General features: G+C 73.2%; 54 protein-coding genes, 1 tRNA gene and 1 riboswitch (2 of these 56 running past the window's edge). Of the genes, 26 read left to right on the plus strand and 29 right to left on the minus strand.

Annotated elements, in window-relative coordinates; genetic code table 11:
- The 3 genes in view from ACFVQ3_RS09815 to ACFVQ3_RS09825 are tightly spaced (each overlapping or abutting the next) and all read right to left on the minus strand, a layout consistent with a single transcriptional unit that may run on beyond the window.
- Window positions 1-1,727 carry the 5' portion of a carbohydrate-binding domain-containing protein gene (locus ACFVQ3_RS09815; protein ID WP_387638100.1) on the minus strand. The gene continues 418 nt to the left of window position 1, outside the view, so 1,727 of the gene's 2,145 nt are visible here — the first part of the coding sequence; it begins with the start codon at window positions 1,725-1,727; its stop codon lies off the left edge, out of view.
- Window positions 1,727-2,584, minus strand: coding sequence for a polyphosphate polymerase domain-containing protein (locus ACFVQ3_RS09820; RefSeq protein ID WP_387638103.1), 858 nt, complete (start codon window positions 2,582-2,584; stop codon window positions 1,727-1,729). The genes ACFVQ3_RS09815 and ACFVQ3_RS09820 overlap by 1 nt, the downstream gene beginning before the upstream one ends.
- On the minus strand, window positions 2,581-3,228 hold the full coding sequence (locus ACFVQ3_RS09825; protein WP_387638105.1) for a DUF4956 domain-containing protein: 648 nt from the start codon (window positions 3,226-3,228) through the stop codon (window positions 2,581-2,583). Before ACFVQ3_RS09825 ends, ACFVQ3_RS09820 begins: the two co-directional genes overlap by 4 nt.
- Window positions 3,229-3,541: 313 nt before the next feature.
- On the opposite strand from ACFVQ3_RS09825, the gene ACFVQ3_RS09830 reads away from it, so the two are divergent.
- The 5 genes from ACFVQ3_RS09830 to ACFVQ3_RS09850 all read left to right on the plus strand — a co-directional run bounded on the left by ACFVQ3_RS09830 (window position 3,542) and on the right by ACFVQ3_RS09850 (window position 8,037).
- Window positions 3,542-3,628 (plus strand) — tRNA-Ser (locus ACFVQ3_RS09830).
- Between the two features lie 252 nt (window positions 3,629-3,880).
- A complete protein-coding gene (locus ACFVQ3_RS09835; RefSeq protein ID WP_387638108.1) occupies window positions 3,881-5,179 on the plus strand; it encodes an AAA family ATPase in 1,299 nt (432 codons plus the stop codon).
- Between the two features lie 122 nt (window positions 5,180-5,301).
- Window positions 5,302-6,255 carry a signal peptidase I gene (gene lepB, locus ACFVQ3_RS09840; protein ID WP_387638110.1) on the plus strand — a complete coding sequence of 318 codons (954 nt, stop codon included), beginning with the start codon at window positions 5,302-5,304 and terminating at the stop codon, window positions 6,253-6,255.
- A gap of 342 nt (window positions 6,256-6,597) precedes the next feature.
- On the plus strand, window positions 6,598-7,566 hold the full coding sequence (locus ACFVQ3_RS09845; protein WP_387638113.1) for a polysaccharide deacetylase: 969 nt from the start codon (window positions 6,598-6,600) through the stop codon (window positions 7,564-7,566).
- A 3-nt stretch (window positions 7,567-7,569) separates the two neighbouring features.
- Entirely contained in the window at window positions 7,570-8,037 is a 468-nt protein-coding gene (locus ACFVQ3_RS09850) for an NUDIX domain-containing protein (protein WP_387638116.1), read from the plus strand.
- A gap of 104 nt (window positions 8,038-8,141) precedes the next feature.
- On the opposite strand, the gene aztD is transcribed toward ACFVQ3_RS09850, so the two are convergent.
- From aztD to ACFVQ3_RS09870, 4 genes are all read right to left on the minus strand, one after another.
- Window positions 8,142-9,416 (minus strand): zinc metallochaperone AztD, encoded by a 1,275-nt coding sequence (gene aztD, locus ACFVQ3_RS09855; RefSeq protein WP_387638119.1) that lies wholly within the window; start codon window positions 9,414-9,416, stop codon window positions 8,142-8,144.
- A 229-nt stretch (window positions 9,417-9,645) separates the two neighbouring features.
- Window positions 9,646-10,371 carry a hypothetical protein gene (locus tag ACFVQ3_RS09860; protein WP_387638122.1) on the minus strand — a complete coding sequence of 242 codons (726 nt, stop codon included), beginning with the start codon at window positions 10,369-10,371 and terminating at the stop codon, window positions 9,646-9,648.
- 20 nt (window positions 10,372-10,391) lie between these two features.
- Window positions 10,392-11,180 carry an ABC transporter permease gene (locus tag ACFVQ3_RS09865; protein WP_387638125.1) on the minus strand — a complete coding sequence of 263 codons (789 nt, stop codon included), beginning with the start codon at window positions 11,178-11,180 and terminating at the stop codon, window positions 10,392-10,394.
- Complete coding sequence (locus ACFVQ3_RS09870) at window positions 11,177-11,890, minus strand: ABC transporter ATP-binding protein (RefSeq protein WP_387638128.1); 714 nt, start codon at window positions 11,888-11,890, stop codon at window positions 11,177-11,179. The genes ACFVQ3_RS09865 and ACFVQ3_RS09870 overlap by 4 nt, the downstream gene beginning before the upstream one ends.
- Before the next feature lie 130 nt (window positions 11,891-12,020).
- Here ACFVQ3_RS09870 and ACFVQ3_RS09875 point away from each other — a divergent pair, with 130 nt between their 5' ends.
- Window positions 12,021-12,878 carry a sensor histidine kinase gene (locus ACFVQ3_RS09875; RefSeq protein WP_387638130.1) on the plus strand — a complete coding sequence of 286 codons (858 nt, stop codon included), beginning with the start codon at window positions 12,021-12,023 and terminating at the stop codon, window positions 12,876-12,878.
- The gene (locus ACFVQ3_RS09880) at window positions 12,875-13,591 is read left to right on the plus strand and encodes a response regulator (protein ID WP_387638132.1); all 717 of its coding nucleotides are present in this window, start codon (window positions 12,875-12,877) and stop codon (window positions 13,589-13,591) included. The genes ACFVQ3_RS09875 and ACFVQ3_RS09880 overlap by 4 nt, the downstream gene beginning before the upstream one ends.
- Here the strand turns inward: ACFVQ3_RS09880 and ACFVQ3_RS09885 are convergent.
- Both ACFVQ3_RS09885 and ACFVQ3_RS09890 read right to left on the minus strand, forming a co-directional pair.
- Window positions 13,581-14,918, minus strand: a complete 1,338-nt coding sequence (locus ACFVQ3_RS09885) for a glycosyltransferase family 2 protein (protein ID WP_387638135.1) — start codon at window positions 14,916-14,918, stop codon at window positions 13,581-13,583. The two genes, ACFVQ3_RS09880 and ACFVQ3_RS09885, sit on opposite strands and share 11 nt — an antisense overlap.
- Before the next feature lie 25 nt (window positions 14,919-14,943).
- Window positions 14,944-16,263, minus strand: a complete 1,320-nt coding sequence (locus ACFVQ3_RS09890) for a nucleotide sugar dehydrogenase (protein ID WP_387638137.1) — start codon at window positions 16,261-16,263, stop codon at window positions 14,944-14,946.
- A 96-nt stretch (window positions 16,264-16,359) separates the two neighbouring features.
- Between ACFVQ3_RS09890 and ACFVQ3_RS09895 the strand changes: the two genes are divergently transcribed.
- Window positions 16,360-16,530: a hypothetical protein gene (locus tag ACFVQ3_RS09895; RefSeq protein WP_377677888.1), complete on the plus strand. Its 171-nt coding sequence runs from the start codon at window positions 16,360-16,362 to the stop codon at window positions 16,528-16,530.
- Between the two features lie 131 nt (window positions 16,531-16,661).
- Complete coding sequence (locus tag ACFVQ3_RS09900; RefSeq protein WP_387638139.1) at window positions 16,662-17,354, plus strand: GntR family transcriptional regulator; 693 nt, start codon at window positions 16,662-16,664, stop codon at window positions 17,352-17,354.
- A gap of 27 nt (window positions 17,355-17,381) precedes the next feature.
- Here the strand turns inward: ACFVQ3_RS09900 and ACFVQ3_RS09905 are convergent, their stop codons facing one another.
- The 3 genes from ACFVQ3_RS09905 to ACFVQ3_RS09915 all read right to left on the minus strand — a co-directional run bounded on the left by ACFVQ3_RS09905 (window position 17,382) and on the right by ACFVQ3_RS09915 (window position 21,467).
- On the minus strand, window positions 17,382-18,719 hold the full coding sequence (locus tag ACFVQ3_RS09905; protein ID WP_387638141.1) for a hypothetical protein: 1,338 nt from the start codon (window positions 18,717-18,719) through the stop codon (window positions 17,382-17,384).
- Between the two features lie 164 nt (window positions 18,720-18,883).
- Window positions 18,884-20,074, minus strand: coding sequence for an acetyl-CoA C-acyltransferase (locus tag ACFVQ3_RS09910; protein WP_387638143.1), 1,191 nt, complete (start codon window positions 20,072-20,074; stop codon window positions 18,884-18,886).
- A gap of 157 nt (window positions 20,075-20,231) precedes the next feature.
- A complete protein-coding gene (locus tag ACFVQ3_RS09915; protein WP_387638145.1) occupies window positions 20,232-21,467 on the minus strand; it encodes an acyl-CoA dehydrogenase family protein in 1,236 nt (411 codons plus the stop codon).
- Between the two features lie 206 nt (window positions 21,468-21,673).
- Here ACFVQ3_RS09915 and ACFVQ3_RS09920 point away from each other — a divergent pair, with 206 nt between their 5' ends.
- The 4 genes from ACFVQ3_RS09920 to ACFVQ3_RS09935 all read left to right on the plus strand — a co-directional run bounded on the left by ACFVQ3_RS09920 (window position 21,674) and on the right by ACFVQ3_RS09935 (window position 25,955).
- A complete protein-coding gene (locus ACFVQ3_RS09920) occupies window positions 21,674-23,113 on the plus strand; it encodes an MFS transporter (RefSeq protein WP_387638148.1) in 1,440 nt (479 codons plus the stop codon).
- A 59-nt stretch (window positions 23,114-23,172) separates the two neighbouring features.
- The gene (locus ACFVQ3_RS09925) at window positions 23,173-24,147 is read left to right on the plus strand and encodes a nucleoside hydrolase (protein ID WP_387638151.1); all 975 of its coding nucleotides are present in this window, start codon (window positions 23,173-23,175) and stop codon (window positions 24,145-24,147) included.
- Between the two features lie 131 nt (window positions 24,148-24,278).
- Window positions 24,279-25,070: a GntR family transcriptional regulator gene (locus ACFVQ3_RS09930; RefSeq protein ID WP_191797447.1), complete on the plus strand. Its 792-nt coding sequence runs from the start codon at window positions 24,279-24,281 to the stop codon at window positions 25,068-25,070.
- 24 nt (window positions 25,071-25,094) lie between these two features.
- Window positions 25,095-25,955 carry a ribokinase gene (locus tag ACFVQ3_RS09935; RefSeq protein WP_387638153.1) on the plus strand — a complete coding sequence of 287 codons (861 nt, stop codon included), beginning with the start codon at window positions 25,095-25,097 and terminating at the stop codon, window positions 25,953-25,955.
- Between the two features lie 48 nt (window positions 25,956-26,003).
- On the opposite strand, the gene ACFVQ3_RS09940 is transcribed toward ACFVQ3_RS09935, so the two are convergent.
- From ACFVQ3_RS09940 to ACFVQ3_RS09950, 3 genes are all read right to left on the minus strand, one after another.
- A complete protein-coding gene (locus tag ACFVQ3_RS09940) occupies window positions 26,004-26,426 on the minus strand; it encodes a VOC family protein (protein WP_387638156.1) in 423 nt (140 codons plus the stop codon).
- A 184-nt stretch (window positions 26,427-26,610) separates the two neighbouring features.
- Window positions 26,611-27,342 (minus strand): nicotinamide riboside transporter PnuC, encoded by a 732-nt coding sequence (gene pnuC / locus ACFVQ3_RS09945; protein ID WP_387638158.1) that lies wholly within the window; start codon window positions 27,340-27,342, stop codon window positions 26,611-26,613.
- A gap of 174 nt (window positions 27,343-27,516) precedes the next feature.
- A riboswitch (FMN riboswitch) is annotated at window positions 27,517-27,642 on the minus strand.
- A 118-nt stretch (window positions 27,643-27,760) separates the two neighbouring features.
- Entirely contained in the window at window positions 27,761-28,540 is a 780-nt protein-coding gene (locus ACFVQ3_RS09950) for a helix-turn-helix domain-containing protein (RefSeq protein WP_387638160.1), read from the minus strand.
- 168 nt (window positions 28,541-28,708) lie between these two features.
- On the opposite strand from ACFVQ3_RS09950, the gene ACFVQ3_RS09955 reads away from it, so the two are divergent.
- A complete protein-coding gene (locus tag ACFVQ3_RS09955) occupies window positions 28,709-29,293 on the plus strand; it encodes a hypothetical protein (protein WP_387638162.1) in 585 nt (194 codons plus the stop codon).
- A gap of 103 nt (window positions 29,294-29,396) precedes the next feature.
- Here the strand turns inward: ACFVQ3_RS09955 and ACFVQ3_RS09960 are convergent, their stop codons facing one another.
- From ACFVQ3_RS09960 to ACFVQ3_RS09975, 4 genes are all read right to left on the minus strand, one after another.
- Window positions 29,397-30,044, minus strand: a complete 648-nt coding sequence (locus tag ACFVQ3_RS09960) for a DUF1684 domain-containing protein (RefSeq protein WP_387638165.1) — start codon at window positions 30,042-30,044, stop codon at window positions 29,397-29,399.
- A 39-nt stretch (window positions 30,045-30,083) separates the two neighbouring features.
- Complete coding sequence (locus ACFVQ3_RS09965; RefSeq protein ID WP_387638168.1) at window positions 30,084-30,635, minus strand: GNAT family N-acetyltransferase; 552 nt, start codon at window positions 30,633-30,635, stop codon at window positions 30,084-30,086.
- 64 nt (window positions 30,636-30,699) lie between these two features.
- Window positions 30,700-31,005 (minus strand): hypothetical protein, encoded by a 306-nt coding sequence (locus ACFVQ3_RS09970; RefSeq protein ID WP_387638171.1) that lies wholly within the window; start codon window positions 31,003-31,005, stop codon window positions 30,700-30,702.
- A gap of 92 nt (window positions 31,006-31,097) precedes the next feature.
- Window positions 31,098-32,282, minus strand: a complete 1,185-nt coding sequence (locus tag ACFVQ3_RS09975) for a class I SAM-dependent methyltransferase (protein ID WP_387638174.1) — start codon at window positions 32,280-32,282, stop codon at window positions 31,098-31,100.
- Between the two features lie 108 nt (window positions 32,283-32,390).
- Here ACFVQ3_RS09975 and ACFVQ3_RS09980 point away from each other — a divergent pair, with 108 nt between their 5' ends.
- From ACFVQ3_RS09980 to ACFVQ3_RS10010, 7 genes are all read left to right on the plus strand, one after another.
- Complete coding sequence (locus ACFVQ3_RS09980; protein ID WP_387638177.1) at window positions 32,391-33,902, plus strand: 3' terminal RNA ribose 2'-O-methyltransferase Hen1; 1,512 nt, start codon at window positions 32,391-32,393, stop codon at window positions 33,900-33,902.
- Complete coding sequence (locus tag ACFVQ3_RS09985; protein WP_387638179.1) at window positions 33,899-36,532, plus strand: polynucleotide kinase-phosphatase; 2,634 nt, start codon at window positions 33,899-33,901, stop codon at window positions 36,530-36,532. Before ACFVQ3_RS09980 ends, ACFVQ3_RS09985 begins: the two co-directional genes overlap by 4 nt.
- 132 nt (window positions 36,533-36,664) lie before the next feature.
- Window positions 36,665-37,459, plus strand: coding sequence for a helix-turn-helix domain-containing protein (locus tag ACFVQ3_RS09990; protein WP_387638182.1), 795 nt, complete (start codon window positions 36,665-36,667; stop codon window positions 37,457-37,459).
- 131 nt (window positions 37,460-37,590) lie between these two features.
- Window positions 37,591-38,613: an ABC transporter substrate-binding protein gene (locus ACFVQ3_RS09995; RefSeq protein ID WP_387638185.1), complete on the plus strand. Its 1,023-nt coding sequence runs from the start codon at window positions 37,591-37,593 to the stop codon at window positions 38,611-38,613.
- Window positions 38,613-39,749, plus strand: a complete 1,137-nt coding sequence (locus tag ACFVQ3_RS10000) for a FecCD family ABC transporter permease (protein WP_387638187.1) — start codon at window positions 38,613-38,615, stop codon at window positions 39,747-39,749. Before ACFVQ3_RS09995 ends, ACFVQ3_RS10000 begins: the two co-directional genes overlap by 1 nt.
- On the plus strand, window positions 39,746-40,828 hold the full coding sequence (locus tag ACFVQ3_RS10005; RefSeq protein WP_387638190.1) for a FecCD family ABC transporter permease: 1,083 nt from the start codon (window positions 39,746-39,748) through the stop codon (window positions 40,826-40,828). The genes ACFVQ3_RS10000 and ACFVQ3_RS10005 overlap by 4 nt, the downstream gene beginning before the upstream one ends.
- Complete coding sequence (locus ACFVQ3_RS10010) at window positions 40,825-41,670, plus strand: ABC transporter ATP-binding protein (protein WP_387638193.1); 846 nt, start codon at window positions 40,825-40,827, stop codon at window positions 41,668-41,670. The genes ACFVQ3_RS10005 and ACFVQ3_RS10010 overlap by 4 nt, the downstream gene beginning before the upstream one ends.
- 60 nt (window positions 41,671-41,730) lie before the next feature.
- Here ACFVQ3_RS10010 and ACFVQ3_RS10015 read toward each other — a convergent pair whose 3' ends face one another.
- The 3 genes from ACFVQ3_RS10015 to ACFVQ3_RS10025 all read right to left on the minus strand — a co-directional run bounded on the left by ACFVQ3_RS10015 (window position 41,731) and on the right by ACFVQ3_RS10025 (window position 43,063).
- Complete coding sequence (locus ACFVQ3_RS10015; RefSeq protein WP_387638196.1) at window positions 41,731-42,003, minus strand: hypothetical protein; 273 nt, start codon at window positions 42,001-42,003, stop codon at window positions 41,731-41,733.
- Between the two features lie 191 nt (window positions 42,004-42,194).
- The gene (locus tag ACFVQ3_RS10020) at window positions 42,195-42,383 is read right to left on the minus strand and encodes a hypothetical protein (RefSeq protein ID WP_205307688.1); all 189 of its coding nucleotides are present in this window, start codon (window positions 42,381-42,383) and stop codon (window positions 42,195-42,197) included.
- The gene (locus ACFVQ3_RS10025; protein ID WP_387638199.1) at window positions 42,380-43,063 is read right to left on the minus strand and encodes a TetR/AcrR family transcriptional regulator; all 684 of its coding nucleotides are present in this window, start codon (window positions 43,061-43,063) and stop codon (window positions 42,380-42,382) included. Before ACFVQ3_RS10025 ends, ACFVQ3_RS10020 begins: the two co-directional genes overlap by 4 nt.
- 55 nt (window positions 43,064-43,118) lie before the next feature.
- Here ACFVQ3_RS10025 and ACFVQ3_RS10030 point away from each other — a divergent pair, with 55 nt between their 5' ends.
- Window positions 43,119-45,146, plus strand: coding sequence for an ABC transporter ATP-binding protein (locus ACFVQ3_RS10030; protein ID WP_387638202.1), 2,028 nt, complete (start codon window positions 43,119-43,121; stop codon window positions 45,144-45,146).
- 19 nt (window positions 45,147-45,165) lie between these two features.
- On the opposite strand, the gene ACFVQ3_RS10035 is transcribed toward ACFVQ3_RS10030, so the two are convergent.
- Complete coding sequence (locus ACFVQ3_RS10035) at window positions 45,166-46,053, minus strand: LLM class flavin-dependent oxidoreductase (RefSeq protein WP_387638205.1); 888 nt, start codon at window positions 46,051-46,053, stop codon at window positions 45,166-45,168.
- A gap of 174 nt (window positions 46,054-46,227) precedes the next feature.
- Between ACFVQ3_RS10035 and ACFVQ3_RS10040 the strand changes: the two genes are divergently transcribed.
- From ACFVQ3_RS10040 to ACFVQ3_RS10050, 3 genes are all read left to right on the plus strand, one after another.
- A complete protein-coding gene (locus ACFVQ3_RS10040; protein ID WP_387638208.1) occupies window positions 46,228-46,809 on the plus strand; it encodes a hypothetical protein in 582 nt (193 codons plus the stop codon).
- 64 nt (window positions 46,810-46,873) lie between these two features.
- Window positions 46,874-47,797 carry an LLM class F420-dependent oxidoreductase gene (locus ACFVQ3_RS10045; RefSeq protein WP_387638271.1) on the plus strand — a complete coding sequence of 308 codons (924 nt, stop codon included), beginning with the start codon at window positions 46,874-46,876 and terminating at the stop codon, window positions 47,795-47,797.
- Window positions 47,798-48,017: 220 nt separating this feature from the next.
- Window positions 48,018-49,331, plus strand: a complete 1,314-nt coding sequence (locus tag ACFVQ3_RS10050) for a uracil-xanthine permease family protein (protein ID WP_387638211.1) — start codon at window positions 48,018-48,020, stop codon at window positions 49,329-49,331.
- Window positions 49,332-49,412: 81 nt separating this feature from the next.
- On the opposite strand, the gene ACFVQ3_RS10055 is transcribed toward ACFVQ3_RS10050, so the two are convergent.
- The 6 genes from ACFVQ3_RS10055 to ACFVQ3_RS10080 form a co-directional block, all read right to left on the minus strand.
- The gene (locus ACFVQ3_RS10055) at window positions 49,413-50,021 is read right to left on the minus strand and encodes a GNAT family N-acetyltransferase (RefSeq protein ID WP_387638213.1); all 609 of its coding nucleotides are present in this window, start codon (window positions 50,019-50,021) and stop codon (window positions 49,413-49,415) included.
- A gap of 104 nt (window positions 50,022-50,125) precedes the next feature.
- The gene (locus ACFVQ3_RS10060; RefSeq protein WP_387638215.1) at window positions 50,126-50,830 is read right to left on the minus strand and encodes a LytR C-terminal domain-containing protein; all 705 of its coding nucleotides are present in this window, start codon (window positions 50,828-50,830) and stop codon (window positions 50,126-50,128) included.
- A gap of 9 nt (window positions 50,831-50,839) precedes the next feature.
- The gene (locus ACFVQ3_RS10065) at window positions 50,840-51,151 is read right to left on the minus strand and encodes a type II toxin-antitoxin system VapB family antitoxin (RefSeq protein WP_138822644.1); all 312 of its coding nucleotides are present in this window, start codon (window positions 51,149-51,151) and stop codon (window positions 50,840-50,842) included.
- A 117-nt stretch (window positions 51,152-51,268) separates the two neighbouring features.
- Window positions 51,269-52,936 carry an ABC transporter permease gene (locus ACFVQ3_RS10070; RefSeq protein ID WP_387638218.1) on the minus strand — a complete coding sequence of 556 codons (1,668 nt, stop codon included), beginning with the start codon at window positions 52,934-52,936 and terminating at the stop codon, window positions 51,269-51,271.
- Window positions 52,933-53,892 carry an ATP-binding cassette domain-containing protein gene (locus ACFVQ3_RS10075; RefSeq protein ID WP_387638220.1) on the minus strand — a complete coding sequence of 320 codons (960 nt, stop codon included), beginning with the start codon at window positions 53,890-53,892 and terminating at the stop codon, window positions 52,933-52,935. The genes ACFVQ3_RS10070 and ACFVQ3_RS10075 overlap by 4 nt, the downstream gene beginning before the upstream one ends.
- Before the next feature lie 127 nt (window positions 53,893-54,019).
- Window positions 54,020-54,787, minus strand: coding sequence for a TetR family transcriptional regulator (locus ACFVQ3_RS10080; protein ID WP_387638222.1), 768 nt, complete (start codon window positions 54,785-54,787; stop codon window positions 54,020-54,022).
- A gap of 259 nt (window positions 54,788-55,046) precedes the next feature.
- Here ACFVQ3_RS10080 and ACFVQ3_RS10085 point away from each other — a divergent pair, with 259 nt between their 5' ends.
- A protein-coding gene (locus ACFVQ3_RS10085; protein ID WP_191789655.1) for a PspC domain-containing protein crosses the window boundary here: on the plus strand, window positions 55,047-55,079 show its start. The gene runs 156 nt beyond the window's last position; only the first 33 of its 189 coding nucleotides appear in the window; the start codon lies at window positions 55,047-55,049; its stop codon lies beyond the right edge, outside the window.

A 55,079-nucleotide genomic window follows, 5' to 3' on the forward strand; every position in this document is an offset into this window, starting at 1 on the left:
GCGGCGAGCAGCGTGCCGCCCGAGATCGTGAACGTGCCGTTGACGTCGAGCGCGCCGTTCCCGGCGTTCGTCGGGCCCTGAACCACGGTGGTGCCGCCTGTGATCTCGAGCGTGCCGTTGCTGTCCAGTCCGTCGCCGCCCGCGTCGACCACGAGCGTCCCGCCCGAGATCGTGAGCGAGTAGTCGCCCGCTGCCTCGCCACCGGGGGCGCCGCCGCCCTGGGCACCCGCCTGCCCGCCGGGAGCTGCGCCGTCAGGCATCTCGCCGGACGGCAGCTCGCCGCCGGGCATGGCCGGGGGAGCGCCGGCCGTGCCGTCGCCGGGGACCGTGCCGTCGGGCGGGGTGGGGCGCTCGCCGTCGGCCGGGGGAGCGAGGTCACCCGGCGCCTGGCCGCCCTGCGGCGGGGTGCCGTCCTGAGCCGCGCCGTCCTGTGCGGTGCCGGCGGTGCCCGTGGTGTCGGTGCTCGTCCCGCCCGCGGCGTTCACTCCGTCGTCGGACGCCGTGATGTCGACGTCACCGCCCGCGAGCGTGATCGTGGCCCCTTCGAGGCCCTCGACCGACTCGCTGACCGTGAGCGTGCCGGCCGTGATCGTGAGGTCGCCGTCGGCGTGCACGCCGTCGTCGCCCGAGGCGAGCGTGATGTCGCCACCCGAGACCGACACGGCGCCGTTCGAGTGCAGACCGTCGTCGGCGGCGGAGACGTCCACGGTCGCGCTGCCGCCGACCACGACCCCGACGTCGCCCTTGATGCCCTTGGCCGAGGCGTCCTCGGCGACCTCCGTACCGGGGCCGCCCGCCGCGGCGATCGTCACGGTCGCGTCCGCGACGATCGCGTCGGTCTCGGCCTGGATGCCGTCGTCTCCCGACGTGACGTCGAGCGTCCCGCCGAGGACCGCGACGTATCCCAGGGTCTCGTCGTCGGCGTTCGTGGACTTGAGGCCGTCGGCCGCCGCGGTCACGGTGACCGACGCGTCGTCCGTCACGACCAGGTAGTCCTTGCCGCGGATGCCGTCGTCGCCCGCGTCGACCGTGAGGTCACCCCCGGCGATCACGAGGCCGTCCTTGCTCACGATCCCGTCGGTCGAGGCGCTGACCACGTCGAGCGACCCCGTGCCGCCGATCGTCAGGTCCGCGGTGGAGAACAGGGCGCCGTCGGGCTCGTCGGTGCTGCCGTCCGCATCCTCGTCCACGGCGGCCCCCGTCGCCTCGAGGTGGTTCGTCGAGCCGTCGGCCAGGACCACGACCGCGGTCGCGGCGTCCTCGACGACGAGCGCCGAGGTGGTCGAGGACGTGATGCTCGCACCGTCGAGCACGAGGCGCACCACGCCGTCCCCCGACGACGCGACGACGAGCCGTCCGTCGTTCAGGTCGCCCGTGACGCGGTAGGTGCCGGCCTGCGTGATCGTGACGGTCGAGCCGTCCACGGTCACGCCGTCACCGTCGGCCTGGGCCGAGTCGCCGTCGAGCGAGAGCGCGACCTCCTCGGCCTCGTCCCAGGTGAGGTCCTCGTCGTCGGCCCCCGAGGAGTGCGGGTCGGCGTTCGCGGCCATGGCCTCCTCGGGGGTCAGGCCCGCGACGGCCGCGGACGCCGTGGTGGCCGACGCGGCGTCGCTCGTGGTGGTGCCCGTGCTGTCGCCCGGGTCGGCCGTGCAGCCGACGAGCGCGGCGGCCATGAGCGTGGCGGTCAGGACCGCGGTCGTGACGGTGGTGGGTCTGCGGAGTCGCATCAGGTGCTCCTGTCGGGAGAGGTGGTCAGGGAGGGTTCGACCCAGCGGCGGACGACACGTCGCCACGGGGTGCTCGGCAGGTCGGGGCGCAGGACCGCCAGACCCGTGCCGTACTTGGAGATGCGCTGCGGCCGGTGGCCGCTGCGCCAGAGCAGGTGGTCGAGGCACGACGGCGTCGACCCGGTCTTGGTCTCGACGACCACGAGGTCAGGGACCGCGGCGGTGCACGCCGCGGGCGTGCCCTCGTCGAGCAGCCACGTCAGGCCGGCGTCGAGCGTCGCGCGGGCCGCGGGGGCGCCGGGACTCGCCCCGGGAAGGAGCAGCGTCGCGCGCCGGTACCTGGTCACGAGCCCGGCCGCGAGCGGCAGGTCGGCCGCCTCAGGGACCGCGGCGCCTTCGAGCGTCGCGGACACGAAGCGTCGGCCCTCGCCCAGCTCGCAGCGGCCCGCGAGGTCGTGCGCGACACGGTCCTTGACGGTCGACCCGCGCGCGGCCCGCGTCTTGACCTCGAGCCACGCCTCGCCCGAGTCCAGGTAGGTCCGGGTGCGGACCTTGAACCTGCGGCGGCGCCGGTGCGCCGCCAGGTGGAAGCTCGTCAGGTCCGGGGTGTCGAAGTACACCGACTCGTACGCGAACTCCCGACGGCCGTCGACGTCGAGGACCCGCACGCCCGGCTCGCGCTCGGCCAGGTCGGCCAGCACGGCCCGTGCCTGCGCACGGTGCAGGACGTACTTGCGGTCGATCCGGGTCTGGAGCGACGCCGAGGCGACGAGCTCGTCGAGCGACACGGGCGAGAACCCCGCGTGCGGCGGGACGAGGGTGTCGGGTGCGGCGCCGTCGGGCAGGAGCGTGGTCACGCCGGCACCTGGCCCGTGCGGGCGGCGGGCAAGGACGGGACCGCGAGGGCCGCGGCGACGTCGCCCGCGCTGCTCGCCGAGACGCCGCCGCCCGGGGCCACCTCGAAACGGACGTCGACCAGGGTCGTGTCGTTGACCAGGTCGAGGCGCTGGACCGACGCCGAGTGGACGTGCGCCCCCAGGAGCTGCTCGAGGTAGGCGACGAGGCCGGCCTCGTCGGGGAAGGCGCGGTCGAGCAGGACGACCTGGCTGCGGTGGCGGCGCAGCAGGCGCGGGTGGTCCGCGACCGCCATGACCACCAGGATCAGGGCGCTGCCCGCGACGCCGAGCCAGCCCGCCGTCGCGCCGAGACCACCCAGGAGACCCAGGGCGAGAGCCGCGAAGTAGTACGCGACCTCGTGCTGGCTCAGCTCGGTCGAGCGCAGCCGGATGATCGACAGGACACCGAAGAGGCCCAGACCCAGCCCCGCACCGACCGTGCTGCTCGCGAGAGTCGCGGCGACCGCCAGCACGCCCACGTTCACACCCAGGTACGCCACGACCAGGTCGCGGCGCCGGTGGCGCGGGAAGTAGAGGCCGAACGTCAGGACGAGCACGGCGACCAGGTCGACGAGGTACAGCGCGAGCTGTGGGGGCTGGGTCACGGGTGACCTCCAGGTGACGGGGAAGTGAACTCCTCCATGGAGCCGTCCGAACCTGTGAGGTCGCTATGGCACGGGGTAGGTGGGGATGTGAGTCTGCGGCGCCCGTCGCGGAGCCTGCGGCACCTGTCGCGGAGCCTGCGGTGCCTGTCGCCGAGGTAGACCCGTGTGTGCGAGGTAGACCTCCGGGAGGTCTACCTCGCGCACACGGGTCTACCTCGTGCCCGACGGCGGGTCCCAGCTCGCGGCGTTCGGCGTCCGATTCGGTCCTCACGCCCTGAGCGGGTATCCTTCTGCAGCCGGGACTTCCCGGTTGGGTAGCGTGTCCGAGTGGCCTAAGGAGCACGCCTCGAAAGCGTGTGTGGGTGAAAGTCCACCGTGAGTTCGAATCTCACCGCTACCGCAAGTACGAAGGGTCCCGACCGGTGGTCGGGGCCCTTCGTCGTTCCCAGGGGGCGTGATCGCGGGCGCCGGGCGCCGAGGGTCGGCGCGTCGAGCACCGCCAACGATCGTCGGCACTCTCTCGACACCCCCACCCACCCCCGGGGGCGTCGGGACCGGGCCGTCCGCCGCAAAAGGGACGACGTCCCGACCCGTCGTCCGGCAGGATGGGCCGGCCGGGAACGTCCCGCGACAGACACCGCGGGAGCGCCTGATGCACGACTACGACGAGTACGAGCGGATCCTCGGGGACGCCGACTCGACGACGCTCGACGCGCTGCGCACCCTGGGGCTCCTCCTGGGAGCCGGTGAGTCCGAGACCGTGAGCCAGAAGGCGTGGACGGCGCGACGCCTCGGTGTTCCTCAGGCCGGGCTCGTCGCGGTCGACCACGTCGCGTCCATGACCGGGATCGCCGTCCTCGGGCACGTACTCGGTGACCGGATGCAGCGGCACGGCGTCGCTGAGGTCGGAGGCCCTGGGGACGGCGAGCCGCCGACCTGGGCACCGCTCCAGATCGGGACCGTCGCCGAGCACATGGTGCCGGCGCGGCTCGTCGCGTACTTTCCGCCTGGGTCGATCGCACCCGTCCCGCTCTGCCTGGCGATCGACAACGAGTCGTACTCGCGCGAGCTCAAGGTCTACTCGCGCACCGAGCACCGCCCGCACGCGCAGGACGTCATGCACGAGCTGCTGGCTCTCGCCAAGGGGGATCTCAACCCCTATCGTTCGCGCGTCCTCGAGGCGAGCTTCGCCGACCACTCGGTCGTCCTGTCCGTCTCGGCGGCCGAGCCCGTCGACCGCTCGACGCTCGTCCTGCCCGAGTCTCTGTGGCGCGAGGTCGACGTCTTCGTCGACGCCGCGACGTCCAAGCGTGACCTCATGCGCAGCCTGGGGCTGGGGACGACCCGGGGGCTCCTCCTCGCCGGTCCCCCCGGCGTCGGCAAGACGCACCTCGCGCGTGTCCTCGCGTCCGAGCTCAAGGGCGAGTTCACGGTGATCTTCGCGGACGCGGCCACGATGCGCAGCGCGATCCGCGACGTGTACGACGAGGGGGAGACGTTCGGCCCGCTGGTCGTCATCCTCGAGGACGTGGACCTCATCATCGGCCACCGCGAGAAGGCCTCCAATCCCGAGGCGCTCGCGGACTTCCTCGGGGCGCTCGACGGGATCAAGCAGCTCTCCGACGTCTTCACGATCGCGACGACGAACGATCCTGCGTCGATCGACCCGGCCGCCCAGCGCACCGCACGCTTCGACACGATCCTCGCGCTGCCTCGGCCGGGCGTCGCGGAGCGGGTAGCGATCCTCGAGCGGTACCTCGACCCGCTCGGCCTTGACCTCGACCTCGGCGCGACCGCGCGTCTCCTCGACGGGTGCACGGGCTCGGACCTGCGCGAGGTTGCGCGCCGGGCCGTGCTCGAGCTGGGGACGTCGTTCGACGAGCGGGCCCTGCGGGACGTCGCCACGTCGGGACGGTGGAAGCCTCAGGCCGACGTCGGGCAGTACCTCTGACGTGACCGTCGGGCGTCGTCACGAGCCCCCGGGGGGCGCCGGGTCCCCTCACGCGGTCGCGACATGTCCGGCCCGCCCGAGATGAACCGGCCGGTCGGGCCCATCGGTGGAAGAGTGTCCCCGTGACCTCGAACGACGCCGACAGCGCAGACGACCAACCGAGACCGTCGGGCGCGTTCGCGGCCGCACCCGACGCCGACTCGGTCTTCCCGCGGCGGTCCGCACCGGACAGAGGCGAGGGAGCGGCGCCAGCCGCGCACGGCGGCCACCCTGCCGACGCCGCCGACGCCACCGACGCCGCCGACGCCGCCACCGCCCGGTCTGCCGCGCCCGTCGGCCCCGCCGCGTCCCACGCGCCCGGCGACCACGACACGGAGCATGGCGCGCACCACGACCCCACCCCCACCAGGAGCCGCTGGTCGTTCGTGCGCGAGGTCGGCATCATCGTCGTCGCGGCGCTGATCATCTCGTTCCTCATCAAGACGTTCCTGGTCCAGCCGTTCGTCATCCCGAGCGAGTCGATGGAGGACACGCTCATCAAGGACGACCGGGTCCTGGCGTCGCGCCTGGTCCCGCGCTTCCTCGACGTGCACCGTGGTGACGTCGTGGTCTTCAAGGACCCGGGCGGCTGGCTCGCGAGCCAGCCGCAGGACGAGTCGACGGGCCTGGTCAAGGCTGGGGAGACGTTCCTGACGTTCATCGGCATCCGGCCGGTGGACGCGAACGAGCACCTCATCAAGCGGGTCATCGGCCTGCCGGGTGACCACGTGACGTGCTGCGACGCGCAGGGTCGGGTCTCGGTCAACGGTGTCCCGATCGACGAGACGTACATCAAGCCGGGGTCGGCCCCGAGCGAGATCCCGTTCGACGTGACCGTCCCCGAGGGGTACCTGTTCGTCCTGGGGGACAACCGTCAGAACTCGGGCGACTCGCGCTACAACACCGACAAGCCGGGGCACGGGTTCGTGCCCATGGACAACGTGGTGGGCACCGCGGTCGCGAAGGTGTGGCCGCTCGACAGGGTCGCGTTGATGCGCAACCCGGGCAGCGTGTTCGAGGACGTCCCAGAGCCCTGAGCGACGTCCCCTGCACGACGACCACGCCGCCCGGGCGCTCCGGCCTCGCATCCCCTAGCGTGGGGGCACTGCCCGCGCGCGGAAGGACTGCCCGTGTCTTGGAGCTCGACCCGACCTGTCGGAGGACTGCGCCGCGTGGCGCTCGGTGTGGGGGTCGCGGTGGCCGCCCTGGCGGTGGTCGCAGGCTGCACGGGATCGCCCTCGGCGTCCCCGGGCCCGACGCCGGAGCGCCCTTCCGCGGGCGCCTCGCCGTCGGAGGGGCCCACGCCGACGCCCACCCCGCCCCCCAGCCCGACGCCGACGCTGACCCCCACACCGACGCGCGCCGCGTCGAACGTGCCGATGACGAGGCTCGCGCCGGGCGAGAACCCGCCGCAGTTCGTCATCTTCTCGTTCGACGGTGCCGGGTGGCACGACCGCTGGACCGAGTTCCGTGAGGCGGCTGCGCAGGTCGACGCGCGGTTCACGGGGTTCCTCACGGGCATCTACCTCCTCACGGACGAGCACCGGGACGCGTACACGGGGCCCGGGCACCCGACGGGCAAGGCGTCGGTGAGCTTCGGGGGTGACGCGGCGACCGTGACGACGCTCGTGGGCGACCTCAACGCGGCGTACATGGAGGGGCACGAGATCGGGACGCACTACAACGGGCACTTCTGCGCGGACAACCCGCCGGGTGGGGGCTCGTGGTCCACGGCGGACTGGAACAGCGAGCTCGACCAGTTCTTCGGCTTCTGGAACGGCTGGCAGGAGATCGACGGCCTGCAGGGCACGCCGCCTCTCGCGATCCCCGCGTCCGAGGTCAAGGGTGGCCGGACGCCGTGCCTCGAGGGGAACTGGGACCAGATCGCTCCCGCCTGGGCCGCGCACGGGCTGACGTACGACTCGTCGATCCCGGGCAGCGGCATCGCGTGGCCCAAGCAGGAGTACGGCGTGTGGGAGTTCCGCATGCAGACCACGGCCTCGCCGACGCTCGGCAGCGTCATGGCCATGGACTACAACTTCTGGTACAAGTTCAACAAGGCGAAGAACCAGCCCGAGCGGGCCCCGGAGATCCACGCCGCGGTCCTCGAGACGTACCGCCACATGTACACGGCGGCGTTCACCGGCAACCGTGCGCCGGTCCTCGTGGCGAACCACTTCAACCAGTGGAGCGGCAACGCGTTCAACCCGGCGGTCAAGGACTTCATGCTCGAGACGTGCGGCAAGCCCGAGACGATCTGCGCGACCTACCAGGACGTCATCGCCTGGATGAACCTGCAGGACCCGGCGGTGCTCGCCGAGCTCCAGGCCCGGCCCGCGGTGTACTGAGCCGTGGTCACGAGCGCGGGGCTCCTGCTCCACCGGGTCGTGGACGACGGCGTGGTCGAGGTGCTGATCGGGCACATGGGCGGGCCGTTGTGGGCGCGCAAGGACGAGCGTGCGTGGACGATCCCCAAGGGTGAGCTCGCCGCCGACGAGGACGCGCACGACGCCGCGGTGCGCGAGTTCACCGAGGAGCTGGGCTCGCCGCCGCCCGACGGCCCCGAGGTCGACCTGGGCGAGGTCCGGCAGCGCGCGGGCAAGACGGTCAGGGCGTGGGCGCGCCGGGCCGGCTTCGACGTGAGCACCGTGGTGAGCAACACGTTCGAGATGGAGTGGCCGCCGCGCTCGGGTCGCCGGGCGTCGTTCCCGGAGCTGGACCGGGTGGCGTGGGTGCCGCTCGCCAGGGCGCGCGAGCTGGTGGTCGCGGGCCAGGTGGGTCTGCTGGACCGCCTCGAGGAGGTTCTCGCGGGCCCCTGACCTGCCCGACGACGGAGCGCGCCCCGGGCGACCACCTCTCCGTCGTGAGGTGGTCGCCCGGGGCGCGCTGCGCCGTCGGGCACGGAGAGCCTGCGAGGGCCGTCCTACTCCGGGAGGCCCGTGACCCCCGTCAGCTCGTTGGGGACGACGTCGAGCGTGGTGCTCGCGTAGACCTCGCCCGACTCGATGTCGACCGCGTGCACCGCCTTGGTCGCGGGGTCGGTCACGTACGCGGTGTGGTCGAGCACGAAGAGCGTGGGGCGCGGGGCCTGCCACTCGTCGGGCTCGGTCCAGGCGCCCGTCACGGCGATGGTGCTGGTGATCGCACCCGTGGCGGGGTCGATCACGCGCAGCGACCCGTCGGTCCCGAGGACGAGGGCCTCACCGTGCGGGCCGCGGCCGAGCGAGCGGAACGAGTAGCTCGCCCCCGTGTCGACCAGGGTGATCTGCTTGCTCACGGTGTCGACGAGCGAGACGCGGGTGGGGCGTTCGAGCTCGGCGTCGGGGTCGGTCTTGTAGTCGCCCAGGACGACCGTGGACTCCTCGGAGCCGGCCTGGTTGCCGATGCGGCCGTACGCGTCCGCCGACGCGATCTTGGTCAGCTCGCCGCCCGCGTAGACGACCACGCCGTCCTGGCAGCCCACGACCACGGCCTCGTCGGACGCGACGGCCTCGCCGTGCACCCCCGGGCAGGCGTCGGTGCGCGCGATCTCGTGGCGTCCGCTGTCGAGGACGACGACGCTCGACCGGGCGTCCTCGGTGCCGTCGGTGACCAGCAGGTCGCCGTTCTCGAGCTCGACCGCGACACCGTGGTGCGGGGACGGCGTCGTGTAGGTGGTGGTCTTCGGGTCGCCGTCGGCGAGGTCGTGCGGGTCGAACGACTCGACGAGCCCCGAGCCGTCGTTGAACAGGACCGTGCGGCCCGCGTGGCGGACGACGTGCCCGGGGTGGTTCGCGGCGAACTCGACCTTCGTGAAGGCCGGGTCGGACGTGTAGAAGTGCGAGTGGTTGCCGTGCGGCTCTCCCCACGTGCCGAGGTCGAGGACCCGGAACGCGTCGCCCGCGGAGACGATCACGTGGCGCTCGTCGCCTGCGGGGTTGAGGCGCGTGAAACCGTCGACGGGCAGGTCGGCGACCTGTTCGAGGCTCGTGCCGTCGAGCACGACGACGCCCCCGTCGTAGGTCAGGGCGATGCGCGGGGTGTCGGTCGCGGCCTCGGTCCCGTGGCCGCCCTCCTCGTGCTCGTCGTGCTCGTGGTCGTGCTCTGCCGCGTCGGAGGCGGCGGGGGAGCCCTCGCCCGTGGCGCAGCCGGCGAGGACGGCGGCGGGCAGGGCGAGGGCGATCCCCAGGGCGAGGCTGCGGTGTCTGGTGCTGGTCATGGCGTCACGGGACCCCGACGGGTCCCACCGTCCTTCCGGTAGGTGGATCGGTCCCGACGCAGGAGCGTCGGACCTCGCACACCGTAGCAGAGAATGAGAACCACTCTCATTATCAATCGATGGCGAGCGATCCCGGGTGCGCCGGGCGGAGCCGCCGCCACCGCCCGACCGCCCCGCCACGCGCCGCGCCGCGCCGTGTAGCGCCGCCCGCCTCGCCCTGCTCCGCCCGCTACGCGTCGCGCACGAGGACCCGCCACGTTCCCAGGCCGCCGACGACGACCACCCACGCGAGCGCGACGAACGTCGCCGTCGGCCCGTCGAGCGCGCCGGGACCAGCGTCGAACCAGGTCGCCGCGGCGCGGTCGGGCAACCAGCGCGCGTGCTCGGTCGCACCCGCGAGCAGCGGGGACACGACGAGGACCAGCGCGAGGACACCGACGAGCGCGGGCACGAGGTGACGCACGACCAGAGCCACGGCGTGCGCGAACACCCCGATCACCACGAGGTAGGCCGCGGCCCCCAGGAGCTCCCCCGCTCCGGCGCCGTCCGCCGCGACGGGCGCGTCGAGCAGGCCTTGCGTGACCGTGGCCGCAGCAACGCACGCGCCGAGCGTCGCGATCGCCGTGAGCGCGACCACCCCGGCCGCCGCGACGCTCTTGCCCGCGACGAGCACTCCCCGCCGCGGCACCGCTGCGAGCGTCGTGGCGATCTGGCGGCCCGCGTGCTCCTGCGAGACCGCGAGCACCCCGACGAGCACGAGACCCGCCACGACGAACGGCACCGTCCGGAGCGTGACGTCGACCGCCGAGCCGGGAAGGTCCTGGTCGGCGGCGGCGGACGCCTGCGCGGCGGCGATCAGGGCACCGACCGCGACGGTCCCCACGACGGCGAGGGTCGTGACGGGCAGCGTGCGGAGCTTGTCGAGCTCCGCGACGACGACGGACGGGAGTCCCACGGCCCGCACGGGCACGGCCCTCACGCGTCCCGCCGCGAGAACCAGGCGCCCGCGACCACGAGGAGCACCAGGGCCCATCCGGTCATGACGAGCGCCCCGGGCCCGGCCGCCAGCCCGCCGGCGACCGTGTCGACGTCTCCGAAGAGCCTGCGCCCGGCCATGTCCGGGAGCCAGTGCGCGGCCGGCGTCAGCATCGTGAGCAGGAGCGACACCGACACGAGCGAGCTGTTGACCACGAGCACGAGGAGCGGGACGACGCCGCTGCGCGTGAAGACCGTGACGGCCAGGGCGAGGAGCGCGGTGAGCGTCCAGTAGAGGGCCGCGCCGAGGCAGCGTCGGACGGCCTCGTCGGTCGGGACCGTCGAGGTCGCGGCGGCGCCGATGATCGCCTCGGCGAGGGCGACGCTCGCCGGGACCGCGACGGCTGCGGTCGCGAGCACGAGCAGGACGACCGCGGCGGCCTTCGCGACCAGGACGCCCGCGCGGCGCGGGGCGGCGACGAGCGTCGTGCCGATCTGACGTCCGCCCCCGGCGTCGGGGCTGTTCGCCGTGAACTCGCTGCTCATCGCGACCACGCCGATCACGACCGCCCCCACGGTCCCGATCGGCATGGACGCGAACGCGGTGTCGAACGCGGAGCCGTAGCCCGAGTCCTCGGGGCGTCCGGCGACGAGCGCGTCGCGGACCCCGACCGCGTTGAGCAGGGTCAGCGCGGCCGTCCCGAGGACGGCGACCGCCGCCCCGGTCCACGCCGCGGGGAGCGCCGACAGCTTCTGCAGTTCTGCGGCGAGCACGTTCCACGCCCTCATCGGACGGTCTCCCGGCCATCGCTCGTGAGCGCGAAGAACGCGTCCTCGAGGGTGTCGTGGCGACGGGTCACGTCGTCGAGCGTCCCGTCCGCGACGACCCGCCCGCGCGAGATGATCACGAGGTCGTCGGCGATGTCGGCGACCTCGCCCATGAAGTGGCTCGACAGCAGGACCGTGCCGCCCGCGTCGGCGTGCGCGCGGAGCAGGCCGCGGATCCATCGGATGCCCTCCGGGTCGAGCCCGTTGACGGGTTCGTCGAGGACCAGGGCCTCGGGTTCGCCCAGCAGCGCGCACGCGAGCCCCAGGCGCTGCCCCATCCCGAGGGAGTAGCGTCCCACGCGCGTCCGTGCCGACGCCGTGAGTCCCACCTGGTCGAGCACGTGGTCGACGCGCCGCTGCGGGATCCCGTTGCTGCGCGCCACCCAGGAGAGGTGGTTGCGGGCCGTGCGGGAGCGGTGCGCCCCGGAGCCGTCGAGCATCGACCCGAGGGTGCGCAGAGGGTCGCGCAGGGACCGGTAGGGCTGACCTGCGACGAGGGCACGTCCCTCGTCGGCGCGATCCAGGCCGAGGAGGATGCGCAGGGTGGACGACTTGCCGGCTCCGTTCGGCCCGAGGAACGCGGTCACCCGGCCCGGGCGGGCCTCGAAGCCGACGTGGTCGAGGATGGTGCGGGGGCCGTGGCGTTTGACGAGGTGCTCGATGGTCAACATGCCCACAGTCCAGCTGCCGGGGTCGTGCAGGTCATCGGCCCGGGGGCCGGACCTGAGCCTCGGCGTCCGACCGTGGTCCCTCGGACCGTGGTCCGATGTGCGGGCCCCGCCGGGTCCCTAGACTCCGAGGGTGGAGACGACCGCCCGCCCCGTGCTGCGATCTCGCGTCTGGCCGATCGCGGGCGGCCTCGTCGGCGGCCTCGTCCTCGGGTTGGCGACGCTCGGCGTCGACCGCCCCGTGACGGCCCTCGTCGTCCTGCTGGTCGCGACCGCCGTGACGGCGGGCGTCCTGGCGTGGGCCCTCCTCCGGTCCCGGCGCGAGCGTCGCGCGTACGAGGAGGACCTGACGGCCTGGGCGGCCGAACGGGCTGCGCAGGCCGAGCGGCTGCGCATCGCGCGCGACCTGCACGACCTCGCGTCGCACGGCCTGGGCCTGATCACGGTGCGCGCCGCGTCGGCGCGCACGGTGCAGGGGCCCGACGGCGAGGCCGAGCGGGCCCGCGCGCTCGCCGACATCGAGCGCGCCGGCCGGGACGCGACCACGGAGCTGCGCAGGATGCTCACGGTCCTGCGCAGCCCGGGCGACGACGCCCCGCTGCGTCCCGCGGAGACGCTCGACGACCTCCCGTGCGTCGTCGAGGGCGCCCGGTCCGCCGGGCTGGACGTCACGCTCGACGTCGAGGACCTCACCGTGTCGGCCGGCGTCGGGCTCGGCGTGTGCGCGGTCGTCCGTGAGGCCCTCGCGAACGTCCTGCGGCACGCGGGGCCGACCCGGGCCCGGGTCCTCCTCGGCCGTGACGCCGCGGGGCTGCGGCTCGTCGTCGAGGACGAGGGACCCGCCGTCGGGTGGGTCCCGCACCCCGGGGCGGGAGTGGGGCTCGCAGGTCTGCGCGAGCGGGTCGCGACGCTCGGCGGCTCGGTCGTCGCGGGCCCCTGCGGGCCAGGGTTCCGTGTGAGCGTCGCCCTGCCGTACGGGGGGCGGTCGTGACGGCGTCGGGCTCCGCGGAGGCCGAGGCGCCGGTGCGGGTGCTCGTCGTGGACGACCAGCCGTTGATCCGCCACAGCCTGCGGCTCGTGGTCGACGGCGCACCCGATCTCGCGGTCGTGGGCGAGGCGGGCTCGGGCGAGGCCGCGGTGGAGACCGCTCGCCGGACCCGCCCCGACGTCGTCCTCATGGACGTGCGGATGCCCGGTGGTGACGGGATCGACGCGACGCGCCGGATCGTCGGGGACCCCGACCTCGTGGCGACACGCGTCCTCGTGCTCAGCATGTTCGAGCTCGACGAGTACGTCCACGGAGCCCTGCGCGCGGGAGCGAGCGGCTTCCTGCTCAAGGACGCCGAGCCCGAGAGTCTCGTCGACGCCGTACGGCGTACGCACGCCGGTGAGTCCCTGTTCGCCCCGGCCATCCTCACCCGGATCGTCACGCACTACCTCGACGGCGGGCCCTCGCGCGAGGCGGTCGCCCCGACGGCCCTCACGAGCCGGGAGGTCGAGGTGCTCGCGCTCGTGGGGAGCGGGCTGTCCAACCAGGAGATCGCGCAGAGGCTGACGATCTCGATGGGCACGGTCAAGACCCACGTCGGCAACCTGCTCGCCAAGCTCGCCGCTCGCGACCGGGCCCAGCTCGTCATCGCCGCGTTCGACCACGGGCTCGTGACCGCGGGGCGCCCGACGCCGGGCGGCACGCTCAGGCGGTGACCTCGACCGACTGCCGGGTGCCCCACGAGACGTTGCCGACCGTCGCCATGGCGTACCAGCGCATGACGCGCAGGACCGTGAGGTACCAGAGCCCGACGAGCGGGGCGCAGGCGAACACCGTGACCCGCTGCGCGGTCGTCTGGTCGCTGCGGCGCAGCGTCAGGTACGGCGCCGCGACGACGAGCTGGACGGTGCCGACGATGACGGCGCCCATGGCCAGGGCGGCGGGGTGCAGGAGCGCACCCGACACGACGAGTGCGACGAGCGCCATGGTGGCCACCGAGTACTGGACCCAGCGCACCAGGTGGTACCAGTAGGCGAACCGGTCGGTGGGGAGGCTGCGGAAACGGGTGCCCGAGCGCAGGAAGGAACCGCGCATCCAGCGCAGCTGCTGCCGGCGGTGCCCGTCGAACGTCGAGGGCATGTTCGTGAACGCGAAGGCGCTGGGCTGGTGGACGGTGCGTCCGCGCTGCTGGGCGAACAGGGTCAGCAGGCTGTCGTCGGACGTGTGGACCGGCCGGCCGCGAAAGGTCTCGGCGAGGTAGTGCTCGACGTTGTCCCACAGGACTGCCGCACGATAGGTGGCGAGCGCCCCGGAGTTGACGAGCACCGAGCCCGTCCGGGACAGCGCGGCCCGGTCGACCATCTGCATCGACAGGTACCAGACCTCCTGCATGCGGGTGAGGAGGTTCGTGCGGTAGTTCGTCACCAGGACGGTGCCCGCGACCGACTGGACCTGCGGGTCCTCGAAGGGCTGGAGGGTCTCCTCGATCGCACGTCGGTCGAGCTGGGTGTCGCTGTCGACCGTGACGTAGAAGTCGGCATGGGGGGCCGTCCTGGCGGCGGTGACCTGCGCGCTGCGCTTGCCCCCGTTGGGCTGGCGCTGCCAGGTGCCGGTCACGCCCGCCCCCTCCGCGGCACCGAGGAACCAGTCGCGGACCGCGGCGTAGTCGCCGACGGTCGACCCGTCGTCCACGACGCAGATCGCGGCAGGCAGGTGGGTCTGGCGCAGGAGCGCCTCGAGGTTGGCCCGCAGGGTCTCGTCGTCCTCGTTGAACGCGGGCACCAGGACCGCGACCTCGGCCTGGGCGAGGCGGGCGGCGCCGTCGTCCGTGGCCCGCGAGGGCTTGTCGAACGCCGCGACGGCGAGCTGCCACACGAGCAGCACGATGCCGGCGGCGTAGACCCACAGGACCGGGTTGCCCCCGGTGACGACGGCGGTGAGCCGGTAGCCGGCCCAGGCGATCCCGGCTGCGGCTCCGGCGAGCAGGACCCAGGTGGCGCGGCCGGTGACGCGAAAGGCGCTGAGCGGGGGCTGTGCGGACATCGGACTGTCTCCTCGGGCTGGCCGGTCAGAGGGTGGCGGTGGCGCCGGGCAGGGTGCCGGTGGTGTCGAGGAAGCGCTGCGCGGTCGGCGCCAGGGCAGGCAGGTCGTACGCGGTGTGGCGCTGGACGAGGACGACGAGGTCGGCGGCGGCGACCGCCGCTGCGAGGTGCTCGTCGTCGACGCGCACGGTGCAGGGCACGTCCCAGGACGTGACGTGCGGGTCGTGGAACTCCACACGGGCGCCCCGGTCGTTCAAGGCCTGCGCGAGGGGGCGCGCTGGGGTCTCCCGGTCGTCGGAGATGTCGGGCTTGTAGGCCACGCCCAGGAGAAGCACGCGCGCGCCGCGCAGCGGCAGGCCGTCGTCGCCGAGCAGGTCCTGGCACCTGCGGGCCACGTACTCGGGCATCGAGGTGTTGATCTCCTGGGCGAGCTCGGCCATGCGCAGCGGCCTGCCCAGGCGCTCGCGGAGGTGGTGGCTCAGGTACATGGGGTCGATCGGGATGCAGTGGCCGCCGACCCCGACACCTGGCCGGAAGGCGTGGAAGCCGAACGGCTTGGTCGAGGCGGCCCCGATGACGTCCCACACGTCGATGCCCAGGTCGTGGCACGCCTGCGCGAGCTCGTTGACGAGCGCGATGTTGACCTGGCGGTACGTGTTCTCGAGCAGCTTGGCGGTCTCCGCCTCGCGGGTCGAGGCGACCGGCACGACGCGGTCGACCAGCCGGGAGTAGAGGGCGATCGCGCGCTCGGTGCAGGCGGGCGTCAGGCCGCCGACGACCTTGGGGGTGTTGCGCACACCGAACCGGCCGTTTCCCGGGTCGACCCGCTCGGGCGAGAACGCGAGGTGGAAGTCCGTCCCGGGCCGCAGGCCCGAGTGCTCGGAGAGCAGCGGCGCGACGATGTCCTCGGTCGTCCCCGGGTAGGTCGTCGACTCGAGCACCACGAGCGTGCCGGGCTGCAGGTTGCGCCCGACGGTCACGACCGCGCTGCGCACCGCGGTGAGGTCCGGTCCGCCGTCGGCACCCAGGGGGGTGGGGACGCAGATCACGATCGAGCGTGCGGAGCGCAGCACGCTCTCGTCGGTCGCCGCCACGAAGCCGGTGGCGTTCATGGCGGCGACCTGCTCGTCGCTGATGTCGTCGACCGCGGAGCGGCCGAGCCGCAGGCCCGCGACGAGATCCCCGCTGATGTCGAACCCGGCGACCGAGAGGCCGGAGACGCTCGCCTCCTGCGCCAGGGGCAGGCCCACGTAGCCGAGGCCGACGACCGCGAGGTCGTGGACCGCGCGTCCCGTCGGACGCGAGGTCGTGGTCGGCCGGCGGCGGGTGATGGTCGGGGCGGTCATGGCGGCTTCTCTCTCTCGGGGTTGTGCTCTCGTTGCTGACTCCTCTAGTATGCACGTATACACGTACACCTACAAGAGGGGAGGAGGGGAGAGATCATGAGCGACGGAATGCCGATGGCCACGACAGGTGGCGTGCTGGTGCTCGCGACGACCGGCGCACAGGCCGGCCTGGGCTGGATGATCGCTGCTGCCGCAGCGCTCGTCGTCGCCGGCGCGGTCATGCTGCGCCTGCGCAGCCGTGCACGCAAGGAGTCCGGCGCACGCTGAGGCGACCCGTGGGGTGTGCTGACGCCGTTCCCCGGCATGCCCCAGGGTCATCTCACAGTCGCGCGCCCGGACGTCGGTGGGGAACCCTGCCGTCGACCGCCTAGTCTCGAGACGACCCCGAAGGAGGAATCGTGCCGCTGCAACCGCTCGACCGGCCGTTGACCGTGTCCAGTGCTCTCGTCGACGGCGTCTACGAGGTGCTCCTCGACGCCATCGTGTCCGGCGAGCTCGCGCCGGGCGAGGTCGTCAAGGAGTCCGAGGTCGGTACGGTGCTCGGGGTGTCGCGCACCCCGGTGCGCGAGGCCTTCCGGCGCCTGGCCGAGATCGACCTGCTGCGCATCGCGGTCAACCGGGGCAGCCGCGTCACCGAGCTCGACCCCGTGCACCTCACCGAGGTCGCCCAGGTGCTGGCCGAGCTGTCGGGACTGGCCGCCAGGCTCGCCCTGCCACGGCTCACCGACCAGGACACGGCCTGGATCCAGGACCTCAGCGAGCACCAGCTCCGCGCGGCCCTCAGCGACGGCGCCGAGGAATACCGGCTCTACGGCATCGAGTTCCTCGACCTGCTCGTCGACCGTGCGGGCAACCACGTGCTCGCCAGGACCGCCGCGTCCTTGCGGCCCCACGTGCACCGCCTGCTCACCCTGCACAACGACCGGCTCCCGCACCTCGAGCTGGCCGAGGACCTCGCAGGCATGGCCACGGCCGTCCGCGAGGACGACGCCGAGCTCCTGCAGGCGACCGTGCGCGCCTACTACCGGCTCACCGTCGAGCATCTCCTCGACGCCGGGCGCGCGGGAGGTCACCTGAGCCTGCTCGCCTGACCGGGAGCGCCCGACGACGCACCCCCGTCACGTGGTCGTCGTCGGTTCGGGGTCCTCACGGCGCACCGGGACCTCGCCGTGGGCCAGGTCGGTCGCCGCTGCGCTCACCGACGCGCCCCGCCCGAGCTGGACGAGCCGGACCACCGCTCCGACGAACAGCACCACGAGCCCGACGTTGCGGACGGCCGTGAGCAGGACGATCCACGGCGTCCCGACCATGAACTCCCAGTAGGCGACCGGGTAGAGCACCTGGGTCAGCACCGCGGTCCCCAGGACGGCGAGCGCGGGCGGGGACCAGACCGACCGTGCGCCCGGACCGGCGAGCGCGATCGCGACGGCGACCGGCGGCCCGATCCACGCCACGAACTGCGGCGAACCCACCTTGTTGAACACGATGAGGCTCAGCAGCAGCGCCGTCACCGCGAGGAGGAACACGTCGGTGCGGACCTCCGGCCGGCGGCGGACGGCCCACCAGGAGATCGCGGCGATCGCGAGGACTGCCAGCGGCAGCAGCACGTCGAGGAGCCGGCCGGTCGTGGTCGTGCCGGGGCCGAGGATCTCCAGGGTGCGGATGTCGGGGTTCATCCAGACCCGCCAGCGCGGGTCGATGAGCCGCAGGATGCCGAACGGGGTGGCGAAGACGGACTCGGACTGCAGGCCGCGCGAGTCCTGCGTGCCGAACACCCCGAGGACCCGTGCACCCGAGCCGCCCGCCAGGGAGAGCGCGACGACCACCACGCTGACGGCCGCGCCCGGCAGGATCACGGTGCGCCACGGGCGCCTCGCGGTCGTCAGGAGCGCCACGACCACGGCTCCCGGCGCGATCTTGACCCAGGCGCCGAACGTCGCGATCGCCGTCGCGACGGCGGGCCGGCGGACCGCGACCGCGAGCGAGACGACCAGCAGCGCCCCGGCCACGCCGTCGAGGCGCCCCAGGAAGATCGGTCCGAGGGCGACGAGGAACAGCAGCCACCACCACGCCGCGATCCGGCCGCGGCCCGGCAGGCGCGCGAGGAACCAGAGCGCGACGGCGTCGAGCACGACGATCAGGGCCAGGAACTGCGCGTAGTACGCCTCGAACGACGTGCCGACGGCGGCGGGGGCCGCGACCGGGAGCAGGGCACCCACGGGGTAGACCCAGTCGTAGTCGAGCACGGGCCAGATCCCGCGGTCCCAGCCCGCGCGGGCCCAGTACCAGTAGAGCTGGACGTCGCCCGAGATCCGGTACCCCCAGGTCAGGGCGTCGACGATCAGCCAGGCGTGCACGAGCACGAAGCCCGCGACCAGGGCCCAGGGGGAGCGCAGCGCCCAGGCGAGGAACCGGCGTCCGGTCGAGGCGGGCCGGGCGGCGGTGGTCTCGGGCACGGGCTCATCGTCGCACGACGGCGCCACGCACGTCGGTGGGGCGCGCACGGTGGACGGGGGCGCCGTCGGGCAGGAAGGAACGGCCCGCCCGGACGGAGAGGAGGTCCGGGCGGGCCGCTGCGTCGCGCGGTGAGGCAGCACCGCGCGACGCGAGGAGGAACGACTCAGGCGCGCAGGATCAGCGCGTCGCCCTGGCCGCCGCCGCCGCACAGCGCGGCGGCGCCCACGCCGCCCCCGCGGCGCTGGAGGGCGAGGGCCAGGTGCAGGGCGAGGCGGGCGCCCGAGGCGCCCACGGGGTGGCCCAGGGCGATCGCTCCGCCGTCGGTGTTGACGACCGCGGGATCGATCCCGAGGTCGGCGACCGACTGGAGCGCGACGGCCGCGAAGGCCTCGTTGATCTCGACGAGGTCGAGCTCGTCGGCCTTCATGCCCTCGCGCTCGAGCGCGTGGGTGATCGCGCGGGCGGGCTGGGAGTGCAACGAGTTGTCGGGGCCCGCGACCTGGCCCGCGGACCCGATCTCGGCGAGCCACGTGAGGCCGCGCGAGACCGCGAAGGCCTTGCTGACGACCACGACCGCCGCGGCGCCGTCGGACAGCGGGGACGACGACCCGGCCGTGATGGTGCCGTCCTCGACGAACGCGGGGCGCAGCCCTGCGAGCGCCTCGACCGTGGTGCCCGGGCGGATGCCCTCGTCCTCGGCCACGACGACGGGCTCGCCCCTGCGCTGCGGCACCGTGACGGGCGCGATCTCCTCGGCCAGCCGCCCTTCGGCGCGGGCCGCAGCGGCGAGGGTGTGCGACCGGGCCGCGTACTCGTCCTGCTCGGGGCGGCCGATGCCGCGCGACACGCACCCGCGGTCGGTGGCCTCACCCATGATCTGGCCGTCGAACGGGTCGCGCAGGCCGTCGTGCGTGAGCGAGTCCGCCATGGTCACGTCGCCGAACGCCAAGCCCTTGCGCGACCCCAGCACGAGGTGCGGCGCGTTCGTCATGGACTCCTGGCCGCCCGCGACCACGACCGACGCCTCGCCCGTGCGGACCAGGCGCGCCGCGTCGATGATCGCCGTCAGTCCTGACAGGCACAGCTTGTTGATCGTGACGGTCGGGACGTCCCAGCCGATCCCGGCGGCGATCGCGGCCTGGCGGGCCGGCCCCTGACCGCCGCCCGCCTGGATGACCTGGCCCATGATGACGGCGTCGACGTCGGTCGCCTCGACGCCCGCGGCGTCGAGCGCGCCGCGGATCGCGTGCGCGCCCAGCTCGTTCGCGGACAGTGGTGCGAGCGCGCCCTGGAAGCGCGTGAACGGCGTGCGCGCGCCGTGCAGGAGGACGGGGACGTGGGCGTCGTTGCTCATGAGCTGCTCCGTGGGAGAAGGAGGGGACCCGGCGCCGTGCTTGTCAGGTGAACGAGGAGGTCCGGTACGGCGCCGGGCGGAACGTGGGCGAGCGGCCGTGGGGCCGCGCGCGGGAGTCGCGGCGCTCCCGGTACGGGGGAGCGCCGCCGGTGAGGGGCTACACGAACGCGGAGACGCCCGTGATGTCGCGGCCGACGATGAGGGCCTGGACGCTCTCGGTCCCCTCGTACGTGTGCAGGGCCTCGACGTCCGCGAAGTGCCGCGCGACGCGGTTCGCGAGCAGGATGCCGTTGCCGCCCAGCATGTCGCGCGCGCTCGCCGCGATCTCACGGGCGCCGCGCGTGCACGTGTACTTGGCGATCGACGCCTGCGGGCCGCTCAGCGTGCCCGCCTCGTCGAGGCGCGTCATCTGCGCGACGAGGAGCTGCATCTGCGTGAGGGTCGAGAGCATGCGGGTCAGGCGCTCCTGGACCATCTGGTTCGCGGCGAGCGGGCGGCCGAACTGCACGCGCTGCTTCGCGTAGGCGACGGCGGTCTCGTAGCACGCGGTCGCATGCCCGACGGCGGACCACGCCACCCCGAGGCGCGTCGCCTGGAGCACGCGCGCGGTGTCCTTGAACGACCGCCCGCCCGGGAGCACGGCAGAGGCCGGGACGAACACGTCGGTCAGGACGATGTGGGCCTGCCAGATCGCGCGCAGCGAGACCTTGCCCTCGATCGTCGTGGCCGCGTAGCCCGGGGTGTCCTGGGGGACGAGGAACCCGTGGACCTGCTGGTCCTCGGTCGAGCGCGCCCACAGGACCGTGATGTCGCCGCACGACCCGAAGCCGATCCACTTCTTCTCGCCGTCGATGACCCAGCCCTCGACACCGTCTCGCGTCTCGCGGCGGGCCGTGGTCTCGAGCGAGACCGAGTCGGAGCCGTGCGTGGGCTCGGTCAGCGCGAACGCGCCGAGCTTCTCGCCGCGTGCGAGCGGGCCGAGCCACTCGGCCTTCTGCTCGTCCGAGCCGAGGAGCTGGATCGAGCGCAGCGCGAGGCCGCCCTGGACGCCGCAGATCGTGGCGACCGACCCGTCGCCGCGCGACATCTCCATCTCGGCGAGGCCCGCGCCCATGAGGCTGATCGAGGGGGCGCCGGGGACGTCGACGCCGTCGCGCAGGAAGTCGAGCTCGCCCATGCGCTTGGCGAGGCCGAACGGGACCTCGGCGCGCTCCCAGTACCCGTCGATCACGGGCAGGACCTCGTCCTGGACGAACGTGCGGACCCGCTGCTGGAGGTCGCGGTCGGCGGGGGTCGCGTCCGAGAACGCGTCGGCGTAGTCGATGTCGAGGGGCTGCGAGAGGTCGTAGTCCGGCTCGGTCACGTTGCGGCGGACGGGGTTCTCGATCGTCATGGGTGTGCTCCCGGGCTCGGGCCGGACGTCGGTGTCGGGCGATGCCCCCATGGTGCGTGATATTGCGTCTCAGGTCAAGAGACGGGGTATCAGCGGAGGCGTCCTTGACCTGTCTGGCAGAGAGGTATAACGTCGGCGTCACTTGTTATACAACCCCTCGTCGTCGGCTACGGTGCCGACGACCGGTCGCAGACGAAGGAGTTCTCGTGACTGAAGTACGAACGGCCGGCGCGCAACGCAGCGCCCAGGACCTGACCCCCTCCGGGGGAGTCCCGATCACCGGACGCAAGGCGGTGGCGCTCGTCGCGGTCCTGCTGCTGGGCGTCCTGGCCTTCCAGCTCAACGCGAGCATGGTGACCCCGGCCCTCCCGCACATGGCGGTCGAGCTCGGCGTCTCGGCGAGCCAGATCGCGCAGGTGTCCTCGCTCTTCTTCCTCGCAGGATCGGTCGCCGGCATGGTCCTGGCACGATGGGCCGACTTCATCGGTCGGCGGCGTGTGCTCGTCATCGTCCTGTGCGTGCTGGCCGTGGGCACACTGCTGTGCCTGTTCGCCCCGAGCCTTCCCGTCCTCCTCGTCGGACGTGTCCTGCAGGGCGCCTCGGCCGCGACGTTCCAGCTCGCCTACGTGATCCTCAGCGAGGCGATGGCCGTGAAGGTCTTCGGCGTCACGCTCGGCATCATCACCGCGGTCAACGGGGGCGTCGGAGGCATCGACGGCTGGGTCGGTGGGCTGCTGACCGACGCCTACGGCTACCGGTCGATCTTCCTCGTGGTGCTCATCGTGGGTCTCGTGGGCCTCGTCGGTGTCCTGGCGGTGGTGCCCAAGATCGACCCCCCGCGTGCCGAGAAGGGGTCGATGGACTGGGCCGGCGCCGCCGCGCTGTCCGTCGGCCTGATCGGCATGACGTACTTCGTCTCGCAGGGGTCGGCGCTCGGTTGGCTGTCGCCCGTGGCGCTCGCGTTCCTGGCCGTCACGGCGGTCGCCCTCGTCATCTTCTGGCGCCTCGAGAAGCGTCACGCGTCCCCGCTCATCGCGGTGCAGCACCTGCGCTCGCGCCAGGTGTGGCCGCTGATCGCGACGACGACGCTCGCGCTCGCCGGGATCTTCGCCGTGATCAACTTCAGCGTCGTCCTCCTGAGCCAGGGCGGGGCACCCGGTTTCGAGATGACCGCTTCCCGCTCGGCCCTGATCTACCTCATGCCGGCAGCACTCATCGGGGTCGTGACCGCGCCCGTGGCGGGCTGGCTCGCGGGCCGCTTCGGGTGGATCAAGGTGCTGCGTGTCGGGATGACCATCAGCCTCGTGGTGCTCGCGGTCGTCGCGACGCTGACCTTCAACCCGTGGGTCGTCGCCGCGATGGTCGCCGTCCTGGGCCTCAGCTACAACGGCCTGGTCCTGACGACCGTCAACGGTCTGGGCGTCCTCCTCTCGCCGAGGGAGGCCCCGTCCGCGCTCCCCGGGCTGAACGGCGCCTCCTTCGGGCTCGGCGCGAGCATCGGCATCGGTGTCGTCGCCCCCTTCATCGCGCGCGGCACGAGCGCCGGGTACACGACCGGCCTGTGGATCTCGGTCGGCATCACGGCCCTCGCGCTGGTCGCGTCGTGGTTCATCGCCCCTCGCCCCGAGGCGGACGCGCCCGCATGATCGTCCGCACCGCGTCCCACCGCGTTCCCGACCCAACGATCCCCCCGACCGGAGAACTCATGACCCCCTCTCGCCAACCCCTCTACCTGGACTGCGACACGGGCGTCGACGACACCCTCGCCCTGGCCTACCTGCTGGCCTCGCCGGAGATCGACCTCGTCGGCGTCGGCACCGTGAGCGGGAACGTCGCCGCGGCCCAGGCCGCCCGCAACACGCTCGACCTCCTGGACCTTGCCGGGCGTCCGGACGTCCCCGTCGCGCTCGGTGCCCACGACCGGCTGACGAGCACCTACGGCGGAGGGGTCCCGCACATCCACGGGCACAACGGGGTCGGTGACGTCGACCTCCCGCGGGCGCAACGCCAGGTCGAGGGGCAGGACGCCGCCGCCTTTCTCGTGGAGCTGGCCCGGGCCCACGAGGGCCGTCTACGGATCGTCGCCGTCGGCCCGCTGACCAACCTGGCGAAGGCTCTCGAGCTCGAGCCGGCGCTGCCCGGCATGGTGCGCGAGGTGACGATCATGGGCGGGGCCGCGCTGGTCCCCGGGAACGTCAGCGCGGTGGCCGAGGCGAACGTCGCGGGGGACCCGGAGGCCGCGGCCCTCGTGCTCGCGGCCCCGTGGGACGTCACGCTCGTGCCGCTGGACGTCACCATGGAGAACACGTTCGAGGAAGAGCACCGGCGGGCGCTGCTCACGTCGGGCGACCTGTTCGTGGAGACCGTCGGACGCATCCTCGACGTCTACTTCGACTTTCACGTCCCCGAGCTCGGTCGGCGCGCGTCCGCCCTGCACGACCCGCTCGCGGCCGCCGTCGCCGTCGGGGGCGTCCTCCCGTCGTCGGCCCCTCGCGTGCCGGTCGTGGTCGACGCGACCGGCGGGCCCGGCCGCGGGCAGACCCTCTGCGACCTGCGCGGACAACGGCTCGGCCAGGTCGACCACCCGGGAGCACGGGTCCGGGTCGTGCTCTCGACGAGCGAGCCGCTCGCCCCGCACCTCGTCGACCGACTGCTCCAGCACGCGCGCGTGTCCGCCTGAGCGCACGGCACCACGTGCGTGCGTGGCCCGGCGGGGCCGCGCACGCACGAGCCGGTACCCCGCACGGGCTCGGCACGTCCGCGCACCACTAACCTGGCGAGGACGCCGACTCCTGCCGCTGGAAGGACACCATGACCACGACCGACACCCCCGAGGCCTTCGCGCGACCGGTCACGGCGGCCCCTGGACAACCTCTTCGCGTCGCGGTCTACTCACGGCTCGCGGACGCCATCCGGTCCTCCGAGTTCACGCTCGGCTCGCTGCTCCCGAGCGAGACCGAGCTCGGGACGATGCTCGGCGTGAGCCGGACCGTCGTCCGGGAGGCCCTCATGCTGCTCGAGGAGGACGGCCTGATCGTGACGCGCCGAGGTGTCGGACGGACGGTCGTCAACAGGCTGCCGAGCGTCGGCCTGGAGCGTCTGCGGACGTTCGAGCAGGTCCTGTCGACGTTCGACGAGCCCGTGCGCATCGCGACCCACGAGTTCGGCCTGCAGCCCACGACCGACTTCACGTCGCGAAAGCTGGACGTGGACGCCGCCGCGAACATGTGGTTCCGGGAGTCGGTCGCGTATCGAGGGACCGACCCGGTCGCGATCATCCAGGAGCACCTCCCGGCCGGCCGCTACCTCTCCGACGTGTCCCGAGAGCTCGCAGCGCGCGTCGAGGGCTACGCCGAGCAGGAGGGGACGTTGCTGCGGCTCATGGTCGCGGACCTCGGCCCCGTCTTCGAGGCGGCCGAGTGCGACGTCGCGGTCGGGACGGTCGGAGCCACCCGAGGGCAGCTCCTCGGGCTCAAGGCCAAGGACCCCGTGCTCGTCCTGACCCAGACCGCCCAGCTCTCGGGCACCCCCGCCTACCTCGCCAAGGTCGTCGTGTCGCCCGCGGCGGGGCCGCTCGCGATCGTCCAGACGTCCTCTGCCTGACCCCCACCCTTCGAAGGAGCCCTCGTGCCGACCGCAACCGCGTTGCCCCGGATCCTCGTCCTCGGCAGCATCAACCATGACGTCACGGCCCGTACCGATCGTCTCCCCGGGCCCGGAGAGACGATCGGCGACGGCGTGCTGTCCGCCCAGCCGGGAGGCAAGGGCGCGAACCAGGCCGTCGCGGCGGCCCGGCTCGGGGCGCCCACCCGCATGGTCGGGGCGGTGGGCACGGACAGCGCCGGGCAGGGCCTCGTCGCGGCGCTCGCGGAGGCAGGGGTGGGGACCGACGACGTCGCGCGCGTCAGCGCCCCCACGGGGACTGCGCTCATCGTGGTCGACGCCGCGGGCGAGAACCAGATCGCGGTCTGCGCGGGAGCGAACGGTGACGTCCGGCTGCCGTCGTCGGGGTTCGGCGGTTCCGACGTCCTCCTCGCGCAGCTCGAGATCCCGCTCGACGTCGTCGTCGCAGCAGCGAGCGCCTTCCCCGGCTACGTCGCGCTCAACGCCGCGCCGGCCCGCTCGCTGCCCAGCGAGCTGATCGACCGTGCGGACCTCGTGATCGTCAACGAGACCGAGTACGCGGCGATGCCGGAGGTGGCGTCGGCGCGACGGGTGGTGGTCACCTACGGCGGCGACGGGGCGGCCCTGGTGGAGCACGGCGTGGAGACGCTCCGTGTACCGGCCTACCGCACCGAGGTCGTGAACAGCGTCGGGGCGGGGGACGCCTTCTGCGCCGCACTGACGCTCTCCCTCGCTGCGGGCCTGCCCGCGGACCAGTCGCTGCGCCTCGCAGCGGCCGTCGGGTCCGACGCCGTCTCGCACGAGGCGTCACAGCCGCCCTTGCAGTCGTGGGACGACTACCGCCGCCGCACGTCCGCAGGGTGAGGCGACCGGACGGTGCAGGGCCAGGACCGGCGCCCGGCGCGCCCGGCCTCAGCCCCGCGCCGCCGCGATGTTGACGAGCCAGCTCACGCCGAACCGGTCGACGCACATGCCGAACGCGTCGCCCCACGGCGCGACCTCGAGCGGCACGGTCACGGTCCCGCTCGACGACAGCCTGTCCCAGTAGCCGCGCAGCTCGCCGTCGTCGGCCTGCTCCCCGCTCAGCGACACCGAGATGCTGGAGCCGGGCGAGTACTCCATCGAGCTCGGGGTGTCGGCGGCCATGAGCACCAGGCCGTTCGGCGCCTCGAGCTGGGAGTGCATGACCTTGTCCGCGTCGGCCGGGTCGTCGGCGGCCTGGAAGTCCGCGAACGTGCTGATCGTCAGCTCGCCGCCGAACACGTCGCGGTAGAACTCGATCGCCGCACGGGCGTCGTCCCGGAAGTTCAGGTACGGGTTGAGTCGAGTCGTCATGGGTGTCGCCTTCTCCGTCGCATCGTCAACGTCGCCGCGGAGCCGCGTCGTCGCGTCCTGTCGCCTCGTCGCCGCCGGTCACGGCCTGCCATCGGACCTGAGCGGCCCGGACGTGGTGCGCCCCGCGTGAGGAGGGGCGCACCTTCCAGTGTCCGCCCGGACGACCGGGACGCAAGAGGGGACGTCAGGCCTGCCCGCCGGGTGCGGCGGTGGGGGCGTCGGCGGGCGAGGCGCCCGCGAGGAGCAGGGCCTTCGAGCGACGGTCGACGCGCCACCACACGAAGAACCCGACGAGCGTGAACGCCCCGTAGAACACGTACATGAACGCGGACGCGTAGAAGCCTGCGTCGATCAGCAGGGGGACGCCCACGATGTCGACCGCGACCCAGATCAGCCAGAACTCGACCCAGCCCTTGGCCATGCCGTACGTCGCGAGCAGCGAGCCCATGAAGATCCACGCGTCGGCCCACACGGGCTCGTAGGACTCCAGCGCGCGGAAGATCGGTGTCAGCAGCGCGGTCCCGGCGACGAGCGCGACGACCAGGAAGACGCGCTGGCGCCACGTCGCCCACCGGGGCTCGACGGCGACGCCGTGGCTGTCGGCGTCGGCGACACCGAGGCGGTCGCGCGTCCGGCGCCACTGCACCCACCCGTACACGGACACGACGACGAACATGACCTGCCGTCCGGCCTGGCCGAGCAGGTTGACGGGGTTGGGCGTCGCGAACACCGCGCCCAGGAACACCGTGAGCAGCAGGAGGTTCCCGACGATCCCCACGGGCCAGGCCCAGATCTTGCGGCGCATGCCGCCGAGCGCGGACGCCAGCCCGAACCCGTTGCCCACGATCTCGCGCCACAGCAGGTGCTGGTCGCCGATCGTGAGCTGCGCGTCGAAGAGCGCGTGGATCAGGTCCATGGGGTGTTTCCTCGTCGTCCCGGGCACGGCGGCTCCGGGGTGAGGGCGGGCGGCGGGTCGGGGTGCCCGTACCGGGCTGCCCGACGGCGTCGCTCACCACGACGAGACCGGTCCCGCTGGTCACGGGTGGGCTCGACGGATCGTCGTGCCCGACCCGGCCGGGACGGCCGCGCCGCACGTGCTTCCTCCCATCCGGACTTTCACCGTCGGTCCTGGAGTTCCACCAGGTCAACCGCGCGTGGGCGCGGGTCGCGGACTGTCACCGCCGGCTCGGAATTGCACCGACCCCGGAGCACGTTCGTGCGTACTGCTTGCTGTGTGCTGCAACCTCTGATGCTACCCGCGCATTCCCGGGCCCCGTCGGTGCGGCGCTGAGTGCATGGTTCGGCGGCGACACGCCCGGCGAGTCGCGGCCGAGTCACGCACTCAGCGCGTCACGGACCGCACGCGCGACCTCGTCGGGGTCGGCGTCGGCGTCGAGCACGGTCACGACCACGCGGCGGGCCGGTGCGTCACCGGTCCGTGCGACGCCCTCGCCCGGGCCGCGTGCGGGTGACGTGGCCGCGGTGGTGGGCTCCGTCGTCGGGCCGGAGGGGTTGCGGGCCGCGCGGCGCAGGTCCGCGAACGCCTCCTCGAGCTCGGGGCGCAGGTCCTGGTCGGGGTCGCGCAGCCAACGGCGCAGGATCGCGTTGTGCACCGCGACGACCGACGCCGCGAACGCGACCGACGCGGTCGAGTTGCGGGTGTCCGCGGGCAGCGAGTCGCGCAGGTAGGACGTGAACGCGCGCTCGTAGCGGTGCGTCGTCACGAGCTCGCGGTCGCGCAGCGCGGGCACGTCCTGCAGGAGGCGGTGCCGCGCGACCGACGTCTCGCGCTGGCCCACGTGATGGTCGAACACGAGCCGCGCCGCCCTGCACACCTCGACGTACGGGTCGACGTTCTCGAGCTCTTCGGGGCTCACGCCGCGCGCCGCGGGACGGGTCTCGCCGAGCAGGACCACGACCGCGTCGAGCAGCAGCTCGTGGTCCGCGAAGACCACGTCCTCCTTGGAGCGGAAGCGGCGGAAGAACGTGGCCCGGCTGATCTGTGCGGCGTCGGCGATGTCCTCGACGGTCGTCTGCTCGTAGCCCTTGCGGGTGAACAGCTCGATCGCCGCGTCCACCGCCTGCGCGTGCGTGTTGCTTCGTGCGGCACTCATGGACGGGACGCTACACCGCACCTGTGGCAGGGGAGGCGCGGCGGGGGGACGGTGGGCGTGCTGCGTTCGTCAGGTGGTCGCCGGGTGGTCGCCGCGCGGTGGGCCCGACGGCGTCGCTACAGTGACGAGAGAGGCGGCGGCAGACGGCACGACCGGGAGGCGACGCGCATGACGGACGGCGACGAGGCCGCGACGGGCGGACCTGACGAGGGACGCGTCGAGGGCGCGCAGCACTCGTGGAAGGGTGCCGACCACCACGCCCAACGGGACGCCCTGAGCGACCGGTTCGCTCGCGGCGGCCCCGCGGACTTCCTGTACGGGGCCGTGGTGTCGGGGTTCATGCTCGCGGTCTCCAGCACGCACGACGCCTCGAGCGACTTCGTGATCCTCGCGGTCGCGGGCGTGCTCGTCGGGTACTGGGCCGCGCACGTGTACGTGTCCGCGATCGGCGGCCGCTTCCGCGACTCCGACCACACCATCACCGAGCGGCTGAGGCTCGCGACGTCCGAGGAGGTGTGGGTGCTGATCGGCGGGGTGCCGGCGCTCGCGGTCTTCCTGGTGGGGAGGCTGTTCGGGCTGGGCGTCACGGACTCCGCGCTGATCGCGCTGTGGTTCACGGTGCTGATGCTGGGGGTGGTCGGGCACCTCGCGGCGCACCGGGCGGGGGTGCGAGGCTGGGCGCTGACCGCGGAGACGGCCGTCGCGGCGGCGTTCGGGCTGGTCATCATCGGGCTGAAGACGCTGCTCCACTGAGCTGCACCGACCTGCGGTCGCCGAGGTAGACCCGCGCGCGCGAGGTAGACCTCCTGGGGGTCTACCTCGGCCGCACGGGTCTACCTCGGCGGGTGGTTGGCCGCTACCCCTTGGGCCGTATCAGCTCGCCGCACGCCAGCTCGACCGCGAGCGTGTTCCCCGGCGGTGCGAGCGGGCACGCCCACGCCGGGTCGTACGCGCACGACGGGTTGTACGCGAAGTTGAGGTCGACGACCAGGGGCGCGTCGCCGTCGGGCCCCGGACGCGACGACGCAGGCCCCAGATCCGCGCCCTTGATCGTGTCCAGCAGGTACCGCCCGCCGCCGTACGTCATGGGCGACCGGTCCTTGACCGGGACGAACAACCCGCCGCCGTACGAGCGCAACGCCCACACGTCGAGCGACCCCAGTGCCGGGAGGTCGAGGTGCCCGACGCGCTCGAACGGGACCACGCCGTCCGTACCCGTGGGGACGTCGAGCCGGGCGGCGTCGGGGGTGCCGCGCGCAGGGTCGGGCACGAGCGGCACCTCGAAGCGCAGCGACGCGTCGTACGGGCCGACCGGCACCCCGGTGAAGGCGGGCCGGTCCTCGGGCAGGACCGGCGACGCCGGGTGCTCCGCCAGGAGGTCGTCGCGCGACGCGACCCAGTACTCGTGCGCGGCCGCAGGGTCCTCGACGGCCAGGTCGCGGACGTGGGCGTACAGGTGCTGGACGCGACGGCGCCAGTCGACGACGTGCAGCTCGGAGATCATCTGGCCAGGGTGCCAGGCGGGAGGCCCACCGGCACCCTCTCAGGCGCGAGGGCCCGACGGGGTCGAGGTGCCCGCCACGTCGTGGTGGACCGCTAGCGTCAGGTCGCGCACGTAGGTCTGCGAGTCGCGTCGCAGCAGGGAGTGCTCGACCGGATCCCCCCACGGGACCCAGCCGTCCCGCTCGTAGAGGCTCACCGCCCCGGCGTTGTCCGCCAGGACGTGAAGCACGGCGCGGGAGTAGCCCTCTCGAACCAGCAGTCCGGTGACGTCCCGGAGTAGCCGGCGGCCGAGGCCCGCCCCCTGGGCGCGGGGAGCGACCGCGAGCAGGCCGAGCACCGCGGCACCCGGTGGGTCGCTCGCCAGGCCGCTGCCCGGCGGTGTTCCCACGGCGAACCCGACGACGTCGCCTCCGCGGTCCGCCGCGACCGTCCACGCGATGGTCCGGTCGAACTTCCCGCGGGCGCGAGCAGCGACACCGTCGACCTGTCGTCCGTCGCGGGCGGCACTCGCCTCGATCCACACCCCCAAGCACTGTTCGAGGTCGTCCTGGCGCCCAGGACGTAGGTCGACGAGGTCAGGCGCTGGGGTCACGGAACCGAACATAGTGGAGCGAGCCATGAGCGCCGAGCTTGCACCGTGCCCCCGCGGCCCCGGCCTAGAAGGTCGGCAGGAGCCTGAGCCACCCGAACGTGTACCGGAACGGCGAGCTCACCCCGGCCCACAGGACGCCCCACGCACCCGCGTGGTGCCTGACCGCCTCGACGACGTCGAGGACCAACGACGCCAGCAGGCCGAGGGCGAACAGACCGAGGAACGTGAAGACCACCGCGTCCGGGAAGTCGAGGAACAGGGCCACGACCATCGCGACGATCGTCAGCGCGGCGACCAGCGTGCTCAGGACGAACGACCACAGTCCCGGTGTCATCGGCTCGTCCGGCGCCGCGCTGTTCTTCCTGGCCATCGTCGTCTCCCCCTGGCCCCCGGGTGGTGCCGCGGAGCACAGCCTAGGGGAGCGGCCCGCTGCCGAGGGGCGCCCGGGCGCGGGCGGGGCGCTCAGTGGTGCAGCCGGTAGAACCGGAAGAAGCTGAACCCCTCGATCGGCAGGACCTCGACGCGTCCGAACCCGGCGTCGAGCGCGTACCGCTCGAGCGTCGCGGGCCGCATGACCGTGCCGGTGCCGACCGACGGCGAGGACGACAGCCCGTCCGGCAGGCACACGAACTGGCTGAACCCGTACATGAGCCGTTCCACCTCGTCGCCCGGCGCGGCGAACTCCTCGGCGACGGCCTCGTCCATGACGACCACGGCGCCGTCGGGCAGGACGGCTCGCCGGACCGCGGACAGGACCTCGACCGGGCGCGGCATGTCATGCGTGCACTCGAACGCGAAGGCCGCGTCGAGCGGCACGTCGGGTGGCAGGGTCGCGGCGTCCGCGACGTGGAACGCCACGCGGTCGGCGACGCCCGCGGCCTGCGCGTTCGCGCGGGCCATGGCGACCGAGGGGCCGTCGACGTCGTACCCGTCGAGCCGGGCCTGCGGGTAGGCGCGCGCGAGCGCGACGGTCGACCACCCCGCCCCGCAGCCCACGTCGGCGACGCGCGCGGTGGGCCGCGACAGGACCGCGTGCAGGTCCGGGACCCGACCGAGGGCCCCTGCGAGCTCGTGCTCGAACCACGGGCGGTTGAGGTCCGCCTGCGCCTCGCGCGCGTCGGCCCCGAGGCGCCCCCACGACACCCCGCCGCCGTCGCGGTACGCGTCGAGGAGCTCGTCGAACGTGCGCCCCACGGCCGCGAACAGCCGGGGCAGCGGTGTCACGTACGCGAGGCTGTGCTGGTCGGTCAGGACCTCGGCGGGGCCGGGCGGCAGGGCGTAGCGGCGCCGGGCGCCGTCGTGCATGCCCGACGGCGGAGCCTCGCCCTCCGTGGGGCCAGGTGCGTCGGGCGCCGCGAGCGTGAGGATCCCCGCGACCGCCTGGCCTTCCAGCCACTCGCGCGCGTACCTCTCCTGCGTCCCCGTCCGGGCCGCGAGCTCGGCCGAGGTCGCGGGGCCGTCGGCCGCGAGCGACCGGTACCAGCCCAGCCGGTCGCCCAGGTAGACCGAGAAGACGTCGAGCGCGCCGAGCGCCGAGGCGAACAACCGCTCCGCGAACTCCTCGGCTCCCGGGCTCTCGCCCGTCGAGCCGCCGGAGGTGCCTGGGGTGCTGGGGGTGCTGACAGGGACCTGTGGTGTCGTGGACATGACTGCTCCGTCCGTCGAGGACGCGGCGCTCGCGGTCGTCGTCGACGCGCGGACGCACGGACCACCTCCAGCGTAAATCCGTTGCGTCCCCGTGGGAGCATGCACAGCATGCTGGTCACCCTCACGACGACCGCCGGCGCGCCGGCCGGGTCCGTCGAGCACGGAGCCCCTCTGACGGACGCGACCGACCTCGGGTACCTGCTGCACAAGCACCCCGCGCGGGCCCAGTCGTTCGACCTGCCCGTCGGCACCGCGCACGTCTTCTACCCCGAGGCCGACGCGGCCCGGTGCACGGTCGCGCTGCTGCTCGAGGTCGACCCCGTGGGGATCGTGCGCAACAAGCGGTTCGGCGGGCGCGACGCCTTCTCCCTGGCCCAGTACGTCAACGACCGCCCCTACGCAGCCTCCTCGATGCTCGCGGTCGCGCTCGGGGCCGTGTTCCGCACCGCGATGACCGGACGCTGCGACTCCCGGCAGGCGCTCGCGGACGGCCCGGTCCCGCTCGAGATCCACGTCCCCGCGCTGCCCTGCCGGGGCGGCGCGGCGCTCGCCGAGCGGCTGTTCGAGCCCCTGGGCTGGACCGTCGAGGCGGCGCCCGAGCCGCTCGACCCGACCGTGCCCGAGTGGGGCGACTCGCGCTACGTCGACCTGCGCCTGAGAGGTACGGTCCGTCTCGCCGACGCCCTGCACCACCTCTACGTCCTGCTGCCCGTGCTCGACGACGCCAAGCACTACTGGGTCACGGGCGACGAGGTCGACAAGCTGCTGCGCGCGGGCGAGGGGTGGCTCGCCGACCATCCCGAGCGCGACCAGATCATGCGCCGCTACCTCGCGCACCAGCGCCGGTACGTCGAGGACGCGACCGACCGGCTCGTGACTCTCGACGGCGGCGCGGCTCCTGAGGACGCCCCCGTGGAGGGCGCCGCCCAGGCGCTCGACGCTCCCGCGGGCCAGGGCGCCGAGGGGAGCGGCGCCGTCGGGCAGGAGAAGGCACCCACGCTCGCCCGGCAGCGCGCCGAGGCCGTGGTCGCGGCCCTGCACGAGGTCGGGGCGCGCAGCGTCGTCGACCTCGGGTGCGGCGAGGGCGCGCTCCTGCGGCTGCTCGCCGCGGACCGCCGCTTCGTACGCGTGCTCGGCACGGACGTCGCCGCGCGCGAGCTCGAGAAGGCCGCGAGCCGGCTGCGGCTGGAGGACGCGAGCGACACCGAGCGCGAGCGCGTGCGGCTCGTGCAGTCCTCGCTCACGTACCGCGACGAGCGGATCGCGGGTTTCGACGCCGCGGTGCTCATGGAGGTGATCGAGCACGTCGACCCGCCGCGCCTCGGAGCGCTCGAACGGGTCGTGTTCGCCGAGGCGCGGCCGGGGACCGTCGTCGTGACGACGCCCAACGTCGAGTACAACGCGCTGTACCCGTCCCTGGGGGAGCACGGGCACCGGCACACGGACCACCGGTTCGAGTGGACGCGGGCAGAGCTCCAGGCCTGGGCCGACGGCGTCGCGCACCGCCACGGGTACGCCGTGACGTTCCGCGACGTCGGGCCGCAGGACGTGGGGCCGGGAGCGCTCGGGTCGCCGACGCAGATGGCGCTGTTCGTACGATCGACGGAGGCAGGGGCATGACCGAGCAGCACGTGACCAGCGCGGAACCGCGCGTCCTGCCCGTCCCCGAGCTCTCGCTCGTGGTGCTCGTCGGGGTTTCCGGGTCCGGGAAGTCGACGTTCGCGCGCGAACGCTTCGCCCCCTTCGAGGCCGTCTCGTCGGACTTCTGCCGGGGACTCGTCTCGGGCGACGTCAACGACCAGTCGGCGACGGCCGCGGCGTTCGAGGTGCTCGGGACGATCGTGAGCAAGCGCCTGGAGGCCGGGCACCTGACGGTCGTCGACGCGACCAACGTCCAGTCCGCGGCGCGCAAGGACCTCGTCGCGCTCGCGCGGGCGCACGACGTCCTGCCCGTCGCGATCGTGCTCGACGTGCCCGAGTCCGTCGCGATCGAGCGCAACAGGTCCCGCCCCGACCGCGACTTCGGCGACCACGTCGTCAAGCGTCAGCGCCAGGCGCTGCGCTCGTCGCTCAAGTCCCTGAACCGAGAGGGCTTCCGCAAGGTCCACGTGCTGCGCGGCGTCGACGAGATCGCGGCCGCCACGATCTCCCGCGAGCCGCTCCTCAACGACCTGCGGGCCGAGACCGGGCCGTTCGACGCGATCGGCGACGTGCACGGCTGCCGCGCCGAGCTCGAGACGCTGCTCGCCGAGCTCGGGTACGTCGTCGTGCGCGACGGCGCCGGCCGCCCGGTCGACGCCGCCCACCCCGAGGGGCGACGTGCGATCTTCCTGGGCGACCTCGTCGACCGCGGGCCCGACTCCCCGGGCGTCCTGCGGCTCGTCATGGGCATGGTCCGGGCGGGGCACGCGCTCGCGGTCCCCGGCAACCACGAGCACAAGCTCGTGCGCGCCCTCTCGGGACGCAACGTGACCGTCAGCCACGGCCTGGAGACGACGCTCGCGCAGCTCGCCGAGGAGACCGAGGAGTTCCGCAAGGACGTCGAGACGTTCTGCCGCGACCTCGTCTCGCACCTCGTGCTCGACGGCGGGCGGCTCGTCGTCGCGCACGCGGGCCTCAAGGAGTCGTACCACGGGCGCGCGTCGGGCCGGGTGCGCAGCTTCGCGCTCTACGGCGACACGACGGGGGAGACCGACGAGTTCGGGCTGCCCGTGCGCTACCCGTGGGCGAACGAGTACCGCGGCCGGGCCATGGTGCTCTACGGGCACACCCCCACGCCCGAGGCCGAGTGGGTCAACAACACGATGTGCCTCGACACGGGCGTCGTGTTCGGCGGGAAGCTGTCGGCGCTGCGCTACCCGGAGAAGGAGCTCGTCTCGGTGCCCGCGGCCCAGGTCTACTACGAGCCGGCACGCCCGTTCCTGCCCGAGGCGGGGGCCGACGAGGGCGGCGAGGCCGCGCGCCCGCAGCGAGACCCCGACGTCCTCGACGTGACCGACGTGCTCGGCCGCCGGTCGGTCGTCACGGGTACGCGCGGACGCATCACGATCCCCGAGGAGAACGCCGCCGGCGCCCTGGAGGTCATGAGCCGGTTCGCGACCGACCCGCGCGCGCTGCTGTACCTGCCGCCGACCATGAGCCCGGTCGCGACGTCGCAGCGCCCCGGCTTCCTCGAGCACCCCGAGGACGCGTTCGTGGCGTACGCGGGCGACGCCGTCGGGCAGGTCGTGTGCGAGGAGAAGCACATGGGCTCGCGCGCCGTGGTCCTCGTGTGCCGCGAGGCGTACGGGGCCTCGGCCCGGCGCTTCGGGGTCGACGTGCAGCCGGGCGGGCGCGGCGTCGCGCACACGCGCACGGGTCGCCCCCTCTTCTCCGGCCCGACGGCGCAGGCTCTCCTCGAGCACGTCGCGAAGGCCCTCGACGGGGCCGGGGTGTGGGACGAGCTCGGTGCCGACTGGGTCCTGCTCGACGCCGAGATCCTGCCCTGGTCCGCGAAGGCCGACCAGCTCATCCGCGACCAGTACGCGAGCGTCGGGGCTGCGGCCCGGGCCGTCATGCCCGCGGCGCTCGCGGCGCTCGACGCGGCCGTGGCACGTGGTGTCGAGGTCGCGGACCTGCGGGCGCGCACGGCGTCGCGCGCCGAGGACGCCGAGCGGTACACGCAGGCGTACCGGCGCTACCGCTGGCCGGTCGACGGCCTCGACGGCGTGCAGCTCGCACCGTTCCAGGTGCTCGCGAGCGGGACGAGCGCGGCCGGCGAGAGGGCGGGTGCCACCTACGCGACCCGTGACCACCTGTGGCACCTGGGCATCGCCGACCGGCTCGTCGAGGTCGACCCTGTCCTGTTCCGTCCGACGCGTCGGCTCGTCGTCGACCTCGACGACGACGCCTCGCGCGAGCAGGGTGTCCGGTGGTGGGAGGAGATGACCGACGCGGGCGGCGAGGGCATGGTCGTCAAGCCGCTCGCGAACCTGGTGCGCGGCCCCAAGGGGCTCGTCCAGCCGGGGCTCAAGGTCCGCGGCCGCGAGTACCTGCGGATCATCTACGGCCCCGAGTACACCCAGGCGCACCACCTGGAGCGGCTCCGGGTCCGGTCGCTGGGGCGCAAGCAGTCGCTCGCGCTGCGCGAGTACGCGCTGGGTCTCGAGGCGGTCGAGCGCGTGGTCGCGGGCGAGCCGCTGTGGCGGGTCCACGAGGCCGTCTTCGCGGTCCTGGCGCTCGAGTCGGAGCCGGTCGACCCGCGGCTGTAGCGACGTGCCAGGACGAGCGTGACCTCCAGGTCACGCTCGTCCTGACAGATGTGCCCGGGTGTCGCCTGGCTACGATGGGCCGATGCCCGCTCCGCGTCGCAGCGCTCGCCCTCCCCGCACCGGAGGGCCCTCGTGAGCGAGACCGTCGAGACCGATGTCGAGCGCATCCCGCACGGCTACCTGCTCACCACGCTCACCTACGACGTCGACGATCCTGTGACGTGGCCGCAGCACCGGCACGACGAGCACGAGCTGCTCTGGTCGGACGGTGGCATGGCGCGGCTCGAGGCCGAGGGTCGGATGTGGGCCATCCCGCCCTCGCTGGCAGTGTGGGTGCCCGCGGGCACCGTGCACACGGCCTCCGCGGAGCGCGGTGCGCAGGTGCGCGCGACCTACTTCGTCGACGCCGAGCCCAACGTGCACGCGATGCCGCGCACGGTGACCGGGGTCGCGATGATCGAGCCGCTGCGGGTGCTGCTCGCGCACAACCTGCAGCGCCATCTCGACGACGACGCTCGGATGCGGCTGCAGCGCGTCATCCTGGACCTCCTCGTGCCCGCGCCGCAGGAGTCGTTCGACCTGCGGATGCCACGGAGCCCGCACCTGCACATGGTCGCCAGCGCCGTCCTGGCCGATCCCGCGGACAAGCGCACCACCGCGGCCTGGGCCTACGAGTGCGGCCTGCACGAGCGCACGCTGGCACGCCAGTTCGAGGCGGAGACGGGCATGACGTTCACGCAGTGGCGGATCCTCGCGCGACTCCAGCTCGCGGTCCGGGAGCTGACGGTCGGGAGCTCGATCGTGTCCGTTTCGCGCAAGATCGGCTATCGCAACCCCTCGACCTTCATCGAGCACTTCCGGGCGCTCACCGGCCGGACACCGGCCGAATATGCGCGGGGTGAGCAGACCGCAGCGGCTCCTGGCTGAGGTGCGGTGGTACCGAAAGCGGTATCCGACGTCCTCAATCCGGCACACCCGGTCGGCTACGTTAGGCCAGGCAACCCTAACTAGTGCCTGACGGACCTGCGTCGGGCATTCTCGTGCCCGACAGGAGTCCCATGTCTTCCCTTGCCCCCGTGCCCGCGACCCGCAGCGTGCGGCGCACTCTCGGTGCCCTGGCGGCCTCAGCCGCCGTCCTCGCCCTCGCTGCCTGCAGCGGTGCGGCCTCACCTGCCGAGGGGAAGGAGGGGACCCGCGTCTACGAGAGCGAGTTCGGCCCCGTCGAGCTGCCCGAGACCGTCGAACGCATCGTCTCGGTCGACTTCTACACCCCTGCTGTCCTGCTGGACCTCGGTGTCACACCCGTCGGGGTCGTCAACAGCTACTTCACCGACACCGAGGGCGCCGGCATCCCGCTCGAGTACTCCGAGGCGATCCGCGACTCCGACGCCGAGTCGATCGGCGAGTACTACGAGCTCAACCTCGAGGCCATCGTGAAGGCCGACCCGGACGTCGTCCTCGCGACGCAGGACTTCCTGCCGCTCGACGACCCCCTGCGCGCCGAGATCGAGAAGATCGCCCCGATCATCACCTTCAACGCGCGGGACGGGGAGGCGTGGCGGACCCGCGCGACGGAGCTCGCGACGATCCTGGACAAGACGGCCGAGATGCAGCCCCTGGTCGACGACTACGAGGCCAAGCGTGACGCGATCGCGGCGAAGTACCCCGTGCTCCTCGGCGACTACGCGGTGACCGTGTTCGGCCCGGAGCCCGACGAGTGGGGCACCTACGCCGACACGCACTTCCTGACGCCCATCCTGCGCGACCTCGGTGCCACGTTCCGCGAGCAGCAGGACGACGAGATCACCGAGGACGGCTTCCCCCAGTGGTTCTCGTACGAGGAGCTCGGACGCATCGCTAACGCCGACGTCATCTTCATGCGCAACGGCGTCTCCGCGGAGCAGCGCGCGACGCTCGACGCCAACACCATCTGGCAGAACCTCCCGGCCGTCCAGAGCGGCCTGGTGTTCGAGTACATCGAGCTGGGGCCCACAGGCTCCTTCGGCTGGGCCCTGCAGAACCTCGACGACCTCGACGCGCTGCTCGGACAGGTGCAGGCCGCGATCGACGCCCAGGCCTGATGGACGACCTGCCCACCGCAGAGCTGACGCGCACCACCCGGCCCGAGCCGGACCTGGTGCGCGTCGGCGCCGACCGCGCCGCTCCTCCGGGACCGGATGCGACCGGCCCCGTCTCCGGTCCCACCGTCCCTGCGACGGCCGTGGCGCTGACCAGGGGGCTGTTCCTCGTCGGCACCCTGGCCCTCCTGGTCGCGGTGTTCCTGCTGAGCCTGTGGGTCGGTGCCCGCGGCCTCGGGTTCACCGAGGTCTGGCAGGTGCTGTGGCACGCCGACGGCAGCGAGGCCTCGTACATCGTGCACGAGATGCGCGTGCCGCGCGCCCTCCTCGCCCTGCTCGTCGGGGCAGCGCTGGGCGTCGCGGGCGCCCTGATCCAGGCGCTGACGCGGAACCCCCTCGCAGACACCGGCATCCTCGGCGTCGGCGCAGGGGCGAGCTTCGCCGTCGTCGTCGGTGTCGCGTTCTTCGGGGTGACGGCCCTCTCCCAGTACCTGTGGTTCGCGTTCGGTGGCGCGATCGTGGTCACCGTCCTCGTCTACGTGCTCGGGTCGGTCGGGTCCGTCGGCGCGACCCCGGTGCGCCTGACCCTCATCGGCGTCGCGCTCGGGGCCCTCCTGGGCGGCTTCTCGTCCGGCATCACCATGCTCAACCCGGACAGCTTCGACGACATGCTGCGCTGGAGCGCGGGTTCTCTCGCCGGCAGGGGGCGCTCCACCCTGGAGGTCGTGGCGATCCCCATCGCGCTCGGCCTGCTGCTCGGGCTCGTGTCCGCGCGCCCCCTCAACGCCATCTCGCTCGGCGACGACCAGGCGCGCTCGCTCGGCGCGAACGTCGTCCGGACACGCGTGCTCGTGATCGTCGCGGTGACGCTCCTGGCGGGGGCCGCGACCGCCGCCGCCGGACCGGTCGGTTTCGTCGGGCTCATGGTGCCGCACGTCGTCCGGTGGTTCACCGGGCCCGACCAGCGCTGGATCATCCCGTTCTCGGCGTTCGGTGCGGCCCTGCTGCTCCTCGCCTCGGACGTGCTCGGACGCGTCCTGCTCGCACCGCAGGAGCTCGAGGTCGGCATCGTGACCGCCGCGGTCGGCGCGCCGGTGCTCATCGCCCTCGCCCGCCGCACGAAGGCGAGCGGGCTGTGAGCGCGCGCACCGAGGTCCCGCCCGTGGGCGTGGAGACGGACGTCGACCTCGGGCACCGGATGCTCGCGGTGCACGGGGAACGCTGGTCCTTGAGGGCGTCGCTGCGCGCGGTGCTCGTCGTCCTCGTGCTCGTCGCCCTGGCCGTCGTGGGGATCCTGTTCTCGATCTCGACGGGCACGTACGACCTCCCGCTGGCCGACGTCGTCGCGGGGCTGCTCGGGACGGCCGACGAGGGGACCGTGCTCGTGGTGCGCGAGTGGCGGCTTCCGCGAGCACTGCTGGCTGCGCTGTTCGGGCTGGCGCTCGGCGTGAGCGGCGCGGTGTTCCAGTCCATCACCCGCAACCCGCTGGGGTCGCCCGACGTCATCGGGTTCTCGTCGGGCTCCTACACCGGCGCCCTGGTCGTGCTGCTCGTCACCGGGGGCGGGTACGTCGCTGTCGCCGTCGGTGCGCTGACGGGAGGCGTCCTCACGGCGCTCGCGGTGTTCCTGCTCGCCTACCGCCGCGGTGTGCAGACGTTCCGGCTCATCATCGTCGGGATCGGCGTCTCGGCGTTGCTCGCGGCGCTGAACACGTACCTCATGCTCAAGGCGGCCCCGGGCGAGCAGCTGACCGCCGCGGTGTGGGGCAGCGGATCCCTCAACGGCCTCACGGTCGACACGCTCGTCCCCGTCCTCGTCGTCCTCGGGGTGTTGCTGGTCCCGGTGCTGGTGCTCGCCCCTGCGCTGCGGGTGCTCGAGGTCGGCGACGACGCAGCCGGTTCCCTCGGGGCGCGGCCCACCACCGTGCGCCTGGTGGCCGTCGTCCTCGGGGTCGCGCTGGTCGCCCTCGTCACCGCGTCGGCCGGACCCATCGCGTTCATCGCGCTCGTCGCGCCCCAGATCGCCCGTCGCCTGACCCGCTCGGCGGGCGTCGGCCTCGTCGCCGCTGGGGCGACAGGCGCCGTGCTGCTCGTCGCGAGCGACTTCCTCGGCCAGCGGCTGTTCGCTCCGATGCAGCTCCCCGTCGGCATCGTGACCGTCTCCGTCGGCGGCCTGTACTTCGTGTGGCTCCTCGTCCGCGAGACCAGGCGCCGATGACCACCCTTCCTCAGGAGGACCTCTCTCTCGTGCTCGACACCGCATCCCTCGCCCCTGCCCGCCTGCACGCCGACGGTGTGACGATCGGCTACGACCGGCACGTCGTCTCCGAGGAGCTGGACGTCCGCATCCCCGACGGCTCCTTCACCGTCATCGTCGGGCCCAACGCGTGCGGCAAGTCCACCCTGCTGCGCGGCCTCGCGCGGTTGCTCAGGCCGGCGTCGGGGAGCGTGGTGCTCGACGGGCGCGCCATCCAGGCGATGCCCGCGAAGGTGTTCGCCCGGGAGGTGGGGCTGCTCCCGCAGACCTCGCTCGCGCCCGACGGCATCGTCGTCGCCGATCTCGTCTCGCGGGGGCGCTACCCGCACCAGGGGATCATCCGGCAGTGGTCGCCGCAGGACGCGCGTGCCGTGGCGTCGGCCCTCGCCGCGACGAGCACGACAGAGCTGTCCGCACGGCCCGTCGACGAGCTCTCGGGTGGCCAGCGGCAGCGGGTGTGGGTCGCCATGGCCCTCGCGCAGGAGACGCCGATCCTGCTCCTCGACGAGCCGACGACCTTCCTCGACATCGCCCACCAGATCGAGCTGCTGGAGCTGTTCCGCCGTCTGCACCGTGAGGGACGCACCCTCGTCGCCGTCCTGCACGACCTGAACCACGCCGCCCGGTACGCGACGCACGTCATCGCGATGAAGGACGGGCGGGTCGTGGCGGAAGGGCCGCCGCGAGACATCGTGACGGTCGAGCTCGTCCGGGAGGTCTTCGGCCTGGAGTGCATGGTCGTCCCGGACCCTGCCGTGGGCAGCCCGTTGGTGGTCCCGCTCGGCACGGCCGCGCAGGACTGAACGTGCCAGGACGAGCGTGACCTCCAGGTCACGCTCGTCCTGGCAGATGTGTGTCGGAGGTCAGCCCAGCGTCGAGAACGAGCTCAGCGCAAGCGCCGAGAACAACGCGATGGCCACGAGGACCGAGCCGGCGACGAGCCAGCCGTTCGCGCGCTCGGACGGGTCCGACGACGCGCCGGGGCGACGTTCCTGCGGGTGGGGCGCTCCGCCGTCGGGCCGCGAGGTGGGGGAGGAACCCGCAGGGCGAGCCGACGAGCGCGCGCGGCGGGCCGTCGTGTCGTGGCCGCGGAGTGCGACGCGGATCGGCGTCGAGGTCGTGACCTGCGTGGTCATGGCTTCCTCCCCAGGAAAGTTGGCCGCCCTCGCTGTCGCGGGGCGTGCCACCAGTCTCTTCGGGGCGGGGGTGCGGGCACATCGGCCCTCCGAACCATCCTCGGCGGGGGTCTCGTCCTCCCGGAGGATGACGGGCGCCCGTCGGATGGGGGACATCCCTTCCGGGACGCCCCTGAGCCGGGGTTCCGGGGTCAGCGCGGGGCGTTGCGCTGGTGGTCGATGCGCTGCAGGTAGCGGATCTCGCGGAAGCCTACCGCCACGGCGACGAGCAGCGGGAACCAGGCCCAGGTGCGCCCTCTGAGCAGCGAGAACAGGCTCACCAGCCCCACGACGACGCAGCCGAGCACGGTCAGCAGGCTCGCCCAGCGGACGTTCTTCATGTGGTCCTCGACTTCTCGGTGCGGTGCGCCAGGGCGGGGGGTGAGGCGGGGGACTGCGTGGAGGGTGCGAGCACGACGCCCTCGATGCTGCGGACTGCCATGCGCAGCGCGTCGCTGCGCGAGGTGCAGTCCTCGGTCATGACCGACCAGGCGTTGAACAGCGTCCACCAGACGGTGCGCTGGTCCCACGAGATCGTGAGGGTCCGGTCGAACACGCCGTCCTGCTGCCCGCGAGCGAACAGGTCGCGGACGGGGGCCTCGGCGGTGTCGCTCTCCTGCCAGAACGCCTCGTCGTCGGCGAGCAGCGGGTCGGCGAACAGCAGCATGTACCAGGGGCCCAGGTCGAAGTACTCGATCACGAGGCGGCGCAGCGCGGCGGCGGGGGCGCCGTCGTCGAGCCGTGCGGCGCGGATCGCGGCGCGCGTGCGGTCGAGGGCCTCGTCACCGACGGCGCGCATCAGGTCGGCACGCTCGGGGAAGTAACGGTGCAGCGTGCTGCGTCCGACCTGCGCGGCCTGGGCGACCTCACCGAGCGACGCCGCAGCGTTCGAGCTGAGCACCGAGACCGCGGCGTCGAGGATCGCTCGCCGTGTCCGGGCGCGCGCGCCCGTGGCGGGGGCGTCGTGCGGAGCGCCGTCGCTCGCCTCGCCCGGTGCGGCGGCGGTGTCGCTTGCTGTCACGTGCTCAGCGTAGCCGCCATCTCATGGGACGCCTCTTGTCGAAAATGGGACACCCGTGTTCCACTGGAACATGGCCGACACCGATCCCGCGCCGACGACCCAGCTGACCCGGCCGACGCCGGCAGCCCAGGCGACCGAGCCCACGCAGGACCCGCCGACCGAGCCCAAGGGGCCGCTGCTCCCACGCCTCAAGATCCTCTGGACGTTCGTCACCCCCCACCGCAGGACGCTCGCCGTCGGGCTCGTGCTGGGCCTCGGGACGACGGCCGCGAGCCTCGCGACCCCCATGGTCATCAAGGCCGTGCTCGACACCCTGGGCACCGGAGCCTCGCTCGTCCCGGCCGTGAGCCTGCTCGTCGGCCTGCTCGTCGTGGGCCTCGTCCTGGGCATGTGGCAGTGGATCCTGCTCGGCGCGCTCGCCGAGCGCGTCGTGCTCGACGCCCGCACCTCGATGGTCCGCCGCTTCTTCCGCGCCAAGGTCGGGGCGCTCGGTTCACGCCCCACGGGCGAGCTCGTCACGCGCGTCACCTCTGACACGGTCCTGCTGCGCGAGGCGGCGTCGTCGAGCATCGTGAGCCTCGTCAACGGCGTCGTGAGCCTGGTCGGCACCGTCGTCCTCATGGCCGTGCTCGACATGGTGCTGCTCGGGACCACGCTCGCCGCGATCGTCGTCATCGGCATCCTCGTCGGCCTCCTCATGCCGAGGATCGCCAAGGCCCAGGAGCAGGCGCAGGAGTCGCTCGGCCGGCTCGGCGGCGTCCTCGAGGGCGGGCTGCGGGCCCTGCGCACCATCAAGGCGAGCCGCGCCGAGGAGCGTCAGATCGACCGCGTCGTCGCCGACGCCCAGGACTCGGCGCGCCACAACCTCAAGGCCGTGCGCACCGGGGCCGTCGCGTGGACCATCGCGGGCGGCGGCATCCAGCTCGCGATCATCGTGATCCTCGCGCTCGGCGCGTGGCGCGTCGACCAGGGGCTCCTCGCGGTCTCGAGCCTCGTCGCGTTCCTGCTCTACGCGTTCCAGATCGTCGACCCCGTCACGACCCTCACCCAGAACGTCACCGAGCTCCAGGCGGGTATCGCGGCCGCGGGCCGCATCCGCGAGGTCGAGGCCATCGAGGTCGAGGAGCCCGAGCGCACCTCCGGCGCACCCGGGCGAGACGCTGCGGGGGGCCGCGCGCCGTCGTCGGGCACGAGGACCCCCCTGCCCGACGGCGCCGCGCACCACCCGCCGCACCTCACCCACGCGGAGGACGAGCCGCCCGTGCTCGCGTTCCAGGACGTCGCCGCGCGCTACCTGCCCGGCGGCGAGCCGGTCGTGCGCGACCTGACGTTCGAGGTGCCGCGACGAGGGCAGGTCGCGATCGTCGGGCCGTCGGGGGCCGGGAAGACCACGACCTTCTCGCTGCTCCTGCGCTTCCTCCAGCCCGAGTCCGGGACCCTGCTGCTCGACGGTCGGCCGTACGCCGACTACACGTTCGACGAGGTGCGCTCACGCATCGCGTACGTCGAGCAGGAGACACCCGTCGTGCCCGGCACGATCCGGGAGAACCTCCGGCTCTCCGACCCGGACGCGTCCGAGGACGCCATGTGGGACGCCCTCGCCAAGGTGCGCCTCGACGCCAAGGTGCGCTCGCTCGAGGACGGGCTCGACACCTCGCTCGTCGGGACCACCGTCTCGGGCGGCGAACGCCAGCGCGTCGCCCTCGCCCGCGCGGTGCTGCACGCACCCGAGGTCCTGCTGCTCGACGAGGCCACGGCCCAGGTCGACGGCCTCACCGAGGCCGCGGTCCACACCGTGATCGAGGACCTGTCGCGCGACCGCGCCGTCGTGACGATCGCGCACCGGCTCTCGACAGTGATCGACGCCGACCTGATTCTCGTCATGGAGGACGGGCGAGTGCGGGCCCGCGGCTCGCACGCCGAGCTGCTCGCGGCGGACGAGCTGTACCGCGACCTTGTGGCTGCGCTGCGGATCTCGACCGAGGTGCGCACGGACGGAGAGGCGGCCGGCGAGACGTTCGAGGGCGAGGCGGGCGCCGAGCAGGCGGGGACCGAGGCGCCCTCGGGCGTCGAGGTGCGCTGAGGCCCGGGCCGCGCGCCGCTCAGCCGAGCTGCGCGAGCCCCTCGACGGCGATCCTCTCGAACGTCGCGCGGTCGGCCGCGAACTGCGAGCCGGTGATGGGCCAGTGCAGGACGATCTCCGTGATCCCCTGCTCACGGTAGGCGGCCGCGGTCTCGACGAACGCGTCGACCGAGTCGAGCGGCCGGTCCGGCGTGAACCCCGTCAGGAGGATGCGCTCGATGCCGGCAGGGTCGCGCCCGGCCTCCGCGCACGTCGCCTCGAGACGGGTGACCTGGGCACTCACGGCGGCGCGCGACGCGGCCGGCGTCCCGTCCTCGCCCACGGCGGCGTCGCCCGTCGTGACCCACGCCTGCCCGTACCGCGCGGCGAGCCGCAGCCCGCGGGGCCCGGTCGCGGCGATCGCGAACGGGATGCGCGGCGACTGGACCGGGCCGGGGATCGTCCGGGCCTCGTGCGCGCGGTAGTGCCCCTCGTCGTGCGTGACGACGGGCTCCGTCAGGAGGCGGTCGAGCAGGGCGGTGAAGTCCCGCAGCCGGTCCGCGCGCTCGCGCGCCGACCACCCGTCGCCGCCCAGGACCGTCGCGTCGAAGCCCGTGGTGCCCGCGCCGAGCCCGAGCGTGATGCGCCCGCCCGACAGGTCGTCCAGCGTCATGAGGTCCTTGGCGAGCGTCACGGGCTCGCGGAAGTTCGGCGACGTCACGAGCGTCCCGAGCCGCATCCGCTCGGTGACCCCGGCCGCCGCCGCGAGCGTGGGCAGCGCGCCGAACCACGGGCCGTCACGGAAGCTGCGCCACGACAGGTGGTCGTACGTGTAGGCCGCGTGGAACCCGAGGTCCTCCGCTCGGCGCCAGACGTCGCGCCCCTCGGACCAGCGGTAGATCGGCAGGATCACGGTGCTCAGTCGCATGGTCCGACCCTACGTGCCCGCGGGCCGCCCGGCCCGGCCCGGCCCGGCCCGGCGAGGCCCGGCCCGGCGAGGCCCGGCCCGGCGAGGCCCGATCCGGCGAGGCCCGGCTCGAACCGGACCGCGGACCTGTGATGTGCTGGTGGCAGTCCCGTCCACGCACCACCGGAGGTCCCCATGGCAGTCGTCGTCAACGTGTCCCACCGCTTCCCGCGCACCGGCTCGCGAGCCGAGCAGCTCGCGGTGGTCCGGGGCGACTGGCCCGTGCCCGAGGTCGACAACCCCGAGGCCTTCGCCGACTCCGACGACGCGCAGGAGCTCCTCGACGCGGCGGACGTGCTGATCGCCGCGGCGGGCAACGAGGTCGTCGACGTCCAGCGCATCACGGGGCTCCAGGTCGACGAGGGCGGGCACGTGCGCTTCGAGACGGTCGACGAGCCGGTGCTCGTCGGGATGATCGGGCAGCGTCTGCGGGCGGGTGCCGCCTGGGAGCCGGGCGAGAGCTGGCCCGTGAAGCTCGCCGACGCCGCGGGGGCCGTGAGCGAGTACCTCGAGCTCGTCGGGGAGCCGGGCCGGGGAGACGGCGAGCCGGCGCGTGTCGACGCACCGGGAGTCCCGGGCGTGGGGGCGGCGGCGGACGACCCTTCCGACGGCCTCGAGCTCGGCGGGTTCCGCCTGGTCCTGGGCGCCGACGGGAACCTCGTGGTCACGGCGCCGGCGGGCCGCTCGGTGACCGTGCTCGCCGCGCACGAGGGCTGAGCCGGGGCGTGGGGGAGCGCGACCACGGCACCCTGGGCGGCATGGCAGGGTGGAGGCCATGACGATCGACCTCCGCATCTTCACCGAGCCCCAGCAGGGCGCCACCTACGACGACATCCTCGCGGTCGCACGAGCGACGGAAGAGCTCGGCTACGACGCCTTCTTCCGCTCCGACCACTATCTCGTCATGGGGGACGGTGACGGGCTGCCCGGACCGACCGATGCCTGGACGACGCTCGCGGGTCTCGCCCGCGAGACGAGCCGCATCCGCCTGGGCACGCTCGTGTCGTCGGCGACGTTCCGGCACCCGGGCGTCCTGGCGATCCAGGTCGCTCAGGTCGACCAGATGTCGGGCGGCCGCGTCGAGCTGGGCCTGGGCGCGGGCTGGTTCCCGCAGGAGCACTCGGCGTACGGCATCCCGTTCCCGGCCAAGCGGTTCGGGATCCTCGAGGAGCAGCTCGCGGTGATCACCGGTCTGTGGGAGACGCCCGTGGGGGAGCGGTTCGACTTCGCGGGCGAGCACTACACGCTCACGGACTCCCCGGCGCTGCCCAAGCCTGCGCAGTCCCGCGTGCCGGTCATCGTGGGCGGGCACGGGCCGCGTCGCACGCCGGCGCTCGCGGCGCGCTACGCGACCGAGTTCAACGTCGCGTTCCCCGACCCCGGCGTGCTGGGCGACCGCATCGAGAACGTCCGCGTGGTGTGCCAGGACGCGGGCCGCGACCCCGACGACCTGATCTTCTCGGCGGCGTTCGTGGTGTGCGTGGGCAAGGACGAGGCCGAGTTCCGTCGCCGCGCGGAGGCGATCGGCCGCGACCCCGAGGAGCTGCGCACGAACGGCATCGCGGGCACTCCCGCGGAGGCCGCGGACAAGCTCGCGGCTGCGAGCGAGCAGGGCGCGACGCGCTTCTACCTGCAGGTCCTGGACCTCGCGGACCTCGACCACCTCGAGCTGGTCGCGCGCGAGGTCAGGCCGCAGCTGAGCTGACCCCGCCCTCCTGCCCGACGGCGGAGCCCACCTTCTTCCCGAGGGCGCGCTCCGCCGTCGGGCGTCGTGGGGTGGGTGGTGAGGCGGCCACGGGCCGGGAGCCGGGGCAGGGCTGTGGGACGGGGCTGTCCACGACGTACCGGTCGGTAACGACGGGGGCGCGCGCGGCAGTACCCTTCCCTTCGGCACTTCACCAAAACTTCACGAACGGAGCCCCCCCATGGCAGCACTCGGCTGGAAGATCCACGGAGACGGGAAGCGCGTCGAACCCGGCGCCGTGGTCAGCACCGACGAGCGCCTGAGCTGGCCCCGCACGATCGGGATCGGCATGCAGCACGTCGTCGCGATGTTCGGTGCGACGTTCCTCGTCCCGCTCCTGACGGGCTTCTCACCCGCGACGACGCTGTTCTTCTCCGCGATCGGGACCATCGGGTTCCTGCTCATCACGCGCAACAGGCTCCCCAGCTACCTCGGGTCGAGCTTCGCGTTCATCGCTCCCATCACCGCCGCGACCGCCTCCGGGGGGCAGTCGGTCGCCGTCGGCGGGATCCTGGTGACCGGTGTCGTGCTCGCACTCATCGGTGTCGTGGTGCACTTCGCGGGACCGCGCTGGATCGACATCACGATGCCGCCCATCGTGACCGGCACGATCGTCGCGCTCATCGGCCTCAACCTCGCGCCCGCGGCGTGGAACAACTTCAAGCAGTTCCCCGTCACGGCCGTCATCACGCTGGCCTCGATCATCCTCATCACGGTGCTCTTCAAGGGCATCGTCGGGCGCCTCGCGATCCTGCTCGGCGTGATCGTCGGGTACGTCGTCGCGACGATCCGCAGCGAGGTCGACTTCACGCCCGTCGCCAAGGCCGCCTGGTTCGGCCTGCCCGAGTTCGTGACCCCCACGTTCGACGTCGCCGTCCTCGGCCTGTTCGTCCCGGTCGTGCTCGTGCTCGTCGCGGAGAACGTCGGCCACGTGAAGTCCGTCGCAGCCATGACGGGCAAGAACCTCGACGACCTCACGGGCCGCGCGCTCTTCGCCGACGGCCTCGCGACGACGTTCGCGGGCATCGGCGGCGGCTCGGGCACCACGACGTACGCCGAGAACATCGGCGTCATGGCGGCCACCCGCGTCTACTCGACCGCGGCCTACTGGGTCGCGGGCGCCACGGCCCTGCTGCTGAGCATGTCGCCCAAGTTCGGGGCGCTCATCGCGACGATCCCCGCAGGTGTCCTCGGCGGCGCGACGACCATGCTCTACGGCATGATCGGCATCCTCGGTGCGCGCATCTGGGTGCAGAACAAGGTCGACTTCTCCGACCCGGTCAACCTGACCACGGCGGCCGTCCCGCTCATCGTCGGCATCGCGAACTTCACGTGGGTCGTCGGCGACGTGACGTTCGAGGGCATCGCCCTGGGCACCGCGTCGGCGCTCGTGATCTACCACGTCATGCGCAACATCGCGCGGTGGCGCGGGACGTCCCAGGAGCCCGCGAGCCCGGCATCGGTGCCGGGTGGCACGGAGGTGGCGGAGCGCTGACCCTCGTGCCGCCCCGAGGTCGGTCAGGCGAGGTCTGCGACCTGCCCGACCTCGGGTCCGGCTCCCGGAGACCGGGCGGCTCTAGAGCTTGAGCCCCAGCACGTAGCCCTCGTCCGTCGGGACCCGCTCGAGGCCGAGGTGCTCGTAGAAGCCGATCGCCGACGTGTTCGTCTCCGAGACCCCCAGGTGGACCCCCTGGACACCGCGCTCCCGGAGCGTGTCGAAGAACACCTCGAGCAGCCGGCGCCCGTTGCCGCCGCCCTGGGCCGCGGGCAGCAGGTCCACGTGGAGGTGCGCGGGGAACAGGTCGAGCACCGCACGGTCCGCAGTCGACGGCCGGTGCAGGGCGTGCACCAGGCAGGCGTCGTCGGTGTCCGACGCGAACGAGCCCTCCGGGTAGCGGGTGCGCAGGCCCGGCCACCAGTCCCGCTCGCAGCGTTCCTCGAACACCGCGGTGTCCACCGTGCCCACGACGTACCCGAGCGCGCCCGACCCGTCGTCGACCACGAACGCGAGGTCCGGCTCGAACGCCAGGTACGCCCCGAGGTAGATCTCGCCGAGCAACCGGGGGTCGCGATACCTCGCCGTGGCGTCACCACCGTCGGCACCGGTCCGCAGGCAGATGTCGTACAGGCGGTCGACCTCGCGGGGGTCGGTCGTGCGAGCAGGGCGGATCGGGAGGGAGACCATCGTGTGCCGGACCGTTCGAGAGCAGGGAGAAGAGGCGCCGCGCCCAGACAGTAGTCGCGAACCCGTCTCAGGGCCACCGGTCGAGCAGGCGGCCGCAGAGTGCGTCAGCCTCCGACGGCGGGGGCCTCGTCGGCAGGGGCGACGTCAGCGGGAGCCTCTTCGGCGGGCGGGGCCGGCGGGACGTAGGCCGCCTGCGGCGTGATGGTCTCGACCCCGACGCACTTCGCCGGGTCCACCAGCGGCACCACCGGGTCGATCACGACGAGCTCCTCGTCCACGAGGTTCACGAAGTTCTCGCCCAGCACGAGGTCGACGCTCGCGTCGGGCCGGTCGTCGAGGACGAGCACCGGGTCCTGGTAGTGGGCGGCGAGCGTGTACGCCTGGGCGATCCCGGTCACGCCGAACGAGATCTGGGTGCTGCGCTGCGTCGTGTTCTTCCCCTCAGGGGTCTGCAGGTCCCCGACCGTGGCGACGGTGAATCCGCGGCTCTCGAGGATCTGCTCGTTGGCAGCGGCCATCCCACCCTTGCCCGAGGCGTTGAAGATCCGGACCTGCACCTCGCCGTAGGGGACGGGCAAGGTGCCCTCGGCGAGGCAGGGGGCCTTCACGTCGGCGATCGCGTCGTCCACCTTGGGCGAGCTGAAGGTACGGTCGAACGGCGGCTCGACGGCACCCGTGTAGACGGCGAGGGCACCGATGCCGGTGATCGCCAGGAAGGCGACGAGCAGCCCGAAGACCACGGCCTGCCGCTCGTGCATGTGCCGTCGACGGACGGATCGAGAGGGATCGGAGCCGGGCTGCGTGGTCACGCCAGAAACCTACCCGACCGAGGGGGCGTTGAGCATGAGCACACGAGCGTGCAGGATGGCCCGCTGCTGCAGCGCTGCGCGGACCGCCCGGTGCAGGCCGTCCTCGAGGTAGAGCACCCCCTGGTACTCCACGACGTGCGCGAAGAGGTCACCATAGAACGTCGAGTCCTCCGAGAGCAGGTTGTCGAGGTTCAAGGTCCGCTTGGTCGTCACGAGCTCGTCGAGACGGACCTGTCGGGGCGGGACGCTCGACCAGTCCTTGGGCGTCACCAACCCGTGATCCGGGTACGGGCGCCCGTCGCCCACGGCCTTGAAGATCATGCGGGCCAGTCTAGAGGGAGGCCTCGGCGCGGTGCCGCGGATCGCGCCCCGGCGCCCCACAACTCCACAGGCCCCGCACATCCGGCCCTCACCACCCGGTCGGGATCCGGGAGCCCGTCACGCACCGCCCACGTCCCGGCGACGGAACCCGACGTAGGACACCGCGACGAGGGCCCCGGCGATCCCCGTCAGGGCGAGGACGGGTCCGAGCGAGAACGGGTCGAGCGGGACCTGCGGCACGTGCGTGAACGGCGACAGGTCCCGGACCCACTGCGGCAGCCCGAACAGCTCGCCGAGCTGCCCCACGACCAGGAAGACGGTGACGACGCCCCAGCCCAGGGCGACGAGCCGGGGCCACCACCCGTAGAGCACGAGCACGAGGCCCGCGACGACCAGGGCGGCCGGGACCTGCACGAGCCCGGCGGCCACGGCGTCACCGAAGGCGCTGCCCCACCCTCCCGACACGAGCGAGTGCCCCAGCCCCATCATGAGCCCGGCCCACAGGGGGACGGCGACGACGCCCACGACCAGCAGCACGACGGACGCCGTCAGGTACCTCGCCCGGGACGTCCCGGTCGCGAGCACGAGCTCGGTGCGGCCGGAGGTCTCCTCGGCGTGGACCCGGGTCACGAGCGTCACGGCGAAGGCGGCCGCGGCGATGCCGACGAAGCCCATGATCGCGACCTGGAAGACCTGCGCGAGCGCCCCGGCGCCGCCGAGCTGCTCGATGACCTGCTGCATCTGCGGGGACGACCCGGCGATGTCGTCGACCGAGTCCAGGAGGAACCCGACGAGCAGGCAGTACGCACCGACGCCCAGGGTCCACGACACGATGCCCGGGAGCTGGAGTCGCGTCGCGAGCGCGAGCGGGCTCGCGAGCGCCGCCGAGCCGGCCGGACCCGGGCGCGGCTGGACGAGTCCCGCGCCGAGGTCCCGCCCGAGCGAGACCCGGGCCGCGACCGCCACGCACGCGACGAAGAGCGCGAGGCACAGGAGCGCCGGCCCCCAGGCGTTCGCGCCGAACGGGTCGATCTCCTGGACCCACCCCACGGGGGAGACCCAGCGCAGCCAGTCGGCGGAGGGCTCGATGTCGGCCACGCCGCGCAGCGCGTACCCCGCGACGAGCAGCAGCACACCGATCGTGTTGGCGGTGCGCGAGGACGTCGCGACCTGCGCGCACACGGCCCCGATGCCCGTCCCGGCCAGGCCGAGCGCCGCGAACTGGAGACCGAACGCGACGGACGAGGCGCCGTCGGCTCCTTGCGCGACGTACATCGCGGCCATGAGCGCACCCGTGACCACGGACATCCCGGCCGCGACGAGCACCCCCGTCGCGAGCGGGGCGAGCGCCCCCACGCGGGCGGCGCGCACGAGCTCGAGCCGCCCCGTCTCCTCCTCCTTGCGCGTGTGGCGCACCACGGTGAGCACGGCGAGCACGCCCAGGACCAGGATCATGAACAGGCCCACGCGCCAGGCCGCCGTCGAGGCGACCGACCCGGTGTGCTCGAGCGGCCCGAGCAGTGCGAGGAACGCGCTGTTGGTGCCCATGCTCGCGGCGAGCTCGTCGCGCTCGGCCTGCGTCCCGTACACGGTGGCGACCGACGAGTACGTGACGGCGACCATGAGCAGCACCACGACGACGTACACGGGCAGGACGATGCGGTCGCGACGCAGCGCGAGGCGCGTCAGCGCCCCAGTGCCCGAGAACGCTCCGCGCAGGGACAGGGGAGGAGCATCCGTGCGGCGGGGCGCGGCGGCTGTGTCTGCGGAGGTGAGCGCGCTCATCGCAGCGCCTCGCCGTCGAGCAGGGCGAGCTCGTCGCCGTACTGGCGCAGGAACAGCTCTTCGAGCGAGGGCGGCTCGATCGTCAGGCCGTGCGGTTCGAGGTCGGCGAGCGCGCGCGTGACCTGGGGAAGGGCGTCGTCGTCGACGTGGAACGTCACGTGCGAGCCGTCGACCACGAGGTCGTGGACCCCGTCGAGCGCCCCGAGGGCACCGGTCGAGGGTGTCCCCGGACCCGTGGTGACGACGACCTTGGAGCGCGTGAGGTGGCGCAGCTCGCGCAGCGTCCCGGACTGCACGGCCCGGCCGCTCCGGATGATCGTCACGGTGTCGCACAGGGCCTCGACCTCGGCGAGGATGTGGCTCGACAGCAGGACCGACGTGCCGCGGGACGTGGCCTCGCGCACGCAGTCCTGGAACACGGCCTCCATGATGGGGTCGAGGCCCGACGTCGGCTCGTCGAGCACGAGCAGCTCGGCGTCGGCGCTCAGCGCGGCGACGAGGGCGACCTTCTGCCGGTTGCCCTTGGAGTAGGTCCCGGTCTTCTTGGTCGGGTCGAGCTCGAAGCGTTCGAGCATGCGGGCCTTGCGTCGTTCGTCGACGGCCGCGCCGCGCAGGCGCAGCAGCAGGTCGATCGTCTCGCCCCCGGAGAGCTGGGGCCAGAGCGTGACGTCGCCCGGGACGTAGGCGAGGCGCCGGTGCAGCGGCACGGCGTCGCGGAACGGGTCGCCGCCCAGCAGGGTCGCGGTGCCCGAGTCGGGGCGCAGCAGGCCGAGCAGCACGCGGATGGCCGTGGACTTCCCGGCGCCGTTGGGGCCGAGGAAGCCCGCGACCTCCCCGGCGCGGACGGTGAGGTCGAGCCCGTCGAGCGCGCGGGTCGTGCCGAAGGACTTGTGCAGGTCGTGGATCTCGACGGCGGGCCCGTGGGTGGCGGCGGTCGTGCGTGCGGTGGTGGTCATGGTTCCTCGTCGGGTGAGGGAGGGGAGGGAGGGGAGCGACGCCGTCGGTTGGGGGGGCGTCGGGAGGTTGCCCGACGGCGCCGCTCGCCCAGGTGGCTCGGCCGCGGGCCGTGCCGGTCGTCCTGGGCTACGGGGCCGGCGCTGCGGCCTGCTCGCCGGGCGGCGGCTCGGCGTACCTGAGGTACGCGTCGAGGAGCGTGCGGTCGGTGAGGAACCCGTCGGTGAAGAGCTCGATCGCCGGCAGGCCGTGGCGGTCGACGTACCCGCGGACGATCGACCCGGTGTCTGCCGGGTCCGCGGGCGGGTTCAGCGTGAGGTCGAGGAGGATCGTCCCGAGCGACTGGGTGACGAGGTACCGGGCGCGTGCGTCCTCGTCGAGGGAGGGCTTGATGGTCCCGGTGGCGACGCCGTCCGCGATGTAGTCGACGGCGTCGTCGATCATGCTCGCGACGAACGAGCGGGCGAGGTCGCCGCCCTCCTGGAGGCTGCGCAGGACGTAGCCGAGCACCGGGCCGTACTCCTCGACCGACGAGAGCTGCGCGAGGACGTCCAGGGGGCTGCCCCGGGAGCCGTGCTCGTCGCCGAGGACGTTGCGCTTGTTCTCACGGACGAGGACGAGGACGTGCTCGTCGCACGCGCGGCGCAGGCCCTCCTTGGACCCGAAGTGGTGGATGACGAGTCCCGGGCTGACACCTGCGTCGGTCGCGATCGTGCGGACCGGGACCCGGAAGCCCTCGGCCGCGAAGCGGAGCAGGGCGGCATCGCGGATGCGGGCGCGCCCGGTGAGGTCCGGGACGTCCGGCGTCTCGGGGACGTCCGGCGCCCGCGGGACGTCCGACGCGTGCGGGTCCGTCCCGGTCGGGACGGGCTCGTCACCTGATGTGACTGAACGCATGTTCAACACGCTAAACACACGTTCACCGGGAGGCAAGGGGTTGGGCGTCAAGAAGGCGTCAAGGTTCGGGCCTCGGCGCCCCCGGCGCCCTCGGCGCCGGGGTCTGCGGGGTCTGCGGGGTCTGCGAGGGCACGGCAGGAACGCGCCAGGTGTCCGTCGCGAGGATGACGCCCGAGCCTCCGCGGACGGGGAACGGATCAGGGGCGGACCAGGGGAGTCCCCGATGTGCGCGCACCGGGCCCCGGCGTACCGTCGAAGCATGAGCCACATCCTCGCCAGACCGAGGCACGGC

The organism is Oerskovia sp. NPDC057915 (assembly GCF_042887685.1).
GTDB lineage: Bacteria > Actinomycetota > Actinomycetes > Actinomycetales > Cellulomonadaceae > Oerskovia.

Bases quoted from the DNA above. Each gene is read 5' to 3' on its own strand.
- ACFVQ3_RS09995 (WP_387638185.1), top strand. From the start codon at position 37,591: ATGTCTTCCCTTGCCCCCGTGCCCGCGACCCGCAGCGTGCGGCGCACT.
- ACFVQ3_RS10075 (WP_387638220.1), bottom strand. From the start codon at position 53,892: ATGACCACCACCGCACGCACGACCGCCGCCACCCACGGGCCCGCCGTC.
- ACFVQ3_RS09895 (WP_377677888.1), top strand. From the start codon at position 16,360: ATGAGCGACGGAATGCCGATGGCCACGACAGGTGGCGTGCTGGTGCTC.
- ACFVQ3_RS10055 (WP_387638213.1), bottom strand. From the start codon at position 50,021: ATGGTCTCCCTCCCGATCCGCCCTGCTCGCACGACCGACCCCCGCGAG.
- ACFVQ3_RS10000 (WP_387638187.1), top strand. From the start codon at position 38,613: ATGGACGACCTGCCCACCGCAGAGCTGACGCGCACCACCCGGCCCGAG.
- ACFVQ3_RS10035 (WP_387638205.1), bottom strand. From the start codon at position 46,053: ATGCGACTGAGCACCGTGATCCTGCCGATCTACCGCTGGTCCGAGGGG.
- ACFVQ3_RS10010 (WP_387638193.1), top strand. From the start codon at position 40,825: ATGACCACCCTTCCTCAGGAGGACCTCTCTCTCGTGCTCGACACCGCA.
- ACFVQ3_RS09960 (WP_387638165.1), bottom strand. From the start codon at position 30,044: ATGATCTCCGAGCTGCACGTCGTCGACTGGCGCCGTCGCGTCCAGCAC.
- ACFVQ3_RS09890 (WP_387638137.1), bottom strand. From the start codon at position 16,263: ATGACCGCCCCGACCATCACCCGCCGCCGGCCGACCACGACCTCGCGT.
- ACFVQ3_RS09975 (WP_387638174.1), bottom strand. From the start codon at position 32,282: ATGTCCACGACACCACAGGTCCCTGTCAGCACCCCCAGCACCCCAGGC.
- ACFVQ3_RS09835 (WP_387638108.1), top strand. From the start codon at position 3,881: ATGCACGACTACGACGAGTACGAGCGGATCCTCGGGGACGCCGACTCG.
- ACFVQ3_RS10020 (WP_205307688.1), bottom strand. From the start codon at position 42,383: ATGAAGAACGTCCGCTGGGCGAGCCTGCTGACCGTGCTCGGCTGCGTC.
- ACFVQ3_RS09915 (WP_387638145.1), bottom strand. From the start codon at position 21,467: ATGACGATCGAGAACCCCGTCCGCCGCAACGTGACCGAGCCGGACTAC.
- ACFVQ3_RS09870 (WP_387638128.1), bottom strand. From the start codon at position 11,890: ATGTTGACCATCGAGCACCTCGTCAAACGCCACGGCCCCCGCACCATC.
- ACFVQ3_RS09985 (WP_387638179.1), top strand. From the start codon at position 33,899: ATGACCGAGCAGCACGTGACCAGCGCGGAACCGCGCGTCCTGCCCGTC.
- aztD (WP_387638119.1), bottom strand. From the start codon at position 9,416: ATGACCAGCACCAGACACCGCAGCCTCGCCCTGGGGATCGCCCTCGCC.
- ACFVQ3_RS09845 (WP_387638113.1), top strand. From the start codon at position 6,598: ATGACGAGGCTCGCGCCGGGCGAGAACCCGCCGCAGTTCGTCATCTTC.
- ACFVQ3_RS10040 (WP_387638208.1), top strand. From the start codon at position 46,228: ATGGCAGTCGTCGTCAACGTGTCCCACCGCTTCCCGCGCACCGGCTCG.
- ACFVQ3_RS10070 (WP_387638218.1), bottom strand. From the start codon at position 52,936: ATGAGCGCGCTCACCTCCGCAGACACAGCCGCCGCGCCCCGCCGCACG.
- pnuC (WP_387638158.1), bottom strand. From the start codon at position 27,342: ATGGACCTGATCCACGCGCTCTTCGACGCGCAGCTCACGATCGGCGAC.
- ACFVQ3_RS09930 (WP_191797447.1), top strand. From the start codon at position 24,279: ATGACCACGACCGACACCCCCGAGGCCTTCGCGCGACCGGTCACGGCG.
- ACFVQ3_RS10065 (WP_138822644.1), bottom strand. From the start codon at position 51,151: ATGATCTTCAAGGCCGTGGGCGACGGGCGCCCGTACCCGGATCACGGG.
- ACFVQ3_RS09955 (WP_387638162.1), top strand. From the start codon at position 28,709: ATGACGGACGGCGACGAGGCCGCGACGGGCGGACCTGACGAGGGACGC.
- ACFVQ3_RS09970 (WP_387638171.1), bottom strand. From the start codon at position 31,005: ATGGCCAGGAAGAACAGCGCGGCGCCGGACGAGCCGATGACACCGGGA.
- ACFVQ3_RS10050 (WP_387638211.1), top strand. From the start codon at position 48,018: ATGGCAGCACTCGGCTGGAAGATCCACGGAGACGGGAAGCGCGTCGAA.
- ACFVQ3_RS09910 (WP_387638143.1), bottom strand. From the start codon at position 20,074: ATGAGCAACGACGCCCACGTCCCCGTCCTCCTGCACGGCGCGCGCACG.
- ACFVQ3_RS09940 (WP_387638156.1), bottom strand. From the start codon at position 26,426: ATGACGACTCGACTCAACCCGTACCTGAACTTCCGGGACGACGCCCGT.
- ACFVQ3_RS09865 (WP_387638125.1), bottom strand. From the start codon at position 11,180: ATGAGGGCGTGGAACGTGCTCGCCGCAGAACTGCAGAAGCTGTCGGCG.
- ACFVQ3_RS09950 (WP_387638160.1), bottom strand. From the start codon at position 28,540: ATGAGTGCCGCACGAAGCAACACGCACGCGCAGGCGGTGGACGCGGCG.
- ACFVQ3_RS09980 (WP_387638177.1), top strand. From the start codon at position 32,391: ATGCTGGTCACCCTCACGACGACCGCCGGCGCGCCGGCCGGGTCCGTC.
- ACFVQ3_RS10080 (WP_387638222.1), bottom strand. From the start codon at position 54,787: ATGCGTTCAGTCACATCAGGTGACGAGCCCGTCCCGACCGGGACGGAC.
- ACFVQ3_RS09885 (WP_387638135.1), bottom strand. From the start codon at position 14,918: ATGTCCGCACAGCCCCCGCTCAGCGCCTTTCGCGTCACCGGCCGCGCC.
- ACFVQ3_RS10015 (WP_387638196.1), bottom strand. From the start codon at position 42,003: ATGACCACGCAGGTCACGACCTCGACGCCGATCCGCGTCGCACTCCGC.
- ACFVQ3_RS09925 (WP_387638151.1), top strand. From the start codon at position 23,173: ATGACCCCCTCTCGCCAACCCCTCTACCTGGACTGCGACACGGGCGTC.